At 66.1% G+C, this 56,875-nt stretch carries 48 protein-coding genes and 2 pseudogenes (1 of these 50 cut by a window edge); 23 read left to right on the plus strand and 27 right to left on the minus strand.

Features of this window, described 5'->3' with window-relative positions; all coding sequences use genetic code 11:
- Positions 1-33: 33 nt before the first annotated feature.
- The 3 genes and pseudogenes from CQ039_RS09370 to CQ039_RS09375 form a co-directional block, all read right to left on the minus strand.
- The gene (locus tag CQ039_RS09370) at positions 34-435 is read right to left on the minus strand and encodes a hypothetical protein (protein ID WP_105561991.1); all 402 of its coding nucleotides are present in this window, start codon (positions 433-435) and stop codon (positions 34-36) included.
- On the minus strand, positions 416-718 hold the full coding sequence (locus CQ039_RS16545; protein WP_146112109.1) for a hypothetical protein: 303 nt from the start codon (positions 716-718) through the stop codon (positions 416-418). Before CQ039_RS16545 ends, CQ039_RS09370 begins: the two co-directional genes overlap by 20 nt.
- 108 nt (positions 719-826) lie before the next feature.
- Positions 827-1,882 (minus strand): annotated as a pseudogene (locus CQ039_RS09375) (MFS transporter).
- On the opposite strand from CQ039_RS09375, the gene CQ039_RS09380 reads away from it, so the two are divergent.
- On the plus strand, positions 1,848-2,765 hold the full coding sequence (locus tag CQ039_RS09380; RefSeq protein ID WP_105561990.1) for a LysR family transcriptional regulator: 918 nt from the start codon (positions 1,848-1,850) through the stop codon (positions 2,763-2,765). The pseudogene CQ039_RS09375 and the gene CQ039_RS09380 sit on opposite strands and share 35 nt — an antisense overlap.
- A gap of 173 nt (positions 2,766-2,938) precedes the next feature.
- Here the strand turns inward: CQ039_RS09380 and CQ039_RS09385 are convergent, their stop codons facing one another.
- Entirely contained in the window at positions 2,939-4,261 is a 1,323-nt protein-coding gene (locus CQ039_RS09385; protein ID WP_105561989.1) for an SMP-30/gluconolactonase/LRE family protein, read from the minus strand.
- A gap of 290 nt (positions 4,262-4,551) precedes the next feature.
- Between CQ039_RS09385 and CQ039_RS09390 the strand changes: the two genes are divergently transcribed.
- On the plus strand, positions 4,552-7,806 hold the full coding sequence (locus tag CQ039_RS09390; RefSeq protein WP_233190091.1) for a TonB-dependent receptor domain-containing protein: 3,255 nt from the start codon (positions 4,552-4,554) through the stop codon (positions 7,804-7,806).
- 311 nt (positions 7,807-8,117) lie between these two features.
- On the opposite strand, the gene CQ039_RS09395 is transcribed toward CQ039_RS09390, so the two are convergent.
- From CQ039_RS09395 to CQ039_RS09405, 3 genes are all read right to left on the minus strand, one after another.
- Positions 8,118-11,156 (minus strand): TonB-dependent siderophore receptor, encoded by a 3,039-nt coding sequence (locus CQ039_RS09395; RefSeq protein WP_105561987.1) that lies wholly within the window; start codon positions 11,154-11,156, stop codon positions 8,118-8,120.
- Positions 11,157-11,347: 191 nt separating this feature from the next.
- Positions 11,348-12,136, minus strand: coding sequence for a LytTR family DNA-binding domain-containing protein (locus CQ039_RS09400; protein ID WP_105561986.1), 789 nt, complete (start codon positions 12,134-12,136; stop codon positions 11,348-11,350).
- The gene (locus CQ039_RS09405) at positions 12,133-13,242 is read right to left on the minus strand and encodes a sensor histidine kinase (protein ID WP_158255959.1); all 1,110 of its coding nucleotides are present in this window, start codon (positions 13,240-13,242) and stop codon (positions 12,133-12,135) included. The genes CQ039_RS09400 and CQ039_RS09405 overlap by 4 nt, the downstream gene beginning before the upstream one ends.
- Positions 13,243-13,440: 198 nt before the next feature.
- Here CQ039_RS09405 and CQ039_RS16620 point away from each other — a divergent pair, with 198 nt between their 5' ends.
- Positions 13,441-13,806 carry a hypothetical protein gene (locus tag CQ039_RS16620; RefSeq protein ID WP_158255958.1) on the plus strand — a complete coding sequence of 122 codons (366 nt, stop codon included), beginning with the start codon at positions 13,441-13,443 and terminating at the stop codon, positions 13,804-13,806.
- 32 nt (positions 13,807-13,838) lie between these two features.
- On the opposite strand, the gene CQ039_RS09410 is transcribed toward CQ039_RS16620, so the two are convergent.
- The 7 genes and pseudogenes from CQ039_RS09410 to CQ039_RS09445 form a co-directional block, all read right to left on the minus strand.
- A complete protein-coding gene (locus CQ039_RS09410; RefSeq protein ID WP_105561984.1) occupies positions 13,839-14,090 on the minus strand; it encodes a hypothetical protein in 252 nt (83 codons plus the stop codon).
- A gap of 13 nt (positions 14,091-14,103) precedes the next feature.
- Positions 14,104-14,835 carry a response regulator transcription factor gene (locus CQ039_RS09415; RefSeq protein ID WP_105561983.1) on the minus strand — a complete coding sequence of 244 codons (732 nt, stop codon included), beginning with the start codon at positions 14,833-14,835 and terminating at the stop codon, positions 14,104-14,106.
- A gap of 265 nt (positions 14,836-15,100) precedes the next feature.
- Positions 15,101-15,291, minus strand: a pseudogene (locus CQ039_RS16975) (IS5/IS1182 family transposase); the annotation flags it as partial.
- Positions 15,292-15,662: 371 nt separating this feature from the next.
- Positions 15,663-17,351, minus strand: coding sequence for a sulfatase-like hydrolase/transferase (locus tag CQ039_RS09430; RefSeq protein ID WP_105689986.1), 1,689 nt, complete (start codon positions 17,349-17,351; stop codon positions 15,663-15,665).
- A gap of 59 nt (positions 17,352-17,410) precedes the next feature.
- On the minus strand, positions 17,411-17,899 hold the full coding sequence (locus CQ039_RS09435; RefSeq protein ID WP_105561980.1) for a flavin reductase family protein: 489 nt from the start codon (positions 17,897-17,899) through the stop codon (positions 17,411-17,413).
- Positions 17,900-17,993: 94 nt separating this feature from the next.
- Positions 17,994-18,479: a MaoC family dehydratase gene (locus CQ039_RS09440; protein ID WP_233190090.1), complete on the minus strand. Its 486-nt coding sequence runs from the start codon at positions 18,477-18,479 to the stop codon at positions 17,994-17,996.
- Positions 18,476-19,780, minus strand: coding sequence for an acyl-CoA dehydrogenase family protein (locus CQ039_RS09445; protein ID WP_105561979.1), 1,305 nt, complete (start codon positions 19,778-19,780; stop codon positions 18,476-18,478). The genes CQ039_RS09440 and CQ039_RS09445 overlap by 4 nt, the downstream gene beginning before the upstream one ends.
- A gap of 126 nt (positions 19,781-19,906) precedes the next feature.
- On the opposite strand from CQ039_RS09445, the gene CQ039_RS09450 reads away from it, so the two are divergent.
- Together CQ039_RS09450 and CQ039_RS09455 are read left to right on the plus strand one after the other, a co-directional pair.
- Positions 19,907-20,497 (plus strand): VOC family protein, encoded by a 591-nt coding sequence (locus CQ039_RS09450; protein ID WP_105562017.1) that lies wholly within the window; start codon positions 19,907-19,909, stop codon positions 20,495-20,497.
- Positions 20,494-21,654, plus strand: coding sequence for a S9 family peptidase (locus CQ039_RS09455; protein ID WP_105561978.1), 1,161 nt, complete (start codon positions 20,494-20,496; stop codon positions 21,652-21,654). The genes CQ039_RS09450 and CQ039_RS09455 overlap by 4 nt, the downstream gene beginning before the upstream one ends.
- 165 nt (positions 21,655-21,819) lie before the next feature.
- On the opposite strand, the gene CQ039_RS09460 is transcribed toward CQ039_RS09455, so the two are convergent.
- From CQ039_RS09460 to CQ039_RS09470, 3 genes are all read right to left on the minus strand, one after another.
- A complete protein-coding gene (locus tag CQ039_RS09460) occupies positions 21,820-23,994 on the minus strand; it encodes a TonB-dependent receptor (RefSeq protein ID WP_158255957.1) in 2,175 nt (724 codons plus the stop codon).
- A 178-nt stretch (positions 23,995-24,172) separates the two neighbouring features.
- A complete protein-coding gene (locus tag CQ039_RS09465; RefSeq protein ID WP_105561976.1) occupies positions 24,173-24,652 on the minus strand; it encodes a MarR family winged helix-turn-helix transcriptional regulator in 480 nt (159 codons plus the stop codon).
- A 95-nt stretch (positions 24,653-24,747) separates the two neighbouring features.
- A complete protein-coding gene (locus CQ039_RS09470) occupies positions 24,748-25,899 on the minus strand; it encodes an acyl-CoA dehydrogenase family protein (protein WP_105561975.1) in 1,152 nt (383 codons plus the stop codon).
- A gap of 105 nt (positions 25,900-26,004) precedes the next feature.
- Here CQ039_RS09470 and CQ039_RS09475 point away from each other — a divergent pair, with 105 nt between their 5' ends.
- Genes CQ039_RS09475 through CQ039_RS09490 form a run of 4 tightly spaced genes read left to right on the plus strand, consistent with a single transcriptional unit; the run spans position 26,005 to position 29,052 of the window.
- Positions 26,005-27,036: a phosphotransferase family protein gene (locus CQ039_RS09475; RefSeq protein WP_105561974.1), complete on the plus strand. Its 1,032-nt coding sequence runs from the start codon at positions 26,005-26,007 to the stop codon at positions 27,034-27,036.
- Positions 27,033-27,401 (plus strand): DUF6285 domain-containing protein, encoded by a 369-nt coding sequence (locus tag CQ039_RS09480; protein ID WP_105561973.1) that lies wholly within the window; start codon positions 27,033-27,035, stop codon positions 27,399-27,401. Before CQ039_RS09475 ends, CQ039_RS09480 begins: the two co-directional genes overlap by 4 nt.
- Positions 27,398-28,291, plus strand: coding sequence for a hydroxymethylglutaryl-CoA lyase (locus CQ039_RS09485; protein WP_105561972.1), 894 nt, complete (start codon positions 27,398-27,400; stop codon positions 28,289-28,291). The genes CQ039_RS09480 and CQ039_RS09485 overlap by 4 nt, the downstream gene beginning before the upstream one ends.
- The gene (locus tag CQ039_RS09490) at positions 28,288-29,052 is read left to right on the plus strand and encodes an SDR family NAD(P)-dependent oxidoreductase (RefSeq protein ID WP_105561971.1); all 765 of its coding nucleotides are present in this window, start codon (positions 28,288-28,290) and stop codon (positions 29,050-29,052) included. The genes CQ039_RS09485 and CQ039_RS09490 overlap by 4 nt, the downstream gene beginning before the upstream one ends.
- A 119-nt stretch (positions 29,053-29,171) precedes the next feature.
- On the opposite strand, the gene CQ039_RS09495 is transcribed toward CQ039_RS09490, so the two are convergent.
- A complete protein-coding gene (locus CQ039_RS09495; protein WP_105561970.1) occupies positions 29,172-30,413 on the minus strand; it encodes an acyl-CoA dehydrogenase family protein in 1,242 nt (413 codons plus the stop codon).
- Between the two features lie 129 nt (positions 30,414-30,542).
- Here CQ039_RS09495 and CQ039_RS09500 point away from each other — a divergent pair, with 129 nt between their 5' ends.
- From CQ039_RS09500 to CQ039_RS09515, 4 genes are all read left to right on the plus strand, one after another.
- Positions 30,543-30,995 (plus strand): MarR family winged helix-turn-helix transcriptional regulator, encoded by a 453-nt coding sequence (locus CQ039_RS09500; RefSeq protein WP_105561969.1) that lies wholly within the window; start codon positions 30,543-30,545, stop codon positions 30,993-30,995.
- Positions 30,996-31,119: 124 nt separating this feature from the next.
- The gene (locus CQ039_RS09505) at positions 31,120-32,181 is read left to right on the plus strand and encodes a CaiB/BaiF CoA-transferase family protein (protein ID WP_255413078.1); all 1,062 of its coding nucleotides are present in this window, start codon (positions 31,120-31,122) and stop codon (positions 32,179-32,181) included.
- A gap of 23 nt (positions 32,182-32,204) precedes the next feature.
- On the plus strand, positions 32,205-33,407 hold the full coding sequence (locus CQ039_RS09510; protein WP_105561968.1) for an acetyl-CoA C-acetyltransferase: 1,203 nt from the start codon (positions 32,205-32,207) through the stop codon (positions 33,405-33,407).
- Positions 33,408-33,434: 27 nt separating this feature from the next.
- Positions 33,435-35,606 (plus strand): 3-hydroxyacyl-CoA dehydrogenase NAD-binding domain-containing protein, encoded by a 2,172-nt coding sequence (locus CQ039_RS09515; protein WP_105561967.1) that lies wholly within the window; start codon positions 33,435-33,437, stop codon positions 35,604-35,606.
- Between the two features lie 157 nt (positions 35,607-35,763).
- Here CQ039_RS09515 and CQ039_RS09520 read toward each other — a convergent pair whose 3' ends face one another.
- On the minus strand, positions 35,764-37,311 hold the full coding sequence (locus CQ039_RS09520; protein WP_158255956.1) for a class I adenylate-forming enzyme family protein: 1,548 nt from the start codon (positions 37,309-37,311) through the stop codon (positions 35,764-35,766).
- Positions 37,312-37,468: 157 nt separating this feature from the next.
- Between CQ039_RS09520 and CQ039_RS09525 the strand changes: the two genes are divergently transcribed.
- The 3 genes from CQ039_RS09525 to leuD are packed head-to-tail and all read left to right on the plus strand — an operon-like array spanning position 37,469 to position 40,255.
- Entirely contained in the window at positions 37,469-38,227 is a 759-nt protein-coding gene (locus tag CQ039_RS09525) for an enoyl-CoA hydratase-related protein (RefSeq protein WP_105561965.1), read from the plus strand.
- A gap of 10 nt (positions 38,228-38,237) precedes the next feature.
- Positions 38,238-39,644, plus strand: a complete 1,407-nt coding sequence (gene leuC / locus CQ039_RS09530) for a 3-isopropylmalate dehydratase large subunit (RefSeq protein WP_105561964.1) — start codon at positions 38,238-38,240, stop codon at positions 39,642-39,644.
- Positions 39,644-40,255 carry a 3-isopropylmalate dehydratase small subunit gene (gene leuD / locus CQ039_RS09535; RefSeq protein WP_105561963.1) on the plus strand — a complete coding sequence of 204 codons (612 nt, stop codon included), beginning with the start codon at positions 39,644-39,646 and terminating at the stop codon, positions 40,253-40,255. Before leuC ends, leuD begins: the two co-directional genes overlap by 1 nt.
- A 121-nt stretch (positions 40,256-40,376) precedes the next feature.
- On the opposite strand, the gene CQ039_RS09540 is transcribed toward leuD, so the two are convergent.
- Positions 40,377-41,534 (minus strand): CaiB/BaiF CoA-transferase family protein, encoded by a 1,158-nt coding sequence (locus CQ039_RS09540; protein WP_255413077.1) that lies wholly within the window; start codon positions 41,532-41,534, stop codon positions 40,377-40,379.
- Positions 41,535-41,693: 159 nt separating this feature from the next.
- Here CQ039_RS09540 and CQ039_RS09545 point away from each other — a divergent pair, with 159 nt between their 5' ends.
- Together CQ039_RS09545 and CQ039_RS09550 are read left to right on the plus strand one after the other, a co-directional pair.
- Entirely contained in the window at positions 41,694-42,311 is a 618-nt protein-coding gene (locus tag CQ039_RS09545; protein WP_105561962.1) for an FMN-dependent NADH-azoreductase, read from the plus strand.
- Positions 42,312-42,319: 8 nt separating this feature from the next.
- Positions 42,320-43,852, plus strand: coding sequence for an acyl-CoA synthetase (locus CQ039_RS09550; RefSeq protein WP_105561961.1), 1,533 nt, complete (start codon positions 42,320-42,322; stop codon positions 43,850-43,852).
- A gap of 82 nt (positions 43,853-43,934) precedes the next feature.
- Here CQ039_RS09550 and CQ039_RS09555 read toward each other — a convergent pair whose 3' ends face one another.
- From CQ039_RS09555 to CQ039_RS09585, 7 genes are all read right to left on the minus strand, one after another.
- The gene (locus tag CQ039_RS09555; RefSeq protein ID WP_105561960.1) at positions 43,935-45,287 is read right to left on the minus strand and encodes an MFS transporter; all 1,353 of its coding nucleotides are present in this window, start codon (positions 45,285-45,287) and stop codon (positions 43,935-43,937) included.
- Between the two features lie 46 nt (positions 45,288-45,333).
- Complete coding sequence (locus CQ039_RS09560) at positions 45,334-45,738, minus strand: nuclear transport factor 2 family protein (protein ID WP_105561959.1); 405 nt, start codon at positions 45,736-45,738, stop codon at positions 45,334-45,336.
- On the minus strand, positions 45,735-46,649 hold the full coding sequence (locus tag CQ039_RS09565; RefSeq protein WP_105561958.1) for an SMP-30/gluconolactonase/LRE family protein: 915 nt from the start codon (positions 46,647-46,649) through the stop codon (positions 45,735-45,737). The genes CQ039_RS09560 and CQ039_RS09565 overlap by 4 nt, the downstream gene beginning before the upstream one ends.
- Positions 46,650-46,663: 14 nt before the next feature.
- Positions 46,664-47,812 (minus strand): acyl-CoA dehydrogenase family protein, encoded by a 1,149-nt coding sequence (locus CQ039_RS09570; RefSeq protein WP_105561957.1) that lies wholly within the window; start codon positions 47,810-47,812, stop codon positions 46,664-46,666.
- A 66-nt stretch (positions 47,813-47,878) separates the two neighbouring features.
- Positions 47,879-50,059: a TonB-dependent receptor gene (locus tag CQ039_RS09575; protein WP_105561956.1), complete on the minus strand. Its 2,181-nt coding sequence runs from the start codon at positions 50,057-50,059 to the stop codon at positions 47,879-47,881.
- Positions 50,060-50,498: 439 nt separating this feature from the next.
- The gene (locus CQ039_RS09580) at positions 50,499-51,944 is read right to left on the minus strand and encodes an aldehyde dehydrogenase family protein (RefSeq protein WP_105561955.1); all 1,446 of its coding nucleotides are present in this window, start codon (positions 51,942-51,944) and stop codon (positions 50,499-50,501) included.
- Positions 51,941-52,342, minus strand: coding sequence for an L-rhamnose mutarotase (locus CQ039_RS09585; protein WP_233190089.1), 402 nt, complete (start codon positions 52,340-52,342; stop codon positions 51,941-51,943). The genes CQ039_RS09580 and CQ039_RS09585 overlap by 4 nt, the downstream gene beginning before the upstream one ends.
- A 91-nt stretch (positions 52,343-52,433) precedes the next feature.
- On the opposite strand from CQ039_RS09585, the gene CQ039_RS09590 reads away from it, so the two are divergent.
- The 5 genes in view from CQ039_RS09590 to CQ039_RS09610 are tightly spaced (at most 22 nt apart) and all read left to right on the plus strand, a layout consistent with a single transcriptional unit that may run on beyond the window.
- Positions 52,434-53,612 carry an aldose 1-epimerase family protein gene (locus CQ039_RS09590; protein ID WP_105561953.1) on the plus strand — a complete coding sequence of 393 codons (1,179 nt, stop codon included), beginning with the start codon at positions 52,434-52,436 and terminating at the stop codon, positions 53,610-53,612.
- 1 nt (position 53,613) lies between these two features.
- Positions 53,614-54,378 carry an SDR family NAD(P)-dependent oxidoreductase gene (locus tag CQ039_RS09595; protein ID WP_233190088.1) on the plus strand — a complete coding sequence of 255 codons (765 nt, stop codon included), beginning with the start codon at positions 53,614-53,616 and terminating at the stop codon, positions 54,376-54,378.
- A 22-nt stretch (positions 54,379-54,400) separates the two neighbouring features.
- Positions 54,401-55,588: a CaiB/BaiF CoA-transferase family protein gene (locus CQ039_RS09600; protein WP_105561952.1), complete on the plus strand. Its 1,188-nt coding sequence runs from the start codon at positions 54,401-54,403 to the stop codon at positions 55,586-55,588.
- Complete coding sequence (locus CQ039_RS09605) at positions 55,585-56,721, plus strand: ABC transporter substrate-binding protein (RefSeq protein ID WP_105561951.1); 1,137 nt, start codon at positions 55,585-55,587, stop codon at positions 56,719-56,721. The genes CQ039_RS09600 and CQ039_RS09605 overlap by 4 nt, the downstream gene beginning before the upstream one ends.
- A gap of 12 nt (positions 56,722-56,733) precedes the next feature.
- Positions 56,734-56,875, plus strand: the 5' portion of a protein-coding gene (locus tag CQ039_RS09610) for an enoyl-CoA hydratase/isomerase family protein (protein WP_105561950.1). It continues 635 nt past the right edge of the window; the window shows 142 of its 777 coding nt (coding positions 1-142); its start codon is at positions 56,734-56,736; its stop codon lies beyond the right edge, outside the window.

Below are 56,875 nucleotides of genomic sequence, written 5' to 3' on the forward strand. Positions count from 1 at the left end.
GCAGGTTCAAATCCTGCTCCCGCACCCAAAACATCAAAGCCCCGCTGCCAAACGCCGCGGGGCTTTCTGTCGTCTGGCGCTGCGCTGGCCCAGCAGGACGGACAGGCTGCCGTGGACCCGCAGGTCGAACTTGCCAAGCCCCTCTGCCGGGATGAAGTCGACGCGCTCGATCAGTTTGCGCAGTTCGGCCAGCACCTCCTCGCCGTCGTCGCCTTCGATCACCTGGTGCAGATTTTCGGCCAGCCAGCGGTAGGTGCCGGCGGCGCTGGGGTGCAACTGGATCATGGACGGGGCCTCGTTGCCCGAAATCCGGATCTGGATCTCCACCCGGCGTGTCTTCAACGGTCCGCTGATTGACTTCAGCTCCGACGTCTCTATCGCGCCGTCCAGGCACTGGGCCTGGGCTCGCTCCAACTTACGCTTGATCTCGGCCAACTCGCGCTCCAGATTCGCTGGCCACACCCAAAAGGCCGCATATCGGCGCGAAGATGCTCAACATCATAGCGACGCGCGGCGCTTTCGCTCGAAAGAGAAATCCACCGAGAAATGTCGCCGCCCAAAAGGCCAGAGGTACCGATTCGACCGTCGGATTGAAGTAACCGCTAAGTAGCCATGTGAGTGAATAAACATCACCACCCGCAAGACCAAAAACGTAAACAATCCAAAAGCAGAGCATTGCAGCAGCACCGACGAGGGTGGCGACGATTGTGGGCGGCATTTTCCTCTCCTAGCCGATCATCAGTCCCCGTAAATGCAAAGGTCCGCAACGGTTCGGAAGCCGACACAAGCCTACTTGCCGGTCGGATGTCCGTTCCCTCCGGTGGTATCAGACACGCGGTGCGATCAAATGACGGACCAGTGGCGGGCTGTCTCCGATGTGGAAGCGTTGGACTTCTTCCTGAGTGAGGCGATCGTCGTGTGTGACGCGTTCATGTTGGCGCAGGTGCTCAAGCCACCTGGCGACCACGAAGCTTTCGATCACAAGCCCCGGCGTTTACGCATCCTCGAACACATCCCAGCGCAGGGCGCCGTCGCGTTTACGCACGGATTTGAAGCCACGAAGGGCGCGGACGAACTCGGCCGTTCGGGCCGGCTCGATCCGATATTCGATCAGGATCATCACTGGGCCTCGGTCCGCGACCTGCTCGCCCGAAACGGTCGGCTCGGCCCAGTGGCCCGATGGCGTCAGGTCGGCGGCGTTGGCGGCGGGCAGTCGGAAACGCAGGGCGATGAAGGTCGCCAGCGCCAGCGCCGCCGCGGCGACGGTCAGGGTGGTGGCGATGTCTGTGCGGCTGGCCAGTGCACCCCACAGGATGCTGCCCGCCGTAATAGCGCCTTGGCACACCAGCAGATAGACGGCCAGGGCGCGGGCCTTGACCCAGGCGGGGACGGCCATCTGAGCCGCCACGTTCAGAGCTGATAGCATGGTGATCCAGGCCAGACCGGCCACGGCCATGACCGCGCCGGCGACCCAGACGTTGACGGCATGGGCGAGGGCGAAGGTCGCCAGCGCGAACAGCAGTGAGGCGATGATCGACAGCCGGTTGGCGCTGACGTGCTTGCGGACGCGGGCCAGGACGACCGCCCCCAGGATGGCGCCGCCGCCCATGCAGCCCAGCAGCGCGCCATAGCCGGCCGCATTCAGACCCAACTCCCGGCGTCCGACCAGCGGCAGCAGGGCCCACAGGGCGCTGGAGAAGAGGAAGAAGGCGATCGAGCGGATCAGCACCAGTTGCAAAGCCGGGGGCGTTGCGGGCGTAGCGGTAGCCGGCGCGCAGGGCGCCGAAAAAGTGCTCGGCGGGCAGGGTGCTGGCGGGGGCCTGACGGCGCCACATGTCGGAGGTTTGATGTCCAAGCTCCCCGATCTCGAAGCCATGGCCATCTTCGCCAAGGTCGCCGAAACCCAGTCCTTCTCGGGCGCGACCGATGCCCTGGCCCTGTCGAAGGCGACCGTATCCAAGGCGGTGTCGCGGCTGGAACTCCGTCTGGGCACGACCCTGTTGCATCGAACGTCGCGACGGTTCTCGTTGACGGATTCCGGTCGTTCGCTCGCCACCCGCGCGTCGCAGATGGTCGCCGAGGCCGAGGCCGCCGAGGGCGAGGCGCTCGACCAGGCCGTCACGCCGCGGGGCCTTGTGCGGCTGGCTGCGCCCATGTCGTTCGGCATGGCCTATGTGGCGCCGGCCTTGCCCGAGTTTCTGGCGACCCATCCTGATGTCTCGGTCGATCTGCATCTGTCGGACGCGACGGTGGCTCTTGTCGGCGAAGGCTTCGACTGCGCCATTCGCATCGCCTCCCTGCCGGATTCATCCTTGACCGCACGTCGGTTGCGACCGGTCCGCCGCCATCTGGTGGCTTCGCCCGACTGTCTGGCCCAGCGCGGTCGTCCGAGCCATCCCGACGATCTCGCCCGTCATGCCTGTCTCGGCTACGCCTATTTGCCCAGCGGCGAGACGTGGCGATTGGTGCACGAGAGCGGACAGGAAGTCGTGGTGCGTCCGCGGGGGCCGCTGCGCGCCAACAACGCCGACGCCCTGACGGCGGCGCTTTGCGCGGGTCTTGGCATCGCTGTGCAGCCGGACTTCATCTACTGGCGCGACGTCGCTGAAGGGCGGCTGGAGACTGTCATGACCAACTGGGCCCTGCCTCTGATCTCCGTCCACCTGGTGGCGCCCGGCAGCGGGCGGCGGCCGGCGCGCGTGACGGCGCTGATGGACTATCTGACGAAGCGATTTTCGGCGCCGCTATGGGCGGATCAAATCTGAGGATCGACCGGGCGCCCGTTGTCGCGACATCGGGTGAAAGGAGATGTAAGGCTGAACGAGGTCTCGATGTGAGGCAAACGCTGCTCGCGCGAGTGGGCCCAGAATGTCGTTAGCCTAGAGGGGGCGATGACTGTTGTTGGCGCATTGCCGCCCCCGGAGAGTGAGGCTTGGAGTTAATCCAGCCTCAAGCGCGCGATGATCGCTGGTTGCGGTTTGGCGGTCCGTAGCGCCCCGTCAGGGGCGAAATCGCTCCATTGAGATCGGCTGACGAAGACCAGATGGCCATCGTGCAGCAGTCCGGTGGTCGGTTGGTCGATCAGGGGCAGGTTGGCCACGAGAACTTCGACCCGATCGATGCGGGTCCAGTCGGCGCTCGGCGTCAATTTCAGCACGCGCTGAGGTGCGACGCCGTTCTGCAGGGCGTAGAGGGCGCGGCCGTCGCTGATCAGGCCGTCGATGCCGATCATGACCGCCGCTGACGGCGCCGCCATGCGGACGGGCCTGGCGCCGTTCAGCGGCGCGCGCCACAGGCCGGAAGAATAGTCAGCAGCGATCAGGGCTTCGCCGTCAGGCGTGATCGCCATGCCCTGGGGAGAGCCCAGACTGCCCTCAGGCAAGAAGACCTCCAGGGCTGCGCCGCCGGACGGCAGGCGATAGATCCGCCCCGCCAAGCCGTCGGCGACATAGACCGCGCCTTGAGCGTCCAGCACCAAATCGCCTGGGCCATGCTCTCGTCCATCCGCCGCTACGGGGTAGGTCGTGCGCACCGCGCCTGTCGCGGGATCAATCGCCAGGAGTGCGGCCGGGCCGGGCTCGCTCCGGCCGTGGGTTGCGGGCGGAACCGGGCTGCTGACGGCCCAGAGCATGCCGCGCTTGGCGTCATGGCTCAGGCCCAGGACGCCCTCGACAGGTGCGGCCTTGCTCAGGAAGTCGGAAACGCGGCCATCTTCATGAAGGGTCACGACATCTCGGTCCGCGACGCGTGAAACGAACCAGCTTTGGCGAGCCTCGTCACGCGCTAGACTCTCTATGAGGCCGGCGCCGGCGATGGTCGCCACGATCGACAGGCGATCCGCTCCCTGGGGCGCGCGGTTGGCTTCGATCTGCGCCGCAGCCTCGGCGAAGCCTGGCGTTTGGGACAGGGGCGACAGGACGGCGTCACGTTCCAGGTTCATCACCAACCCCGCGCGGGCGTAGCGGGTCAACTGGGCCAAGGCTTCTGCGGCGTGGCCCTGTGCGGCGGCGGTGCGGGCGCGCAGGACGATCAGGCCGGGATGGTTCGGGACCCTGGTCTCGGCCTGCCGCAGGCGGTCGGCGGCGAGGGAGAGGTCGCCCGCGTTCGCCGCCGCAACGGCTTCGGCGCGCAGGCGTCGGAAGGCTGCGACATCGGATTCGTCGACCCGGGCGGCGGCGGCCTCGGTCGGCTCGGCCCGAACATATGAACCCGTCGTCGCCACAGCGCCGATCACGCAACCGGCCAGAACCTGCTTCAGCATTTGCACGCCTCTCTTTGAAGGTGATTTCTATCCGCGTTCAACAGGGAATAAAATTGAATAAATTCCCGCTGGTTGAATAAAAAAATCGAGCATTCACTATTTGCGAAGGCGCAAATATTTTTCTCGTGCTCAAAATGATGCTTGGTTGTTTGATGTTGCTTCATGTCGATATGAATTCTTGTCGCGTGCGGTTTGAGCGTTGAATGAACGCTGGCGGTGAATGCGCCGCCCATTCAAGCTTGGCCCCGGGGGGGAAGAACTCAATCATGATCGCAAACAAATCTCGGCTCATGAGCACGACGCTGATCGCGGGGCTGACGGCCGTCGCGGCGATCGGCGCGGCTCCGCTCGCCGCTTCGGCCCAGGTCCGGGACGAGCAGGCTACCAACGTCGGTGAGATCGTCGTCACCGGCTCGCGCATCCGCCGCAACCCGACCAATTCGCCGACGCCCCTGATCCAGATCGGTCAGGAGGAGCTGCTGCAGTCGGGCGAAGTCAACGTCATCGACTTCCTGGCTGATATTCCGGCCCTGTCGACTTCCGTGGTGCCGGAAGACACCACGGGTGGAAATTTGAATGATGGCGGCCTGTCGCTGCTGAGCCTGCGCGCCCTGGGCGCCGTGCGCACCCTGGTCCTGGTGGACGGCCGTCGTCACGTCGGTTCGAGCCCCGGCTCGCTGGCGGTCGACGTCGACACCATCCCGCGTCTTCTGGTCGCCAACACCGAAGTCATCACCGGCGGCGCCGCCGCTGTGTACGGCGCTGACGCCGTTTCGGGCGTGGTCAACTTCATCCTGCGCAAGGACTTCGACGGCCTGGAGATCGACGGCTCGATCGCCGAGATCAACCAGGACCATCAGCTGAGCGAGCGCCTCTCGGTCCTGTGGGGCCAGAACCTGATGGACGGCCGTCTGAACTATTATGTGTCGGGCGAATACCAGCGTAACGACGAGGTTCTGGATTCCGACGTCGACTGGCGCCGTGAATCCTGGGCCCTGATCGGCAATGACGCCGATCCGTCCAGCGCCCCTTCGGACGGCATTCCGGACCAGATCCTGATCCGCGACGCCCGCACCTATATCCGCGGCACCAACTTCGGCGGCGTCACCATCCTGTCGACCGGCACCAAGCCTGGCGCGGCCAATGATCCGGACATTCCCTTCAACACCTGCTCGGCCACGACCTTCTCGGCCGGCTGCTTCTCGCTGGCCCCGTCGAACCGCCTGGACAACGCCTACCTCTATAACGACCAGGGCGTGTCGCGTCCGGTCACCTTCGGTTCGATCCGTCAGGGCACGGGCTTCAGCCGAACGGTAAGCAATGGCGGCGAAGGCCAGGTCTCCAACACCGAACAGGGCCAGGCCAGCCGCCTGCCGGAATCGGAGAACTACCGCTTCCAGACCGGTCTGAACTTCGACATCACCGACCGGGTCAGCCTGTTCGCCGAAGCCAAGTACGTCGAGGAAGAAACCTACGACGCCGGTCAACGCGTCTTCCACGACTTCAACATCCGCAACCTGGCCGCCAACACCGTCGGCGCCATCACGTCGACCTCGGCCTTCGAGCTGGGTCTGGACAACGCCTACCTGCCGGATGACGTGCGTCAGGCCATCGCCAACAACCGCCGCGACATCTTCAACTCGGCCGGCGTGGTCACCAGCACGGTCGCTGACGCCCGCGCTCAGCACAAGCTGTACGGCCCGGCCCGCAACCAGCAGAACACCCGCGACCTGCAACGCTACGTCGTCGGTCTGCGCGGCGACGCCGGCGACATCGGCTTCGTCAAGGACGTCAACTGGGAAGCCGGCTACACCTACGGCGAGATGAACAACTCGAACCGCGAACTGGGCGTGGACGTGGTCCGCTACCAGGCTGCGGCCGACGCCGTCATCGACGTCGCGGGCAAGGTTCACGGCAAGCCGGGCGAAGTCGTCTGCCGCGTGCAGCTGATGAAGGCCAACGGCATCGCCGTGCCGGACGCCGTGATCAGCGTGGGCGGCGTGCCGACCACCTTCTCGCGTCAGGGCGCCGTGATCGACGACTGCTCGCCGGTCCGCGTCTTCGGTCCGAACGGCTTCACCCAGCAAGGCCTGGACTATCTGCAGGCCGCCGTCACGGTGACCGACCAGAACAAGCAGCACGACTTCATGGCCTACACCTCGGGCAAGCTGTGGGACTTCTGGGGCGCTGGCCCGATCGGCGTTTCGATCGGCTATGAGTACCGCAAGGAAATCACCAGCGGCACGGGCCGCGACCGCGACACCGCCGGCCGCTTCCTGTTCCTGAACTCCGGTCCCGACTTCGAAGAAGCCAGCTACGACACCAACGACATCTTCGCCGAAGTCAGCATCCCGCTGTTCCGCGACAGCTTCCTGGGTCGTTCGGCTGAAATCAGCGGCGCCTATCGCTTCTCGGACTACTCGCACGTCGGTCAGCAAGAGACCTACAGCGGCCAGTTCCAGTGGCGCCCGGTTGATCAGTTCATGTTCCGCGCCACGACCGCCACGGCGATCCGCGTGCCGAACCTGGGCGAGACCAACGAGCCCCTGGGTCAGACCTTCGCCAACGGCTTCCTTGATCCCTGCTCGGCCACGATCATCAACAACCTGGCTGATCGCTCGATCGCCGCCAACCGTGTCACCAACTGTACCGCCCTGGCAAAGGCGGCGGGCCTTGATCTGACCTTTAACGATCCGTCGGCCTCCAACGCCTACCTGCCCAACTACGGCAGCGGCTCGGTGTCAGGCCAGGCCGGCGGCAACCCCTTCCTGAAGCCCGAAACCTCGGAAAGCTTCACGATCGGCGGCGTCTGGACCCCGGACTATCTGCTGCCCAACCTGTCCGTCGTGCTCGACTACTATGACATCGAGATCAACGACGCGATCGACTCGGTGACGGCTCAGAACGCCGCCAACCAGTGCGTCAACGGCACCTCGGTCAACACCGGCGCCTGCGCCACCCAGACCCGCGACGCCACCTCGTTCCAGGTCACGAGCTTCATCCAGGGCTCGCTGAACTATGCGGCGCTGACGGCCAAGGGCGTCGACTTCACGGTCGCCTACCGTACCGACATGCCGGAGTTCTTCGGTCGTAACTGGGGCACGTTCAGCCACTCGATCCGCGGCAACTGGCTGATCGAGCAGCACGACTTCGTCAACATCGACGACCCCGCAGATTCGACCGACTTCGAAGACGCTGTCGGCATGCCGCGCGTGCGCTTCCTGTCGACCGTCACCTGGGCGCCGATCGACACCCTGGCCTTCACCTGGGATTGGGACTGGCAGGCCAGCCAGGAAATCTTCGACAAGGACAACCTGGTCGCCAACCCCGACCTGTATGAAACCGCCAAGTACCTGGAAACCGGCGACTTCTCGCAGCACGACTTCTCGGTGCGCTGGGCGGCTCGTGACAATCTGACGGTCCGCGCCGGCGTGGTGAACGTCTTCGACGCCGAACCGGCGCGTTGGCTGGGCAACACCACGGCCGACAACTTCGACCTGTTCGGGCGCCGGTTCTTCCTGAGCCTGAACTACCGCCCGTTCTAAGCCTCCAGGCTTGAACGGGAAGGGCGGCGAACTTCGGTTCGCCGCCCTTTTTGCTGTCTGTAGGCAAGGCTGGCGACCCAAATCATCCAGTGCGAGGCGTCGCAGTTTGGATGCTTGTGGTCGCGGGCTTGATCGCGAGGTGAGAGGCGCCGGATTGATGTTGGCCTAGCGTCGCAACTGGGCGGTCCGATGCTGCTTTGCATCGTGGGGCGGGTTTCTGACGACGTGGGCAGGCGCGCTTCTGGACGCGCAATGATAAAGGGGCCCGGCTTGCGCCGGGCCCCCATCGACCTTGATCCTGGCTACTCTGATCAGAAGCTCAGGCGGAAGCCGCCGTAGAAACGCCGTCCCAAGCCGTCGTAGACGTCAGGGAAGGTAGTCCAGCCGGTGGCCTGGCCGATGTCGCCGTTGGTGCCGGCGACGAACATGTATTCGTCGAACAGGTTGTCGACGCCGGCGTAAACGCTGGCTCTGTCGTTGAGGTCGTAGCGGACTTGAGCGTTGACGAAAGTCATCGAGGGCAGCAGGGATTCCAGATCCGAGTCAAAGAAGCCTACGTCCGCCTCTCCGACATACTGGACGCCCATGGTCACTTGTAGCGGGCCGCGAGCATAGAGCAGGTTCAGCATGGCCTCATGATCCGGCGAGCCGACCGTGCCGGCGAAGGTCTGCGGCGCGGCGCCTGGGAAGGCGGTCGAGCTGAAGTCGATCAGGTGGCTGTAGGTCAGCGAGGCGGAAAGGCTGCCCAGGTCCGTCGACGGCGCCGAGAAGGCGTCGTTGAGGGGCAGGCTGTAGCTGGCCTTGAGGTCCAGGCCTTCGACATTGATCTCGGCCAGGTTCAGGTTGCGGATGTTGACGTATTGCAGGGCTCCGACCGAAGCGCCGCCGCTGAAGCGCTGGATACCGCCGCAGAAGGGCGAGGTGGGGTCGAACGACGCGGCGTTCTCGTAGCAGCGATCGACCGAAACCTGGCGACCATAGGTGCCGACGCCGTCCTCGATCGAGATGTCATAGTAGTCGGCCGACACTGATAGACGCGACCACCAATCGTTCCAGCGCGGGTTGAAAAGCACGCCCAGGGTGAAGGTCTTCGAGGTTTCCGGCGTCAGGTCCGGATTACCGGTGTTGAAGCCCGATACCCCCTGGAACTCGGGCTGGGTCAGGGCGAAGCCGCCATCGCGGGCGACACGAGCGGCGATCGCTGAGTCCAGCATGCAGGCCTGAGCCACGGCGTCGCCGATGGTCGAGGCGTCGACGCCGCTGTTCAGCACGACATCCGGATCGGCGATGTTGGAGCGGGTGTTGAGGAAGGCGGCCTGACCGCCGCTGAGAGTCACACCTTCGCAGGGATCTCCGACCTGGGGGAAGGTCTGAGAGCCGGGGTTGAACAGTTCGTTGATGTTCGGCGCGCGCACCGCGACCGCATATTGCGAACGCAGCTTGAGCCAACTGGTCGGCAGGTACTCAATCGAAGCCGCCCAGGCCGTGGTCGAGCCGACGGTGCTGTAGTCGGACACGCGGCCAGCCAGATTCAGGTCCAGGGCCTTGGCGTAGGGCAGGTCAGACAGAAGCGGGATGCGCAGTTCGGCGAAGGCTTCGCGGACGTCAAAGGCACCGCGCGTCTCGGGCGTGATATTGCCGGTGGCCAGACCAAGCTGGGTCAGAGGGTCGGGCGTCGAGCGTGCCGATTCTTCGCGGTACTCGCCGCCGATGACAAACCCGATGTCACCGGCCGGAGACACGTTCGGCAGCGAGCCGCTGACGAAGCCGTTGACGATGTATTGCTCCTGGAAGGCGTCCAGACCAGTCGCGGCGGTGAAGTAGGTCGCCGCCTCCTCGGAGATGCCGCCCTCTTCGAAGATGAAGATCGGTCGGCAGCCCTGGGCGCGGGCGGCGGAGTCGCGGCAGACGGTTTCGCCGTCGATCACGACCGCGTCCAGGGCCTGGCGGAAGCGCCCGGTCATGACGTCGCCGTTCGAGCGCTGGTCATAGTCGGAGCGACCGTAGTTGAGGCTGAGCTCGTAGCTGAGGTTCTGGGTCAGATCACCTTCGAAGCCAGCGACGAGGCGGGCCATCGAGCGTTCGGACTCATTGCCGCGATTGCCAACATCGCTTATGCGGCGGCGGAAGCCGACCACCAGGTCTTCGTCGGCGATGCCCGGATGCTGGGCGCGCACAGCGGCGGCCAGAGCGGTCGGCACGACGGCGCTGGTGATTGGCACGCCGTAGCGGCACTCGTTGTCGCCATCGCCATCGAAATCGCGGCAGTCGGGCAACTGATCAATCCCGAACTGGTCCTGATAGATGGCTTCGGAGCCGACGGGGTTGCCTTCGATCTCGCTCGAGGTCCGGCCATGGAAGACCGACATCTCCGAGAAGAAGCGGTGGTTGTCGTTGATGTCGTAAGTCGCCTGCCCGTTGAAGCGGATCTGTTCTTCGGGAACATAGAGTTGGCGCTCGGCCGAGCGGTTATAGCCGAAGTCGGCGTTGGTGTAGGGCACGACCGCCCCGGCGTCGTTGACCACGCGCGTCAGGTTGCCCGCGCCGACGCGAGGAACGAGGGCCGTGCCGCGCGGGATGAAGGACGAGAATACGCCGACGGTCTGCTGGCGTGCGGTGGTCGCGGCGGCGTCGATGCACATCTCGCGGTCGCAACGGTCTCGGCCATAGACCGAGCCCGTTCGCCGCCAGCCCAGGGAGCCGACGAAGTTGCCGCGGTCATCGGCGAAGTTGGAGCCGAATTTCAGACCAATCTTGTAGTTTTCATTGTCGCCTCGTTCGGTGATCCCGCCCTGGGCCGACAGCTCAAGGCCCTCGAAATCCTTCTGGGTGATGATGTTGATCACCCCCGCCAGAGCGTCCGAGCCATAGACGGCTGAAGCGGCGCCCGTCACGACGTCGATGCGATCGACGAAATCGGTTGGGATGGTGTTGAAGTCGACAATCTGGCTACCGACGATGCCCGCGACATGGCGGCGGCCATTGACCAGCACCAAGGTCCGGTTCTCGCCCAGGTTTCTCAGGTCGACCGTGGTGACCCCGTTGTTTGCGGTCGAGAAGGTCGTCGTGGTCGGCGTGAAGGTCGAGACGCCAGCTTCCGGCAGGGTGCGCAGGATGTCGCCCGTATTCATCTGGCCTGTGGCCTCGATGTGCTGGGCGGTGATGACCGAGACCGGGACCGGCGAGTCCTGGTTGGGACGGGCGATGCGCGAGCCGGTGACGACGATTTCATCAACCGTTGTTGTGTCTTGTTGTTGGGCGGATTGGGCCAGTGCAGGCATGGCTGCAGCCAGGGCTCCACCGATGATGGTTGTGGCCAGCAGGCGCCGGCGCAGTAGGTGAGTTTGCAAGTTTGCCTCCCTCCTGACGCATTTTTCAATGCGCAGATTATTGAAATCTCTCAATCCTGATTCTGGGGTGAGAGATTAGGAGGTTAGTTTTTTCGCTCAGATGGACAATAAAGGTGTTGTTGTGTTTTGGTCTATGTCAAATTAGTCGTCAATTTAGACGCATGAATATTAATTGTGAATGTGCAATTTGTTCATGATGTTTGTCTCCATGGCTTTATATTCATGATCTGGGATACGCGATCGGCATAGCTGGGGCCGACCGTGATCTCTCGGCCGTTTGACAGGGTGAGCGCCAGCTTGCGCCCCGTTCGACGCCTTACACCTCGAACGAAGGCCAGATTGACGATGACGGAGCGATGGCAGCGAACGAACCGGGTTGGGTCGATTCTCTGCTCCAGAGAGCTGATGGTGTCCCGCACCAGATAGGTCGCTCCGCGTGTGTGCAACTCGACATAGTCTCCCTGGGCCAGGATATGATCCACGTCCTCCAGAGGCTGGCGGTGCAGGCCATCGGCCCGTCGAATCCAGACTTCCGTCTCATGTAGCGAGGGCTCGGTCGTTTGCTGCAGGGAAGCGACAAGGGTTTGCAGTTCGGCGAAGCGCTGATCCGAATTGCGCGCATCCAGGCGTGTTCGCGCCCGCCGGATCGCAGCGCGCAGCCGTTCAAACTCGAAGGGCTTGGTGAGGTAGTCGGCGGCGTTCAGCGCGAAGGCGTCAACGGCGTGCTGGGTGAAGGCGGTGACGAAGATGATCTCTGGGACAGGATCGGAGGGGGAGAGGCGCGAGACCACGCCAAGACCGTCCAATCCGGGCATCTCGATATCCAGGACGGCGATGTCGGGCTGCAGGGATCGGATCAGTTGCAAGGCGTCTTCGCCCGAACGGGCGGCTGCGGCCAGTTCGACTTCCGGAATGCAGGCGAGCGCCTGCTTTAGGCGCGCCAGGGCGAGGGGTTCGTCATCGGCGATCAGAACCTTCATGCTGCGACCTCGAACGGCAGGTCGATATCGACGCGCCAGCCGCCGGATTGCATAGGCCCATACTTCAGATATGCTTCGGGTCCATACATGAGCTCGAGCCGGCGCTCCGTATTGGTCAGACTTTGACCAAGGCCGCTGCTGCACGCAGGGGCTGCGCCTGGACCGTCGTTCACGACCCAGAGTTTGAGACGGTTGCCGTCGCGACGAGCGCCGATCTCCAGGGTCACCGGCGAGATTGATCGGGCCAGGCCGTGTTTGACGGCGTTCTCGACGAAGGGCTGCAGGATCAGGCTGGGCGTCATGGCGGGCAGGGCTTCAGGTTCCACCAGAAGGCGCCGCCGGAGACGATCCGGAAAGCGAACCTGCTCGATGTCGAGATAGCGCCCCTGGCTGTCGATCTCGCTTTCCAACCGGACCAGTTCGCGGGGGCCTGTCGCCAGGGTGTGCTTGAGGAAGTCCGCCAGTCTTATCAAGGTCGTATCCGCCTCCTGGGCCCGGCCCTGTCCGATCAGGCTGGAGACGGAGTTCAACGTGTTGAACAGGAAGTGGGGCTGGATCTGAAGTCGGAGCGCAGCCAGTTGCGCCTGCTGCGCCGCGATCTGAGCTTCCGTCGTGCGTGCTTGCTGGCGACGCAGGTTGTCGCCCGCCACCATGACGGCGCAGAGGGCGGACCATGTCATGATCGGCCAGAGGAAGGAGATATAGGTCGAGCTCAGGTTGCGAAAATCGAGAAAATGCTCGCTGCTGATAGCGTGATAGTCGGTCAGCATGCGGAAATAGGTCGCATTCAGCACCGTATGCAGCAGGCAGATGACGAGGCCCAGCGCCGCGGCGCGCCAGAACCAGGCGAAGGCGCGCGTTTCCGACAAGCGACGCAGCACGACCCACATGCACAGGGTGAGGAAGACACCCGTGCCTAGGCTGGCCATCCGGGCCAGCAGCACGCCCTCCATCTGATTGAAGTCCGACGGCGAGATCAGCGAGCGAGCGCTGAGTTGCAGGGCGTTGATGCTCCAGAAGACGATGGTCAGAAGGGCGACCATGCCATCCAGGCGGGTAGGCGGCCAGGATGGGGTCTCGTCGTGGTGGTCGTCGTGCGCGCTCATTTCGTCTCCTGCCGATGGAAGAAGCACCAACCGCCGTCCATGTGCAAAGCATGGTCGGTAGAGTCGCCGCTTAGCGCGACGAAACGTGTTTTTGGCGCGCCGAAGTCGAGCCCCAATCGGCTGATCGTCCCTTTCGCTCGACCACTTAAGCGGCGTGATCCGCACAATGGCGCACCAGAGTGACGAAGGTGCGTGCGAATGACCGACGAGGCGGAAGAAATGGCCGGAATTCTGATCTCTATCCTGGTCGAAGTCGAGAAAACGGCCCCGGGACTGAGCTTGGGTCAACTGATCATGTTCCTGCACATTCTTCGTCTGGAAGGCGTGCGCATGACAGCCTTGTCCGAACTGTGCGGGCGTCACGACGCCGTAGTCTCGCGCGGCGTGCGCGCCATGGCGGTGGCGGGAGATGCCGGAACCTTGGCGCCGGCCTATGGCTTGGTGGAGTTGCTGCGCGGTTCTGATGCGCGCAGTCGTCATCTGGCGCCGACCGCCGCAGGCATGGCTCTGGCGGATCGCCTGTCGCGTCTTCTTGGTACGGCCTACGGCGGCCAGATACAGTGAAAACGGGTAGGGGCTGAAAGCCGCCCCGACGATCAGTCGCGAGGCCAGGGCCGAGATGGAGCGGCCGCGCGTGATATCAGTCGCGGCCGGCGATCTCCGAAACGAACATCGATCCGATCGGAAACTGCGTTCAGCTCGACCAGGGCGCGACGAATTTCTTTCTCGCGGGCCATGGCCTTGAGATAGTCCTCCGCCTCGTACTCGATCGTAATGACGGCTTTTCGTTTCATCGGCGCGATTTCGCCGGCGCTGCGGTGAGGGGAGGCGTGGTTCGCTCTGTTCATGGTCGTTGACGCCCTAGGCCTGAATGAGAGGGGCGTCGAAACGATAGCCTCGGCCCCAGACGTTTTCGATCGGCAGCACGATCTGGGCGTCCATCAAGGCCTTGCGCTTCAGGCGACTGATCGCCGTACGCATCTGTCCCGAATGGAAGTCGCAGTCCATGAGCACGCCGTCGGCATGATCGGACAGGGCGATCAGCAGCTCATGATCCCGACCCGTAAGGCCGATCCTCTGCCCGCTCGGCGCAATCAATATCCGCTGCGCGTGCCTGAGCGTCCAGGCGGCTTTCGAAGACGATGAGTTCGGCTTCTCCGTCTTGCGGTAGATTATGCGGTTCAGGCGGGCCAGTATTTCGCGGGCGTTCGCTTCCGGGCCCACCAGATCGTCCACCCCCATCTCCAGCATCAGAACACGCTCCAGGGCTTCGCCCTCTACGGCGACGATGAAGATCGGCGGAGCATCCGCGCGGTTCAGTTGTCGCAGGGTCCCGAACGCCGATGGGTGGGGCAGGCTGGCCACTAGGATAATGAGGTTGAATAGATCCGAAAGCGGTTGGCCGTCATCGCATATGGCGTCGAGTGACGTCGTCTCGAAGACGGCGAAGCCGGATTTCTCAAGATACTCCCCCAGTCCAGTCGGAGCCTTGTCGCTTAGATCAAGGAGCAGCAACCGCCCAATTTCGCGATTGAGAGGGGGCGATTTGGCGTCGGTGCTTCGATTCTTGGTGGTTGGAGCTGTCAGAAGCATGGCGCTCTTTCTCAAATCCTCGGACATCGAGATTCATGCGACAGTTGCCGGCCGATTTGTCGGCGTTGACGCGCCATATGACTAAAGAGAGCTTTACTCGACGACGTAACAGAGGGTTTGGTCGAGAGGTAATCGAGCGGTCAGTATGGAAGCACGTGGCGCTGCATGATATTGTTGCTTGTCGTAGCGGATGGGCTCGGTTCGGGATTTACGCCTTGGGCAGGCTGTCCAGCAGGGCGGCGCCGCCGGTGTAATCACTAACCTAGCCCGCCATCATGAACAGGCTGATCGGGCGTCCATTCGCATCGGCTACGGTGTGCGGCTTGGTGTTCATGCCGCCCTTGGTGCCCGCAGGCTTGAAGCCGTTGCAGTGCGCCTTCAGATAGATCGCGTCGATCATGACGGTCCGGCGTCGGTCTGGACGCCGGACAAACCCTCCATCATCCGAACGAAGAGGCGGCTACGCCTCTGCCCATCGGTGAGACGTAGCGCTTGGTGCACGAGAGCGGACAGGAAGTCGTGGTGCGTCCGCGGGGCCGCCAAAGCCGACGCGCAGACGGCGGCGCCTCGCGCGGGTGTTGGCATCGCGACATCGCTGAAGGGCGGCTGGAGACTGTCATGACCGACTGGGCCCTGCCTCTGATCTCCGTCCACCTGGTGGCGCCCGGCAGCGGGCGGAGGCCGGCGCGCGTGACCGCGCTGATGGACTATCTCAGCTCAACCGCCGTCTGGCTCCGCGACTTGAAGATGCCGTGCCAGAGGCTCCGGCGGCCCCAGCGCTTTGAATCAAGAGCCGTGACCATCGCGAGACCAGTTGAGACCCGGCCCTAGGTCGGATGCGTCAGCGTATTGTACTGCGCGATCGGGCCCGGATATTCGCCGCCGCGGTCCTCGCCGACCTCGCGGGCGAACAGGGCGTTGGTCATGGCGTTGAGGCGCAGGATCAACTCCCTGTGGCGCTCGGGCTGGGCCGCCAGATTGATGATCTCCTCGGGATCGGCGCGGGTGTCGTAGAGCTCCAGGTCGTTGTGGGCGATCAGTTGTTCCCAGGTGACGGGCGTGTGGTGCTCGCCGGGGGCGAAGTAGCGTGCGAACTTGTAGCGGCCGTCGAACACGCCCCGGTGCACGCGGCGTTTCGACAGGTCGAAGACCGGGCGGTCGAGGTAGTTCTTGTTGGTCCGCTCCCACGACAGCAGGACGCCGTAGTTGAATAGGTGGCCTTCCTCGTCGCGCGCGGTGCGGGCGGTCGGCGTGCGCGTCAGGCCGGACAGGTCGTGGCCGACCAGTTGCGGGAAAGTCGTCTTGCTCCAGGCCGCGTCCTTGCCGGCGAAGCCCAGCAGGGTGGGGGCGATGTCGACCGAGCTCATCACCGCGTCCGTGGTCACGCCGCGCACGCCGTCGGGGTGGGCGATGAACATCGGGACGTTGGTTTCCTCGCGGTAGATGGTGCCGCCCTTCTGGCGCATGCCGTGGGCGGCGGCCCGCTCGCCGTGGTCCGAGGTGTAGACGATGATGGTGTTGTCCATCTGGCCCGAGTTCTCGAGCGCCCACAGCAGGGTGAGGATGTTCTGGTCCACGTCACGGATGCAGTTGCAGTAGTAGTTGACGAAGCGCAGCCAGGCGGCCTCGTCCTCGCGCGGCATGGCGCCATAGGTCTTCACATCCAGGGCCGAGATGCCGCGATGGGCCTCGGGCTTGGTCGACAGGTCATCCAGATAGAAGCTGCGCGGCAGGCCATAGCCGAGGTTGGTCTGATACAGGGGATCGCCCGGCTCGGCGCGCATGACCCCGGCCAGGTTCCAGACGGCGCGGGTCTCGGCCTGTTCGCCGGTGGCGTCGTAGAACATGATGTCGTGCGGATTGACCAGGTTCACGGCCATGAACCAGGGCTTGTCCTCGCGCTTCTCGGGCGTTTTGGCCAGTTGCTCGATCAGCATGGCGGCGTCGCCGGTGACGGCGCGGTCGGTGCGGTAGCCGGCCCAGGTCAGGCCGATCTCCTCGCCGTAGAAGTTGTAGTCCGAGAAGCCGAAAGGCTCCATGGCGTTGGTGGTGTCGGGGTACTCGCGCTGGAAGCCTGCAACCGTCGGCAGCTTCGACAGGTGCCACTTGCCCTTGTAGGTCGTGTAGTAGCCCGCCGCCCGCATCATGTCGCCGAGGGTGTCGACCTCGGGCGTCAGGACGGCGCCCTGTTCGGCGTTGGAATAGACCTTGGTCTTCTGCGTGTGCTGGCCGGTGTAGATGACGGCGCGCGACGGGGTGCAGGGCGTGGTGTGCACATGATAGTTGCGCACGTGCAGGCTGCGTTCCAGCAGGGCGCGGTGGCCGGGCAGGTGGTCGAGGAAGCCCTCGGGATAGGATTGCAGTCCGAACTCCTGATCGGTGACGATGAAGAGGACATTCAGCGGCTTGGACGGATCGCGCGGCGTTCGCGGACGGGCGCGGACGGGCGGGGCGGCTGCGGCGGCGCTGGCGCCGGCCATGCCGGCCAGAAGGGAACGGCGATCAATCCTGGGCACGTGTCTCTACTCCACTATGAGCCCTGCCGTTCTGTGCGGCTTATGGGCGGTCGGTCAGGTCAGGCGGCCACCTGCACATAGCGGCCGTCGAAATAGGCGAGGGGCGGCAGGGCCGAGGGCAGGGTGACGGACAGGACGTCGCCGATGACGACCCTGTGGCTGCCATGATCGACCACATTGGCCTGCTTCAAATGAATGACGGCGCAGGCGTCGCGCAGGAAGGGCGGGCAGTCCTCGACGGCCTCTTCCCAATGACCGATGGCGAAGCGCTCGCCGCCGCGCACGCCGCCGCCGCAGGCGCGCGACACCGCCTCATGGTCGGCGCTCAGCACGTTCAGCATCAGGTCCGAACCGGCGTCGATGGCCTGGAAGATGGCGGCGTTGCGGTTGATGCAGACCAGCATGGAGGGCGGGTCCATGCTGACCTCGCTGACGGCGGTGGCCGCCATGGCGAAGGGCTGGCCGTCGACCTGGGCCGTGACCACCACGACGGAGCGCACCAGGTTGCGCAGCGCGCTTTTCAGCGTCGGAGCCAGATCATCGTCCATGGCCGTCGTCCTTCCCTGTGAGGCCTGCCCTGTTGCCGAGCATGGTTTCCCTGATACTGCGACCAGGGAAAAATATGTCAAGTTACTTTACTAACTAGGCCGCGACCGCCGTCACAGCGTCTGAGGCGGGCAAGGCCAGCATGACGCTCTGGGCGACGCAGAGGGGCTTCTCAAGGCCCTCGCCCTCGATCACGCAGTCGCTGATGATCTGCCAGCCGCCGGCGCGGGCCTCGACCGCCGCCACGGTCTGACGCAGGCGCACGCGCACGCCTGCCGGAGCGGGAGAGACGAAGCGCACCTTGTTGACGCCGACGTTCAGCACCTTGTCGGCGCCCTCGATGCGCAACAGGTCGTCTTGCAGTCGGGGCAGCAGCGACAGGGTCAGGAAGCCGTGGGCGATCGGGCCGCCCTGCTCGCGCATCGCCCGCTCGACGTCGACGTGGATCCACTGATGGTCGTCGGTGGCGTCGGCGAAGCGGTTGATGCGCGGCTGGTCGAGGCTGAGCCAGTCGGAGACGCCGAGGTCGCGACCCGCCATGCCTGGCAGGTCGCTGAAGGCGACGACGACGGGGCCGGTCACGCCTTGGCTGCTTTCGGTTCGCGGGCGATCTTGTTGGGACCGGCGAAGCCGAACATCCAGGCGGCGATCTTGCGCATCTGGATTTCCTCCGCACCCTCGGTGATCCGATAGCGGCGATGGTGGCGATAGATGTGCTCGAACGGGGTATGGCGTGAATAACCCATGCCGCCGTGCACCTGCATGGCGGTGTCCGCCGCCTGACAGACCAGTCGGTTCGCCCAGTAGTTGCACATGGAGACTCGGTCCGAGAGCGTGGTCGCCACCTCGGGCTTGGACATGCGGTCCATTTCCCACGCCGTCTTGCGGATCATCTGGCGCAGCATCTCGACCTGGGTGGCCAGTTCGACCAGCGGGAACTGGATCGCCTGATTGACCGCCAGCGGCTTGCCGAACGGCTTGCGGGCACGGGCGTAGGCCACGCTCTGCTTGACGCAGAAATCGGCGGCGCCCAGCGACGAGGCCGCCTGACGGATGCGGTTCTCATGGACGAAGTGCTGGGCCAGCGTCAGTCCGCCGCCGACCGGGCCGAACATGGCGTCGGCGGGAACCCAGACGTTGGTGAAGCTGACGCGCGGATGGTCCGTGGGCATGTTGAAGGTCCACAGATACTCCTCGACCTTGACGCCTGGCGCTTCGGCGGGGACCAGCAGGCAACTGATGCCATCGGCGTCGCCGGCCTCGCCCGAGGTGCGGCAGAAGACCATGACGTGGGTGGCGACGTGCATCCCGGTGGTCCACATCTTTTCGCCGTCGATGCGCCAGCCGGCGACGCCGTCGCGGGTCTCGGGCTCGGCGACGGTCTCCATGTGGGTGGCGTCCGAACCGTGGTCGGGCTCGGTCAGGCCGAAGCAGACCGAGCGGGTGTTGTTCAGGATGCCGCCGATGAACTCCTCGCGCTGGGCCGGGGTCCCGAAGTCGCGGAACATCAGCACCTGCGGATAGTTGGCGACGATCGAGTGCTCGTTCTGCAGATCGTTGTGCAGGCCCAGGCCCTTGGCGGCGAAATGCTCGCGGATCACGGCCATGGCCAGGTTCGAGCCGTCCTTGCCGCCGAACTCGGCGGGCAGGGCGAAGCGCAGGTGACCGGCCGCGTCGGCGCGGCGCTTGGCCTCGGCCAGCAGGTCTTCCCACTCATGGCGAGGCAGGCCGCCGCGATCATAGTCGGTGCGGGCCCATTCGCGGCGGTGGTCGAAGAAGCGTTCGTTGTCGTCCTGCGCCTGAAGCGGAGCGATCTCGGCCGCGATGAAGGCGTCCAGTTCCGCCAGATAGCCGGTCAGTTCGGCGGGCAGTTCGAAGTCCATTTCGGCTCCTCCTTATCGTTGGGTCGAGCCTAGGCCTGCCGTCGAATAACGTAAAGCAATTTGACAAACATCGGGCGCAGGTATGGAGTGAATCCAAGACAAGAAACGTCAGGTAGGATGGATTCCATGGGCACGACAGCCTTCCCCCCCAGCGGCTTGCAGTCGCTGCATCACGCGGCGTTCCGCTGCCGCGACGCCGAGCAGACGCGTTGGTTCTATGAAGACGTCATGGGGCTGAAGGCCTCGTCGGGCATCGTTCTGGACGAGGTGCCGGGATCGGGCGATCCGGTCCCCTACATGCACATCTTCTTCGAGATGGAGGACGGCAATTTCGTCGCCTTCTTCGACGCGCCCTCGACCGCTGATCCCGACTGGTTCCAGCGCAAGGACAGCTTCGACATGCACATCGCCCTGGAGGCGCGCGACGAGGCGCACATGCTGGAGATCCAGCAGCGCATTCGCTCGCACGGCGTCAGCTGCCTGGGCCCGGTCGAGCATCACTTCGTCCGCTCGGTCTATATGTACGATCCCAACGGTATCCAGGTCGAAGTCACCTGCCGCACCGCCGACCACGACCGCATCCTGGCCGAGGAGAAGGCGATCCTGCCGCAGTTGATCAAGGACTGGTCGGCCCGCACCCGTGCAGAGAAAGAAGCCAAGTTTGGCGCCGTTGCGCTGGACCGTCGCGGCAAGCCCCAGTCGGAGCTGAAGGGATGAGCGCCGTGAAGAAGAAGTACCAGCGCATTCCCTATCTGATCGTCTTCCAGGAGCAGGCGACCTTCAAGGACACCTATGGCGGCGCCGAGAGCTCGGTCGCGCTGGAGGCCCACCTGCTGAAACCGGACACTGAGTCCGACACCGTCGTCATCATGATGCACCCGATCGGCGGCGGCGCCTGGCTGCCTCTGCCGGCGGCTCTGGCCAAGCAGGGCGTCCACGTCATCTATTGCAACAGCCGCTATCGGGGCATCGACAACGCCCTGATCATGGAGAAGTGCGCCCTGGATCTGGGCGCCTGCGTCCGCGATGCGAAGGAGCGTCTGGGCTACAAGAAGGTGATCCTGGGCGGCTGGTCCGGCGGCGGCGCCCTGTCGCTCTTCTATCAGGCGGAAGCCGAAAAACCGACCGTGACCCAGACCCCGGCGGGCGACCCGATCGACCTGACCAAGGCGAACCTGATCCCGGCGGACGGCATCGCTCTTTTGGCGGCCCACCTGTCGCGCAACCTGACCCTGACCGAGTGGATCGACCCCTCCGTGACGGACGAAAGCCGGCCTTTCGACCGCGATCCCGAACTGAACATCTACGATCCGACCAACCCCAATCAGGCGCCCTATTCGCCGGAATTCATCGCCCGCTATCGCGACGCCCAGGTGGCCCGAAACCGCCGCATCACCGCCTGGGTGAAGCAGCAACTGGCCGATCTGAAGCTGCAGGGATTGCACAACCACGAGCGTGGTTTTGTGGTGCAGGGGACCATGGCGGACCCGCGCTTCATTGACGAGACGCTGGAGCCCAGCGACCGTCGTCCCCACTACTGCATGTTGGGCGATCCGGTGGTGGTCAACGACGGCCCGGTCGGCCTGGCGCGGTTCTCGACTCTGCGGTCGTGGATGTCGCAATGGTCCTATGACGACTCCAACGCCGACGGTCTGAAGTGCGCCGCGCGGATCAGCGTCCCCATGCTGGTCATCGAGAACAGCGCCGACGACGCCTGCACTCCCAGTCACGCGGCCCGTCTGATGGCGGCCGCGGTCAAGGCGCCCCAGACCCATGCGGTCATCAAGGGCGCTAACCACTACTATTCCGGCCAGCCCGACAAGGCGGCGGAATCGGCGGGCGTCTTTGTGGAGTGGCTGAACGCTGCGTTCTGATCGACGGCTGAAGCCAGAACGATCAACGGCCGGTCCCTGGCGGGGCCGGCCGTTTTTGTTGACCTGCTGCGCCGGACGCCAGGCATAAAAAAAGCCGGAGCGTCGGGGGGACCGCTCCGGCGAAGTTTGTCTGGGGCCCCGATCAGACCCCGGACGAGGAAGGGGTCAGTAGCGCAGACCCAGCTGGATCGAGACGACCCGGCCCGGATCGACCACATAGGTCTGGGAGCCCGCCAGGAAGGGCGTGCCGAACGAGTGGGAGGCGGTCCATTCGTCGGTAATGTTGCGACCGATCAGGGCCAGGGTCCAACGGTCGTCGGCCGAAACCAGACCCAGCCGCAGATCTACCTTGGAGAAGCCTTCCTGATAGGAGCGGGGGTTCAGGTTTTCCTCCAGATAGGTGCCGCTGCGGCCGCGCACCGTGGCGTCGGCCTGGACGCGCATGCCGTTATCGAGGGGATGGTCGACGTTCAGCGTCAGGGCGCCCGACCACTTGGGCGCGCGCGGGAGGCGGGTGCCGCCGATGTCCTGGACGCAGTTGGCCGGGGGGGCCACGCCGTTGTTGTAGACGCAGGGCGCGGTTGGGTAGGAGTCGTACTTGGCGTCGTTATAGGCGATCGAGCCCGACAGGGTGACCGACGGATGCAGGCGCAAGGTGCCCTCGGCTTCGACGCCCTGGCTCTTGGCGCTGGCGGCGTTGGAGGTGATGAAGGCGTTGGTCGCGGCGTTGAAGCCCGAGACCTGCAGGTCTTCGAACTTGGAGGTATAGGCGGCCAGGTTCAGGGTAGCCCGACCGTCCAGCAGGGTCAGCTTGGTCCCGATCTCCAACGACTGAGAGGTCTCTCCTTCGAACTCGAACGAGGTCTGGTCGCCGGTCGACTGGGCGCCAACGAAGCCGCCGGCCTTCGAGCCCTTGGCGTAGGAGGCGTAGAACATGGTGTTGCGGTCCAGCACGTACTGAACCTGCACCGAGGGATCGAGCTGGCTTTCCTTGCGCTGGCCGCTTAGCGGGGTGTTGACCCAGGAGGGGGGCACGGCGCCGGTGGTGGCGCGGGTCTGGTCGGCGGCCTTGTCTTCCCAGGTCTGGCGCAGGCCGGCGGTCAGTTTCCACTGGTCGTTGAGGGCGTAGGTGGCTTGGCCATAGAGCGAATAGCTCTCGTCCGTCTGGTTGAACAGGCGGTCGCTGGCGCCGTTGAAGGGGCCCATCAGAATGCCGGTGTTCTGATGCATGTCGATTTCATTGCGGTGGGCATAGGCCCCGACGATCCAGGTCAGGGCGCCGTCGTTGGGCGAGGTCAGACGGACCTCCTGCGACACCTGGTTGAAGTCTTCCTGGAAGGTGGTGCGCAGCAGCGGATTGATGGTGAAATCGCTGTCGATCTGCTTGTCGTAGTCAAAGGCCGAATAGGCGGTGATCGCCGTCAGGGTCACGCCGTTGGCGAAATCCTTGTTGATCGTCAGCACGCTGTTGAAGCTGTTGGCGTTGTCGAAGTCGGCCACGCCCGGCGTGGTGGCGCGGGTGAAGGACTTGGCGCCGCCGGGGGCGACGCTGCTCATCGGCTGGCCGGTCAGGTCCTGGCTGGCGCCTTCGACCTTGAGGCGGAAGCTCAGGGTGTCCGAGGCCAGATAGTCGATGACGGCGCGACCGATCAGGTCCTCGCGACCCGGATTGTGGTCGCCGGTGCTGGTGTTCTCCAGCCAGCCTTCGTTGTCGCTATACTTGCCAGCTAGGCGGACCAGCAGCTTGTCGGTGATCGGGCCCGAGACGATCTGGGTGATTTCATAGCCGTTGTCGCCGTCGATTGTGCCGGTGACGGTGGTGGCCAGTTCGCGCGTGGCGCGCGGACCGTTAGAGGTGATGTTGATGGCCCCGGCGGCGGTGTTCTTGCCGAACAGGGCGCCCTGGGCGCCGCGCAGGACTTCGACGCTGGCGACATCCAGGAAGGGGGCGGCGAACTGGCGGCCGCGACCGGCGTAGGCGCCGTCGACGAACAGGCCGACGGATTGCTCAAAGGCCAGGTTGCCCGGCGAGGAGCCGATGCCGCGGATATAGATGGCGTTGTTGCCCGGCGTGGCCTGGATGTGCAGGTTCGGCACCGAGCCCGACAGGGCCTCCAGGTTGCGGACGTCCTGACTGGCCAGTTCCTCGCCGCTGGTCACGTTGACCGAGATCGGCACGTCCTGCAGGCGTTCAGTGCGCTTGCGCGCCGTGACCAGCACTTCGCCGACCGAGGTGACGGGCGTGTCGGCGGCGGGATCTTGTTGAGCGGTTTGAGCGTGAGCGGCCGAGCCGAGCGTCAGGCTGCTGGACGCCAGCAGCATCAGGTATTTGTAGCGCATGCGTTTCCTCCCCATGCGGCCCCTTCATCGAAGAGGCTTGATTGGCAACGAGGAGGGCGCGGCCGTTTGACGGGGCGCAGGTCGTCCTCCCTGACCGGGGCTCTTGATGGCCCTCATTGTCAAGAAAGTAGACAATCCCTTTCTGGTAAACTCGTCAAGTTACTTTACAGAATTTATCCTAGTCCTGACGGAAAGCCGCCATGCCGGTGTCTGGACCGTCGAGGGTGTGGACGATTGGTGCGCCCCAATCGCCCGCGAAGGACTCTCGCAGGGCCTTGACCCGGCGGGCGCCGATCCGGCGTCCCAACTCCTCGGTCAGATGGGCGACGATCTTCTGGGCGTCCCGGCGCATGGCCTTGCCCATGGGGGTCAGTTGCACAATGCGGATACGTCCGTCGGTCGGGTCGTCTACCAGCTCGAACACGCCGCGCTCCACCAGAGAGTTGATGGTCGAGTGCACGGCCTGTCGGGTCAGGCGCAGGCTGCGGGCGATGTCGGCGGGCCGCACGACTTCCATCTGGACGTGCATCATCACCATCGACTCGGGCCGGGTCAGATGGGGCCAGCCCGCTTCGCGCAGGCTCATCTGCAGGCTCTCGTCGAACCACTCGAAACCGGCCAGCAAGGGCACGATCAGATAGTCGGAATTGAAGATCATGTAGGGACTCCCAAGCCGACCTTATGCCGTTGCTGCGCGCGGCGCGCCAAGCGGAATTTGGTCGCCCAAATCGCGCAAGGGTGGTGCGCTGCTGCCTACAGGGTACGGGCGATCAGCAACTTCATGACTTCCGAGGCGCCGCCGTGGATCGTGTCGATGCGGGCGTCCTTGTAGAGCTGGGCGATCGGATATTCGTTCATGTAGCCGTAGCCGCCGAACAACTGCAGGCAGCGGTTGACCCCGTCCAGCTCGGTTTCAGTGATCCACAGCTTGGCCATCGAGGCGGTGGCCGCGTCCAGTTCGCCGCGGATCAGCTTTTCGGTGCAGGCGTCGATGAAGCTGCGGGCGATGACGGCCTTGGTCTTGATGTCGGCCAGGGTGAACTGGGTGTTCTGGAACTCCATCAATGGCTTGCCGAAGGCGTGGCGCTCGCGCGTGTATTCGACCGTCAGCTTCAGTGCGCGTTCCAGAATCGCCAGCCCCATGGCGGCGATGCCGAGGCGTTCTTGCGGCAGCATCTGCATCAGTTGACCAAAGCCCTTGCCCTCGATTTCGCCGACCAGGTTGGAGGCGGGAACGCGGACGTCCTCGAAGAACAGTTCGGAGGTGTCCTGGGCGGCGCGGCCCATCTTGTCGAGGTTGCGGCCGCGCACGAAGCCGGGCCGGTCGCCCTCGACCGCGATCAGGGAGATGCCGCGCGAGCCGTTGTCCGAGGTGCGGCAGACCACCAGAATCAGGTCCGCCGTCTGGCCGTTGGAGATGAAGGTCTTCTGGCCGTTCAGCACCCATTCGTCGCCGTCCAGACGCGCGCGGGTGCGGATTCCCTGCAGGTCCGAGCCCGTGCCCGGTTCGGTCATGGCGATGGCCAGGACGATCTCGCCCGAGACCACGCCCGGCAGCCATTTGGCCTTTTGCTCCTCAGTGCCGAAGGCGATCAGATAGGGGGCGATGATCATGTTGTGCAGCGGCACGCCCCAGCCCTCCATGCCACGCGCGCCGAACTCCTCTATCAGGACGCGCTCGTGACGGAAGTCGGCGCCCATGCCGCCGTATTCTTCTGGAACCGACAGGCCCAGGAGGCCGAACTCGGCGCCCTTGGTCCACATGTCGCGCGGGACGATCTTGTTTTGGTTCCAGCTCTCGATTGTCTCGGTCGGGCATTCGGCGTCGAGGAACTTGGACAGACCCTCGCGGAACAGATCGACGTCTTCCTGGGTGTAGGCGGAGGGACCGGCGTGGGCGCTCATCGGGGGCTCGCAACTGGAACGGAGGGTAGGTTTCATCCTGTCCCGGTTGCGCGATGAACGTCAATCTATTTGACAAAGATCGACCGCTTCGGTCATCCATTCCACATGTCCGCATCTCAACCCGCATCCGCATCCGACCCGGCCGAGTTCGTGCTGGCCCGGCTTGACGCCTTGGCGTCGGCGCTGGCGCCCGGCGGCGTCCACGCCAAGGGCCTGCGTCGCCTGACCGGCGGCGCCAGTCTGGAAACCTGGGCCTTCGACATTGAAGGCGAGGGCGGCTCGCGTCCCCTGATCCTGCGTCGTCGCGGCGGGGGCGGCGAGGCCGAGGTGTTCGAAACCTCTCTGCCTTTGCCGGTCGAGGCCCGACTGCTGAGGGCGGCGGAGGAGGGCGGGGTTCCTGTCGCTCGTCTGGTCCGCGACTGCGCCGAGGCCGATGGTCTGGGCGAGGCCTATGTGGTCGAGCGGGTCTGGGGCGAGACCCTGGGTCGTCGCATCGCCGCCGATCCGGCCTTCGCCCCGGCGCGCGCGATTCTGGGCCGCCAGTGCGGCGAGGCTTTGGCGAGCATTCACGCCATCGATCCGGCGGGCCTGCCGCCGCTGGAGGTTCAGGACGGCCGGGCCGTGCTGGACCGCTATGCCGATATCTATCGCAAGAGCAGCGGCCCGCGCCCCGTCATGGAGGCGGCGCTGAAGTGGATGGAGGCCCGCCTGCCGACGCCGGTTCAGCCGCGTCTGGTGCACGGCGACTTTCGCAACGGCAATCTGATGGTTGATCCCGAGGACGGCCTGACCGCCGTTCTGGACTGGGAGCTGGCCCATCTGGGCGACCCGGCCGAGGACATGGGCTGGCTGTGCGTCAACAGCTGGCGCTTTGGCGTCACGCATCATGTGGTCGGCGGCTTTGCCGATCTGGAGGCCCTGTTGGACGCCTATCGCGACGCGGGCGGCGAGCCGCCATCGGTCGAGCGCGTGCGCTTCTGGCAGGCGGTGGGCACCTTCAAATGGGCTGTGGTGACGATGATGATGTACCGCACCTTCGCCTCGGGCGCGTCGCGCTCGGTCGAGCGCGCTGTGATCGGCCGGCGGCTCAGCGAATGCGAAGTCGATCTTCTGGCTCTGATGGAGGCGTCGCGATGATCGAGGGACCGCGCAAGGACGAACTTCTGGAGGCGACGCTCGCCTGGCTGGAAGGGGCGCAGACTTCGGCTGACGGCTTCCACCGCAAGGTGGCGGCCAACGCCCTGGGCATCGTGTCGCGTGAACTGGCCCAGTGGCCTGACGCCGAGGCCGCCGCCGTCGCCCGGATGCAGGCCATCCTGGGCCACGAGGGCGACTATGCGACGCTGAACACCGCCCTGGCCGAGGCCTTGCGCGACGGGAGTGTCAACGGCGGCGACGCGGCGGTCTTTGAGCATCTGCGCCGCACGACCCTGGATACCCTGGCCATCGACCAGCCGCGCTATCGCCACGAACTGACGGAACTGAAAGAGGTCCAACCATGACCGAATGGGTCGAGGTTTCGCCGCGCGACGGCCTGCAGAACGAAAAGACCATCCTGTCGACCGCCGACAAGGTCGCGCTGATCGAACGGGCGGTCGCCGCCGGCGCGCGCCGGATCGAGGTGGCCAGCTTCGTCAATCCCAAGCTGGTGCCGCAGATGGCCGACGCCGAGGCGGTGATCGCCGCCCTGCCGAAACGACCTGACGTGCGGACCATCGGTCTGGTCCTGAATGAGCGTGGCGCGGGCCGAGCCTTGACCACCAGCGTCAAAGAACTGGGGATCGTGGTCGCCGCATCGGACGTCTTCGGCACGACCAATCAGGGCCTGGACGTGGACGCCGGCATCGCCATGGCCGGACGGGTCATCGAACAGGCGCGGGCGGTGGGCCGCGACGCTCAGGTCACGATTTCCGTCGCCTTTGGCTGCCCTCTGTCGGGCGCGGTTGATCCGGCGCGGGTGGTGGACATGGCTCGGCGTCTGGCCGCCTTTGGTCCGTTGGAGATCGCCTTGGCCGACACCATCGGCGTGGCGCGTCCGGGCGAGGTTTCGTCTCTGGTCGCGGCGGTGGTCGCGGCCGTGCGGCCCCTGCCGGTGCGGGTCCATTTCCACGACACGCGCGGCACGGGCGTCGCCAACGCCGTCGCCGCCGTCGCCGCCGGGGCCATGACCGTGGACGCCTCCATCGGCGGCACGGGCGGCTGTCCCTTCGCGCCCGGCGCGTCGGGCAATGTCGCCACCGAGGACGTGGCCTACGCCCTGAATGGTCAGATGGCGGTCGACATCGACGCCGTCTGCGAAGCCGCCGTCTGGCTCAATGAAAAACTGCAGCGGACCCGGACCAGCGCCATGACGCGCGCCTGGCAGTCCGCACGCGAAAGGAACCAAGCATGACCCAACTGACCCACGGAGGCCGCGTGGCCCTGATCACCGGCGCTTCCTCGGGCATAGGAGCCGAGTTCGCTCGCGTCCTGTCGCGCGGCGGGGCCAGGGTGGTGCTGGCCGCGCGCCGGGCCGACCGTCTGTCCGCCCTGGTCGCCGAGATCGAGGCGGCGGGCGGTCAGGCCCTGGCCGTGTCGATGGACGTGTCGGACGAGGCCTCGGTCATCGCCGGTTATGACGCCGCCGAGGCCCATTTCGGCCTGGTCGACACGGTCATCGCCAACGCCGGGGTCAACGCTGACGGCCCGGCTACCGAACTGTCGATCGAAGAGTTCGATCAGATCCAGGCGGTCAACAGCCGCGGGGTCTTCCTGACGGCGCGCGAAGGCGGGCGGCGCCTGCTGGCCAGCGGCAAGTCCGACCGGGGGCGCATGGTCATCCTGGCCTCGATGGGCGGCCTGCACGCCCTGACGGGTCTGGTCGCCTACTGCGCGTCCAAGGCCTCGGCGGTCATGCTGGGCCGGGCTCTGGCCAATGAGTGGTCGCGGGCGCGCATCAGCGTCAACGTCGTCTGCCCCGGCTACATGCTGACCGACATCAACGAGGAGTGGTTCACCAGCGAGGCGGGCCAGAAGATGATCTCCAAGCTGCCGCGCAAGCGCCTGATGCCGATCGACGCCCTGTCGCCGACCATCAGCTATCTGACGTCCGACGCCGCCGCCTACGCCACCGGCGCCGTGATCCAGATCGACGATGGGCAGCACATCGACTGATCGCGCCGAAGGGCGGATCGGAGGAGGGGCCTGGCGGGCCCCTTTTTCGTGGGCGGTCCATAAAAAGAGGGGGCCGCGAACGGCCCCCGAGTGGAGAGTTTCGGAGAAGTCGTCGCGGCTCAGGTCAGCAGCGAGTTCGGCGCCAGGCCAACCATAGAGCGGCCGTGCAGTTCGGTGGACACGTCCATGTCGTAGACGATGTGGCTGGCCATGACCTCGATGTCGCGCAGGATGCGCTGCATCGGATTGTCCATGGCGTAGATGCCCGAACCCGACGACTCGCAGCAGGTCCGCACGGCATCCAGGCACTGGCTGACGGCATAGGCGATCTGGGCGCGCAGGCGCAGGCGATGCGGCAACTGCTCCTCGTCGCTCAGCGCCGACAGGGTCAGGTTCTCGTCGGCCGCCTGACGGATCGACAGTTCCGCCGAGCGCACCATCAGGTCGGCGCGGGCCAGACGCATCTGGGCGGCGGGCTTGTCCACCTGGGTCGACTGGCCGCCCATCTTGGTGTGCACCGTCAGGCGCTGACGGCCCAGTTCGACCGCCGCTTTCGCTGCGCCGACCGAGGGCAGGGCCGCGGTGACGCACAGCTGCGGCAGCATGGGCGCGGCGTATAGCGGGTTGTCGTGGAGGCGCGAGCCGTTGCCCCGGCCGGTGCGAACTTCGGACACCACGAAGCTGTAGGCCTCGGGGATGAACAGGTCCTCGGCGACGATGTCGTTGGAGCCGGTGGCGGCCATGCCGCTCATGAACCAGGTGTCCAGCACCTTCACGTCTTCGGCGCGCGCCAGCATCATCCGCACGACGGGGGGCTTGCCCTCGCCCATGTCCTGCATGGCGTTCAGCATGACCCAGTCGGCGTGCATGACGACGGTGCCGAACTTCCAGCGGCCCGAGATGCGGAAGCCGCCGTCCACGGCCACGGCCTTGCCCGGAGGGGCGGCGACGCTGGGGGCGATGACATAGGGGGTGCGGCCCCAGACCTCGGCCTGGGTCTGCTCGGGGAACTGGGCGATCAGCCAGTTGTGTTCGGCGGCGAAGCTGGCCGTCCATCCGGTCGAGGGGCAGGCCTCGCAGATCGCGAGGGTGGCGTCGATATAGGCTTGGGGGGCGAACTCCAGCCCGCCGAAGCGACGCGGCACATACATGTAGAAATAGCCGGTGGCGCGCAAAGCGTTCCACACCTCGTCCACCGGGCGGCGCAGGCGTTCGGCCTCGGCGGAGGCGGCGGCTATCATGGGCTTCAGCGCCGCGATCCGCGCAGTCAGCTCGGCTGGAGTCAGGGCGGCGACCGCCTCGGGCGTCAGAAAATCGTTGCCGGCAGGAATACGCCGGTCCGCGAGCGTTTCGCTCGTCATGTTTTTATCCTCCCTTGTGGGAGGTCTAGTTCGCGGCCTGGCGGAATGAATGTCAAGTAAGTTGACTAAAAATCGACATCACGCCGTTTTCGGGCTTCCTTCCGGCGCGCGGGGCGGCGACACTGCAGCATGACTCGTTCCCTGCTGATGCTTGATCTGGTGCGCACCGTCTACTGGTTTGACGAACAGCTGCAGTCGCGGCTGGACGCCAAGGGCTGGGGCAAGCTGAGCCGGACCCAGTCGCTGGTCCTGGTCAACGTCGCCAACGGCGAGACACGGGCGGCGCGCATGGCCGAGAACCTGGGAATCTCGCGTCAGGCCATGAGCCAGTTCCTGGCGGAAATGGTCGAGAACAAGCTGGTCGAACTGGTTCCTGATCCGGCCGACCGCCGGGCGCGCATTGTGCGGTTCGCCCCCGAAGCCCACGCCATCCGCGACGACGCGCAGAAGATCCTGCGCGATCTCGAGGCCGAGCTGGAACTGGCCGTGGGGGCGGAAGGACTGGGCGTGATGCGCGAGGGCCTGCGCACCTTCCTCGGCGGTCTGGACGAACGTTCGGCTGCGGAACTGGAAACGGCTTAAGTCAAATTTCTTGACAAGATTGTTCGACCGGTCGATCACCGTATGACCTCTTCGAGAGGGGCGTGCGGGGAGCGACAGTCATGTTCAGCGACATCTTCGGACTATCGGCCAAGGCGCCGGCGCGGTGAGCGCGGCGGCGAAATCCGCAGGCGCGCTGTCGGGCCTGACGATCATCGAGATGGCCGGGATCGGCCCCGGCCCCTTCGCCTGTATGATGCTGGCCGACCACGGCGCCGAGGTCATCCGCATCGACCGTCCGGGCGCCAGGATCGACCCGACCGACGTGCTGGCGCGCTCGCGCAAGCGGGTCGAACTGGATCTCAAGAGCGAAGAAGGCCGAGCCGCCGCGCGTGAACTGATCCGCAAGGCTGACGGTCTGGTCGAGGGCTATCGCCCCGGCGTCATGGAGCGCCTGGGCCTGGGCCCCGAGGTGCTGCTGGCCGACAATCCCAGGCTGGTTTACGGTCGCATGACGGGCTGGGGCCAGGAAGGGCCACTGGCGAAGGCCGCCGGTCACGACATCAACTACATCGCCATCACCGGCGCCCTGAACGCCTTTGGCCGGGCGGGCGAAAAGCCGACGCCGCCGATCAACATGGTCGGCGACTTCGGCGGGGGCGGCATGATGATGGCCTTCGCCATGCTGGCCGGTATCCTTTCGGCGCGCTCGACCGGGCAGGGGCAGGTCATCGACTGCGCCATGACCGACGGCGCCTCGCTGCTGATGGGCATGATCTGGGGCTTCCGCGCCCAGGGCATTTGGGGCGACGAGCGGGGGACCAACTACCTCGACACCGGCGCGCCCTACTATGACACCTATGCGACTGCCGACGGCCTCTATGTCGCTATCGGGTCCATCGAGCCGCCCTTCTATGCGCGGATGCTGGAAGCCACCGGCCTGACCGATGATCCCATGTTCAAGGACCAAGACGGGGCCGCCGATCGCGAGACGCGCCGCGCCCGCCTGACCCAGATTTTCGCCGCCAAGACCCGCGACGAATGGCGCCTCCTGATGGAAGGGACCGACGCCTGCTTCGCCCCGGTGCTCTCCTTCGCCGAGGCACCGTCCTATCCGCACAACGCCCAGCGTCAGGCCTTCATCGAACTGGACGGCGTGATGCAGCCGGCCCCCGCGCCCCGCTTCTCCCTGACGCCGGCGCCGCAACCGCGCGCGCCCGGCACCTGATCAGAACAACCGAGGAAACGACCGTGAGACAAGCCTACATCTATGACGCCGTGCGGACCCCGCGCGGGCGAGGCAACGCCAAGGGTAGCCTGCATGAAGTGACCGCCATCTCGCTGGCGACCCAGGTGCTTCAGGCCCTGCGCGACCGCAACAGCCTCGACACCAGCCTGATCGACGACGTGATCCTGGGCTGCGTCGCCCCCATCGGCGAACAGGGCGCCAACATCGCCCGCGTCGCCGCCATCAACGCCGGTCTGGCCCAGACGGTGGCCGGCGTGCAGATGAACCGCTTCTGCGCCTCGGGTCTGGAAGCCGTGAACACGGCGGCGGCCAAGGTCGTCTTCGGCGAGGCTGACGCGGCCATCGGCGGCGGCGTCGAGAGCATGAGCCGGGTCAAGATGGGCTCGGACGGCGGCGCCTGGTCGACCGACGCCGACGTGGCCTTCACCACCTATTTCGCGCCGCAAGGCATAGGCGCCGACGCCATCGCCACCCTGTCCGGCTTCAGCCGCACCGACGTGGACGCCTTCGCCGCCGAGAGCCAGAAGCGCGCCGCCGCCGCCTGGGCCGCTGACCGCTTCAAGAACTCCATCGTCCCGGTCAAGCACTGCGGCGTGACCGTTCTGGCCCATGACGAGTTCATGCGTCCCGAAACCACAGTCGAAAGCCTGAGCGCGCTGAAGGCTTCGTTCGCGGGTCTCGGCGCAGCGGGCTTCGATTCCATCATGCGCCAGCGCTATCCCGAGATCGAAGCGGTCAACCACGTCCACCACGCGGGCAACAGCTCGGGCATCGTCGACGGCGCCTCGGGCCTGCTGATCGGCACCAGGGAGCTGGGCGAGAAGATGGGCCTCAAGCCCCGCGCCCGCATCGTCGGCACGGCCTCGATCGGCTCGGAGCCGACCATCATGCTGACCGGCCCGGTGGCCGTGACGCAGAAGGCCCTGGCGCGCGCCGGCATGAGCATCGACGACATCGACCTGTTCGAGCTGAACGAGGCCTTCGCCTCGGTGGTCATGTACTTCATGCAGCAGCTGAACGTGTCGCACGACAAGATGAACGTGAACGGCGGCGCCATCGCCATGGGCCACCCCCTGGGCGCCACCGGCGGCATGATCCTCGGCACCCTGCTGGACGAGCTGGAACGCACCGACAAGTCGACCGGTCTCGCCACCCTCTGCGTCGGCGCCGGCATGGGCACCGCCACCATCATCGAGCGCGTCTGATCGCGATCTGACAGTCAGGACAACGACATGAACAACTTCACCGTTTCGGTGGATGCCGACGGCATCGCCACCTTCCTGTTCGACGTGCCGGGCCGCACGATGAACACCCTCACCGACAGCGCCGTGGCCGACATCGACGCCATCGTCGCCCGCATCCGCGACGACATGTTCATCCGCGGCGCCATCCTGGCCTCGGGCAAGTCGAACGGCTTCTGCGCCGGGGCCGACCTGGGCGAACTGGGCGAGACGGCTGGCGGTCAGGCCGACGGCGCGGCGCGTGAAGCGGCTTTGCCCGCCACCTCGCGCATGACCTGGGCCCTACGGGCGCTGGAAACCGTCGGCAAGCCGGTGGTCGCCGCCATCGAGGGCATCGCTCTTGGCGGTGGTTTCGAGTTCACCCTGGCGGCCCACTACCGCGTCGCCTCGATCAAGGCCAAGGTCGGCCTGCCGGAGGTCACCATCGGCCTGCTGCCGGGCGCCGGCGGCACTCAGCGGGTCCCGCGTCTGGCGGGCGTGCAGGCCGCGCTCGACCTGATGCTGACCGGCGCGCCGGTTGACGCCGAGAAGGCCAAGGCCATCGGCATCATCGACGAAGTGGTCGAGCCGGGTCAGGCCCTGGCTGCCGCCAAGGCCTGGATCATGGCCGACGGCGAGGGCGTCCAGCCCTGGGACCGCAAGGGCTATGTGATGAAGGACGGCCCCTATTCGGAAGCCGGTTCGCCCGTCTTCATGATGGCTCCGCCCAAGATCATGTCCAAGAGCTACGGCAACTATCCGGCCCAGAAGAACATCGCCCGCTGCGTCTATGAGGGCTTCAACCTGCCGATGGACGCCGCGCTGCGCGTCGAGGCGCGTCTGTTCCTGGACACCCAGCAGTCGCCGCAGGCGCGGGCCATGATCCGTTCGCTCTTCCTGTCGAAACAGGCCCTGGCCAAGGGCGGCGCCCGTCCCGAGGGCGTCCCGACCTACACCGTCAAGAAGGCCGCCGTTCTCGGCGCCGGCATGATGGGCGCGGGCATCGCCTACGCCCAGGCGCGGGTCGGCATCGACACCGTCCTGATCGACGTGGCCCAGGCCGGCGCCGACAAGGGCAAGGCCTACTCCGAAAGCCTGGTCGCCAAGGCCGTGGCCAAGGGCGCGATGAGTCAGCAGGCCGCTGACGAACTGGTCGGCCGCATCAACGCCACCACCGACTATGACGCCATCAAGGGCGCCGATCTGGTGGTCGAGGCCGTGTTCGAGGACCGCGCCCTGAAGGCCGATGTGACCAAGCGCGCCGAGGCCCAGATCGGGTCGGACGCGGTCTTCGCCTCCAACACCTCGACCCTGCCGATCACCGGCCTGTCGGAAGCCTCCGAGCGTCCGGCCAACTTCATCGGCATCCACTTCTTCTCGCCGGTGGACCGGATGGAGCTGGTCGAGATCATCGTCGGCAAGACCACCTCGCAGGAGACCTTGGCCAAGGCGCTGGACTACTGCAAGCAGCTGAAGAAGGTGCCGATCGTCGTCAACGACAGCCGCGGCTTCTTCACCAGTCGCGTGTTCGACACCTATATCCGTGAAGGCCTGGAAATGCTGATCGAGGGCGTCGCCCCGGCCATCATCGACAACGTCGGCCGCATGACCGGCATGCCGCGCGGTCCGCTGGAGCTGCTGGATGACGTGGCTATCGACCTGGTGGATCGCGTCGCCGGTCAGCGTCGCAACGACCTGAACCTGCCGGCGCCGGTGGCCGGCGACACCGACAAGTTCCTGATCGACATGGTCGCCCAGGAGCGTTGGGGCCGCAAGAACGGCAAGGGCGTCTATGACTATCCGCAAGGCGGGGCCAAGAGCCTGTGGCCCGGTTTGGCGCAGATGTATCCGGTCAAGATCGCCCGTTCGAGCCCGGAACTGGTCGAGCACCTGAAGCAGCGTCTGCTGTATCGTCAGGCCGTCGAGGCCGCGCGCTGCATGGACGAGAACGTCGTCACCGCCGCCCGCGACGCCGATGTCGGCGCCATCCTGGGCTGGGGCTTCGCGCCCTGGACCGGCGGTCCGATCAGCCTGATCGACAGCGTCGGCGTGGCCCCGTTCACCGCCGCCTGCGAGGCCCTGGCCGCCCAGTACGGCGAGCGGTTCGCGCCGCCGGCCCTGCTGAAGAGCATGTCCGAGAAGGGCGAGCGCTTCTATCCGGCGCCCAAGCCTCTGGCGGCCTGATCACCGCATAGGTCTGAATAAAGAAGGGCGGGGCGCAAGCAAGCGTCCCGCCCTTCTGTTTGTCTTTCCTCTCCCGATGGGAGAGGGGAGTGGGCTGGCAAAAGAAAAGGCGGGCAACCCCTCGCCCGCCTCTTCCCGCTTTACTGAACGCCGCGTCTTAGGCGGGGTCCAGATCCTTCAGAACGGCCTCGCGAACGGGGCCCTTCTGGATCTTGCCGGCGGCGCTGCGCGGAAGCCGGGTGTCGCTGAAGCTGACGCTCTTGGGCGTCTTGAAGCCGGCGATGCGTTGGCGGCAGAAGGCGGACAACTCCTCGAAGCTGGGCTGCTCTGCGCCGGTCTTGCAGACGATATGGGCGTGGACGCGCTCGCCCCAGACCGGATCGGGCACGCCGATGACGGCGGCTTCCTCGATGGCCGGGTGCCAGGACAGGGCGTTCTCGACCTCGATCGAATAGACGTTCTCGGCCCCGGACACGATCATGTCCTTCAACCGGTCGGTGATGTAGATATAGCCTTCTTCGTCCATCCAGCCCGCGTCGCGGGTGTGCAGCCAGCCGTTACGCATGACGTCGGCGGTTTCTTCGGGACGGTTCCAGTAGCCTAGCATGACATTGCCGCCGCGCCCGACGATCTCGCCGATCTGGCCGCGCGGAACCTCACGGCCCTCCTCGTCGACGATGCGGATTTCAAAGCCGAGGGCGACCTTGCCGCAGGAACGTAGGCGCGGGTGGTCGTCGGCGCACTGGTGCGCGGCGGGCGTCAGGACGGTGCAGGACGCCATCTCGGTCTGACCAAAGCCCTGGATGAAGCCGATATTCGGGAACTTCTGACGCGCCAGGGCCAGGGTGGCGGCGGGCAGGGACGAGCCGCCATAGCCCAGCATCTGCAGCTTCGACAGATCCAACTGGTCCAGCCGCTCATACTTGGCCATCCGGTCGATGACGGCGGGCACGGTGAAGCAGTGGGTCACGCCATGCTCGGCGATGGCCTCCAGCATGGACTCGGCGGTGAAGCTGCGACGGAAGACATGGGTCGCGCCGGTCATGGTGGCGAACAGGATGCCAATGTCCGCCAGGTGGAACATGGGCGCGGCGTGGAAGTTGACGCCGCTCTCGTCGAAGGGAATCGACATCAGCAGGTTGGCGGCGATGGTGTGCATATTGCCGTGGCTCAGCATCACGCCCTTGGGCAGGCCTGTGGTGCCGCCGGTATAGAAGATGCCAGCCAGATCGCCGTCCTCGGCCAGGTGTTCCTCGGCCGGTTCCGAGCTCTGGATCAGGCCTTCATGCGTCAGATGGGCCGATGCGCCGGGCGCGCCGTCCATGGCGACCAGACGCTGGACTGCGCCTTCAGCCAGCAGTTGCTCGGCGACGGCGGTGAACTCTTCGCCGAAGCACAGGGTCTGCACCCCGGCGTCGGTCAGTTGGAAGGCCAGCTCGGGCGTGGCCAGGCGGGTGTTCAGCGGCGTCAGCACCCCCCCGGCCCATAGGACGCCGAAGTAGGTCTCGAAATAGAAGTCGCAGTTGTTGGCCAGGATGGCGACGCGGTCGCCGGTCTTCAGCCCGGCCTGGGCGCGCAGGCCGCCGGCCAGGCGAGCGACGCGGTCGCCCACTTCGCGCCAGGTGCGGCGGCGGTCGCCGTCGATGGTGGCGGTGCGGTCGGCGGCCGTAACGACGGCGCGAACCAGGCCCTGAGTAATTCTCATCGAAGGGGGTGCTCCTGCCGCCGCGAGGACGGGAAAGATTGTCAAATCTATTGACATCTAATCCCGCTCGGAACCATGTCTGTCAACTCATGTTCAGGCGTTTTTCCGCCGTTCTCGTCGCGACTTGCGTGACCCGGGCGGCGCGGCGAGGTGTGCGATGATCGGATTTGAACGCAAGGGCGAGGGTGCGATCATCCGGCTGGACCAGCCCGAGCGGATGAACGCCCTGACCGAACCGATGATGGAGGCGCTGGACGCCGCCGTGGACGCCGCCGTCGCCTCGGGCGCGCGAGCCATCATGCTGACGGGCGCGGGCCGGGCCTTCTGCGCGGGCGGGACCCTGTCCGAGCCGCTGCCGGACGACGCGGGCCGGATTCTGGAGACCCATATCAACCCGCTGCTGCTCAAGCTGGCGGACCTGCCGATCCCGCTGATCGCGGCGGTCAACGGTCCGGCCATTGGAGCGGGAGCATCGATCGCCCTGGCCGCCGACATGATCCTGATGTCGCGTTCGGCCTTCCTGTCCTACGCCTTCGCCCAGGTCGGGCTGGCCCCCGACGGCGGAGCCAGCTGGCTGCTGCCGCGCACCCTGGGCTGGCATCGGGCCATGAGCCTGATGATGACGGGCGATCGCATTGACGCCGAGCAGGCCGTGACCTGGGGCCTGGCGTGGAAGGCGGTCGATCCCGAGGCTCTGACCGGCGAGGCCGAGGCCCTGTTGGAGCGTCTGTCGACCGGCCCGACCCTGGCCTATGCCGCTGTCCGCCGCACCGCCCGCGCCGCCCTGGACCTCGGCTTCGCCCAGGCGCTGGACGTCGAACGCGAGGCGCAGACCGACGCCGGACGCACCGCCGATTTCAAGGAGGGCGCGTCAGCCTTCCTCGCCCGCCGCCCGGCCCAGTTCACCGGCCGCTAGGAGCGTCGCCATGAGTTCGCCCCGCACCCTGCTGAGCAAGATCTACGATCGCCATCTGGTCGCCGACCTCGGCGACGGCGATATACTGATGTACGTCGACTTCCACCTGGTCCACGAGGTCACCAGCCCGCAAGCCTTCGAGGGCTTGCGCCAACGCGGAGCCGCGGTTCACGCCCCGGCCCAGACCCTGACCGTGGCCGACCACAATGTGCCGACGCTGAACCGCGCGGCAGGCATTCTCGACCCGGAAAGCCGGGCGCAGATCGAGCAGCTTCAGATCAACGCCGCCGAGTTCGGCCTGCCGTGGATCCCACTGGACAGCGTCGATCAGGGCATCGTCCACGTCGTCGGGCCGGAGCAGGGGCTGACCCTGCCGGGCACGACCATCGTCTGCGGCGACAGCCACACCGCCACCCACGGCGCCTTCGGGGCCCTGGCCTTCGGCATAGGCACCTCCGAGGTTGAGCACGTTCTGGCGACGCAGACCCTGGTGCAGAAGCGCGCCAGGTCCATGCTGATCGAGGTCGACGGCGCCCTGGGGCGCGGCATGACGGCCAAGGACCTGATCCTGGCCGTCATCGGCCAGATCGGGGCCAATGGGGCGACGGGCTACATCATCGAATACGCCGGTCAGGCCATTCGCGACCTCGACATGGCCGGGCGCATGACCGTCTGCAACATGTCGATCGAGGCGGGCGCACGGGCGGGTCTGATCGCACCGGACGAGACCACCTTCGCCTATCTGAAGGGGCGTCGCCACGCGCCGCAGGGCGCGGCCTTTGACGCCGCCGTGGCCGACTGGCGCACCCTGGCCAGCGATCCCGGCGCGACCTATGACAAGGTAGTGCGCATCGACGCCGCCGCCATCGCGCCCATGGTCACATGGGGTTCCAGCCCCGAGGCGGTGACGACCATTGGCGGGCGGACCCCCGACCTGAGCGCCGTCGCCGATGCCGGCCAGCGCGCCCAGATCGAGCAGATGCTGGCCTATATGGGCCTGTCGTCCGATCAGCCGCTGGACGGCCTGGCCATCGACACCGTCTTCATCGGTAGTTGCACCAACGGCCGTCTGGAGGACCTGCGCGCCGCCGCCGACATCGCGCGCGGCCGTCATGTGGCGAAGGGCGTGCGCGCTCTGGTCGTGCCGGGCTCGGGCCTCGTCAAGGCGGCGGCCGAGGTCGAGGGGCTGGACCGCATCTTCATCGACGCCGGGTTCGAATGGCGCGAGGCGGGCTGCTCCATGTGTCTGGGCATGAACCCCGACAAGCTGGCGCCGGGCGAGCGCTGCGCCTCGACCTCCAACCGCAATTTCGAGGGCCGTCAGGGTCCGGGCGGCCGCACCCATCTGGTGTCGCCGTCGATGGCCGCCGCCGCCGCCGTGGCGGGACGGCTGGTCGATGTCAGGAGCTTTGGCTGATGCGAGCCTTCACCACCCTGGACGCCGTCGCGGCGGCCCTGCCCATCGCCAATATCGACACCGACAAGCTGGTGCCGGGGCGCTTTCTGAAGGGCGTTACCCGCGCTGGTCTGGGGCGCATCCTGCTGCACCCGCTACGCTTTGACGCTGATGATCAGCCACGCGCCGACTTCGTGCTGAACCAGCCGCCGTGGGATCAGGCAGGCATCCTGATCGCGCTCGACAACTTCGGCTGCGGCTCCAGCCGCGAGCACGCGCCCTGGGCCCTGCTGGACTTCGGAATCCGTTGCGTCATCGCGCCCAGCTTCGCCGACATCTTCCGCAACAACTGCTTGAAGAACGGCATCCTGCCGCTGGTCCTGCCTGCGGCGGACTGTCTGGCACTGATGGATCTGGCGCGCGATCCGGCGACGGCGCGGTTCAGCGTCTCCCTGCCGGATCAGACGGTGACGGCGGGCGGTCGCGTCTGGTCGTTCGACATCGGCGCCGCCGACAAGACCAAACTGCTGGAAGGCCAAGACGAGATCGACCTGGCTCTGGCGCGGCTGCCCGAGATCGAACGCTTCGAGGCGCGCATCGGCTACGCCGCGCCGCATTTGGGGGCCTTCTAGGAGGCCAAGTTCAACGTCATCTCGGCCGTAGCGCAGCGAAGAGCCGGGACCGCCCAAAGCGTCGTCGCTTCCTGCGGTCCCGGATAGCCCTGCGGGCTTCCGGGATGACGGTGTTGGCTTATCAGGCGCCGAGCCAGCGTTGCAGAATCTCGGCCGTGTCCTGGCCGACTTTCAACGGAGCGGGGCGACGCACCGAGCCGGGCGTGGCCGACAGCTTGGGGAAGACGCCCTGCATCGCCACCTTGCCCAGCACCGGGTCCTCGACCTCGATGATGGCCTCGCGCGCCGCGAAATGCGGATCGGCCATCATGTCCTCGGCGTCAAAGACACGGCCCGCCGGCACGGCGTGTTCGATCATCAGGTCTTCCAGTTCCTGAACCGTCAGGGTCACGGTCCATTCGCCGACCAGGATGTCCAGCTCCGCCTGATGCTCGCCGCGCGCCAGATGGGTGGCGTAGCGCGCATCGGTCGCCAGTTCGGGGCGGCCCATGGCGGTGCACAGACGGGCGAAGACCGCATCCTGATTGGCGCCGATCAGGTATTCGCCGTCCGAGCAGGGATAGACATTCGACGGCGCGATCTTGGGCAGGACCGATCCGGTGCGCGTGCGCTTGTGCCCGTTGACGGCGTATTCCGGGATCATGCTCTCCATGACCTGCAGCACGCTCTCGTACAGGGAGCTGTCGACCACCTGGCCCTGACCGGTGCGCTCGCGGTGTTGCAGCGCCGCCAGCGCGCCCATGCAGCCGTATGTCGCCGCCAGGGTGTCGCCGATGGACACGCCGACGCGCGACGGGGCGCGGTCCGGCTCGCCGACGATGCCGCGCCAGCCGCCCATGGCCTCGCCGATTCCGCCGAAGCCGGCGCGCGACGAATAGGGGCCGGTCTGGCCATAGCCCGACACCCGCACCACGATCAGACGCGGGTTGGCCTTCATCAGATCGGCGGGGGCCAGGCCCCACTTCTCCAGCGTCCCGGGGCGGAAGTTCTCGATCAGGATGTCGGCCTGGGCGATCAGGTCGCGCGCCGTCTGCTGGCCCTCGGCCGAGCGCAGGTCGACCGCGACGGAATACTTGTTGCGCGCGATGACCCGCCACCAGGTCGGCGTCTCGCCCTGACCCCAGTGGCGCATCGGATCGCCGACGCCGGGCGATTCCAGCTTGATCACCTCGGCGCCCATGTCGCCCAGCAACTGACCGCAGAAGGGGCCGGCGATCAGTTGGCCCATCTCGACGACCTTGAGCCCGTGCAGGGGGCCGTTCAGCGGTTGGCTGGTCACGGACGCATTCTCCAAGACGTCAATTTATCTTACAATATCTGGCCGCGCCGTCTGCGAAAGTCAACGGCGCTGCAGGGGCTTGCGATCGGCAAATAAATTGACAAAACTCTCGTTTCAACTTGCGAGAGATCGGCTTCAGCCGACGGATCGGGAAACGTCATGCTGCTTCATATCGTGGCCAGCCCCAAGGGGGAAAGGTCAGCCTCGCGCTCGCTCGCGGATCGCTTCATCGCCACCTGGCGGGAGCAGAACCCAGACGTAGAGATCGACACCCTGGCCCTGTTCGAGGAAGACCTGCCGCGCTTCGAGGCCGAGCACGCCTTTCGCAAGTTCGCACCCATCTTCGGCGAGGAAGTCTCGCCCGAGGCGGACGCCGCCTGGCGCATCGTCACCGACGCCGTGGCCCGTCTGGATCGCGCCGACCGCATCCTGCTGTCCTGCCCGATGTGGAACTACAGCATCCCCTGGGCTCTGAAGCTCTATCTCGACATCATCGTCCAGCCGCGCGTCACCTTCGGCTACAAAGCCGACGAGATGCGCCATGTCGGCCTGCTGCGAAACCGGCCGATGCAGATGATCCTGACGCGATCGTCGACGGTGGCGGGCGACTATGTCGATTTCCAACTGCCCTATCTGAAGCACATCTTCGAGACCATCGGCATCCGCGACATCCGCGCTCTGGTGGTTCCGGCCACGACCAAGCCCGGCGCCGAGGCCCGCGAAGCCTATGTCCGCAGCTTCGACGCCCAGGCGGACGCCGCGGCCAGAGCTTTCTGAGGACGATCATGCATCCCAGTCATTTCGCCGCCGTCACCCCCGACAAGCCCGCCGTGATCATGGCGCGAACGGGCGACGTCACGACTTTCCGGCAGATGGACGAGGCCTCGAACCGCGCCGCTCACCTGCTGCGGTCGCTGGGGCTGAAGCCCGGCGACGCGGTGGCGGTCTGTCTGAGCAATACACCCGACTATTTTGCCCTGGCCTGGGCGGCGCAGCGGTCGGGCCTGTATTTCGTCGCCTTGTCGTCCCGACTGACCCTGGCCGAGGTCGACTACATCGCCCGCGATTGCGGGGCGCGGGTGCTGATTGCGGGCGCTGACCTGCCCAATACGCCGGACCTGGTGGCGGGCCTGTCCGACCTGATGCTGTTCACGCTGGGCGGCGTCGTTCCCGGCTATCGGGTGTGGGAGGACGAGGTCTCGACCCAGCCCGCCACCCGCATCGCCGACGAGGCGGCTGGCGGCGAGATGCTCTATTCCTCGGGCACCACGGGGCGGCCCAAGGGCATCCGGCCGGAACTGCCCAAGGACGGCGACATCACCGCCATGCCCATGACCACCCTGGTGGCCAAGACCCGCTTCGGCGTGGACGAGGCCAGCGTCTATCTATGCCCGGCGCCCCTCTATCACGCCGCGCCGCTGCGCTGGTCGATGGGGGTGCAGCATCTGGGCGGCACGGTGGTGCTGATGGACAGGTTCGATCCCGAACTGGCGCTGGGGGCCATCGACGCCCATTGCGTGACCCACAGCCAGTGGGTGCCGACCCACTTCATCCGTATGCTGAAACTGCCCGAGGATGTCCGCGCCCGCTACGACGTCTCGACGCTGAAGCTGGCCATCCACGCCTCGGCGCCGTGCCCGGTGCCGGTCAAGCGGGCGATGATCGACTGGTTCGGCCCGATCCTGATCGAGTACTACGCCGGGACCGAGGGCAACGGCATGACCATCATCAATTCGCAGGAGTGGTTGCAGAAGCCGGGATCGGTGGGCCGCGCCAACTTCTGCGTCGTCCACATCTGCGACGACGAGGGCCATGAGCTGCCGCCGGGCGAGGTGGGGAACATCTATTTCCAAGGCGATCACCCGTTCGAGTATCACAACGACCCCGAGAAGACGGCCACCGCCTATGACGCGCGCGGCTGGACCACCCTGGGGGACGTGGGGCGGCTGGACGAAGACGGCTATCTGTTCCTGACCGACCGCAAGAGCTTCATGATCATCTCGGGCGGGGTGAACATCTATCCGCAGGAGATCGAGAACCTGCTGATCCAGCATCCGAAGGTGGCCGACGCCGCTGTGATCGGCGCGCCCTGTCCCGAGATGGGCGAGCGGGTGGTGGCGGTGATCCAGCCCGCCGACTGGGCCGACGCCACGCCGGAGTTCGCCGCCGAGCTGTCGGCCTGGGCGCGCCAGTCGCTGTCGGGGATCAAGGCCCCCCGCCAGTTCGACTTCATGCCGGAACTGCCGCGCCACGACACGGGCAAGCTCTACAAGCGGCTGATCCGCGACGAATACTGGAGGGACGCCAGGGCAGCCTGACGAGCGGCGTCCTCGCGAGGCCAAAAGAAAACCCCCGCCGGTCGAACCGGCGGGGGTTTTTGCTGTCAGCGTCTGATCGGGATCAGACGGCGTCTTGCGCTGCCAGGGCCTCGTTGCGGTCATTGTCCTGCACGGCGGCGATGATGGCCTTGCGCGTGGTCAACAGCAGGACGATGCCGATGCTCAGGGATACAGCCGTGACCAGGGCCAGGGCCTTGCCCAGGCTGGTCGGACCGTCGAACAGGTGCTCGCTGACGAAGCCGATGATCAGTGGGCCCAGACCCATGCCGGCCATGTTGGCGACCAGCAGGTAGATGGCGGTCATTCGGCCGCGCATGGTGGCCGGGGTCAGGATCTGCAGCGTGGCCGCCTGCAGGCCGCCGATGGTCGAGACCGTGGCCATGCCGACCGCCGCCAGGGCCAGGGCGGTGTTGGTGTCACTGACCAGATAGGCGCCCATCATCAGCGGGAACTGAATGATGGCGGCGGCCAGGACGATGCGCACAGGGGCTTCGGCATGACCGCGCTTGGCCGCACGGTCGGACAGCAGGCCGCCGATGCCCAGGCCCACGGTGCCGAACAGGCCGATGATGACGCCGAAGGCCAGACCCAGATGGGCCGGGCTCATGCCGTGGGCTCGTGCGAAGTGGACGGGCGCCCACAGCATGGCGCCATAGGCGGCGATGACGATGATCGAATAGCCGATGACCACGCCGCCAAAGGCCGCCTTGTGGCGCATGGCCAGGGCCCACAGGGCGCTGAGCGGCGGGGCCTTGGCGGCGCCGCGCCGACGTGCAGCCTCGCGCACGGTCAGCAGCATGACGGCGGCCAGGGGCGCGCCCAGCAGGCCGACAGCTACGAAGGCCAGACGCCAACCGGTCAGTTCGCCCCAAGGCAGGGGGATCTGGGTCTTCATGGCCCAGGCGACCAGCACCCCGCCGAACAGCATGGCCACGCCGCCGCCCAGCGACACGCCCATGTTGTAGAGGCTGACGGCGAAGCCGAGGCGCTTCTTCTCGAAGCGGTCGGCGATGGTGGAATAGGCGGCGGGCGACAGGGTGGCTTCACCGATGCCGACCATGGCGCGGGCGGCCAGCAGGGAGGCGAAGCCGCCGGCGAAACCGCTGGCTGCGGTCGCCGCGCTCCAGCCCAGGACGCCGAAGACCATCAGGTTGCGACGGTTGCTGCTGTCGGCCAGGGACCCGAAGGGAATGCCCATGATCGAATAGAGCAGGACGAAGCCGAAGCCGACCAGCAGGCCGACCTGCGTGTCGCCCAGGCCCAGTTCGGTGCGGATCGGCTCGATCATCAGGCTGATCAGCACGCGGTCCATGAAGGACAGCATGTAGGCGACCATCAGGACCAGAACGACATAGATGGCGTAGGCCGGGCGGGATCGCACGGCGTCGGCAGCAGTGGCGGCGGCTGAAGTCATCCGCGGTCTCCTGTACTGTACTGAAGCGAAAGGGCGGAGGCGGGCATCAGGCGCACGCCTTGATCTGGGCGTACCAGGCCGTAAGCGGCGCGGAGTCGAAGTACTCGTCAAGCCGGACGATCACGCCGTCCTGTACCTGACAAATCAGCGTGGCTGCCAATTCGAGCACCGGTCCCTTGACGTGGGTCGCCTTCAACAGGTGCTGCTGAACATAGCCGCCTGGGAAGGTCTGGACCCGTCGGTTCTGGTAGTGGCGTTCCGAGGTCTTGCCGATGAAGCCGGACAGGACCTCGATGTTGGCGTCGCGATCGACGCCGACGCCTGCGGTGTTGAGCCAGACCACGACGGCGGGATCGTAGCAGGCCTTCACCGTCTCGGTGTCACCGGCCTGGATGGCCTCGATGAAGCGGTCGGCGAGGGCGCGGATAGCCGTGTCAGCAGGGGCGGTCATGCGTTGAAGGCCAGCTTCAGGCCGGGCTCGGCCCAGCGCGTCTTGAACAGGGTTCCGGTCGAGGAGCCGGTGATCCAGGCGTCCTTCATGTCGGCGCCGCCAAAGCAGATGTTGGTGGTGACGAAGTCGGGCACCGGAACGTGGTTGGCCTCGCCGGTCGGCGTCACCACGGTGATGCCGCCGTTGATGCCGGTCGCCACGCAGATGTCGCCGTTGGCCTGAACCCCCAGGCTGTCGAAGGGCAGGTAGTCGGCCAGGGTGAGGACGTGGCGGCCCGGCAGATAGGCGGCCGTGGCGGGTTCCAGAACGCCCGGCGCGCTGAGATCATAGGCCCACAGGCGGCAGGTCCAGGTCTCGGCGACGTAGAGGGTCTTTTCATCCGGCGAGAGGCCGCAGCCGTTCGGCCACGAAATCCGGTCGCGCTGGCGCGAGATGAAGCTGCCGTCGGTCTTGGCGTAGTAGATGGCGCCATAATCGCGGGTGGTCTCGTTCTCCTTGCCGAGATCGGTGAACCAGAAGCCGCCGTGGCTGTCGAAGACGATGTCGTTCGGCGCACTGAGTGGGCGTCCATCGCATTCGACATACAGGGTCTCGACGGCGCCGGTGGTCAGGTCGACCGCCTGGATCGACCCGCCAGCATAGTCGCTGGCCGCGCCGTGCGGGACTGTCAGGCCGCCGTCCAGATCGACCCAGCCCAGGCCGCCGTTGTTGCAGACATAGACGCGACCGTCCGGGCCGATGGCGGCGCCGTTGGGACCGCCGCCCAAGTGGGCGACGACGGTGATCTGACCGTCCGGAGAGACCCGGCTCAGGGTCTGGCGGCGGATCTCGACGACCAGCACCGAGCCATCGGCCATGGCGATGGGGCCTTCGGGAAACTGCAGGCCGGTGGCGACGACTTCGAGCGACATGAAAGACGTTCCGTTCAGACGATGGGGTGGTTGATCGGCAGGCCGAAGTGGCGGCGGCCGACCTGCTCGCGGGCGATGTCCCAGTCCCAGAAGGCGTGAGAGGTGACGGTCGCCAGGTCGCGCCAGAAGCGTTGCAGCGGCTGGTCGTGGTGGTAGTTGGACGAACCGGCGTTCGCCATCATGTTCTGCGACACCTCGCGGCCGGTGCGGGCCAGATAGCCGGCCGAGCCCTTTAGGCTGATGCGGTCGTCGGTGGTGAAGCCGGTCTGGACCAGGGCCTCGGTGCGGGCCACATGGGCGCGTCCCAGAATATCGACCGCCTGGGTTCCGACCTGCATTTCTCCCAGGACGATGTGGGTGTGCTGCTGATCTTTGAACACGGCGCCCGAGAAGTTGCGCACGCGGCGATCCACGATGTCCTCAAAAGCTGACAGGGCTCCCTTCAGACCGCCGGTCAGGACCGGAACGATGGTGGCGTAGGCCATGGGGACCAGGGGGATGGCGTAGAGCGGATTGTCGTGCAGGGCCGTGCCCTCGGTCGCACCCTTTCTCAGGTCCACGCCGTCCAGCGACATGTGGTCGGGCACGAAGACGCCCTCGGCGACGATGTCGTTGGAGCCGGTGCCGGCCATGCCGCTGAAGCGCCAGGTGTCGTCCACGGTCACGTCGGACACGGGCATGACGAAGCTGCGCGGGGCCTTGTCGGGGGTCATGCCGGACACCATCACCCAGTCGGCGTGCATGACGCCGGACCCCCAGGGGGCGCGGCCGGTGATGACCCATCCGCCCTCGGCGGGTTCGGCCTTCATGGTCGGCGCGGTCGCCGCCGGCAGCAGCACGAAGCCGCGCGCGCCGAACAGGGTTTCCTGCGCCTTGGGCGTCATCTTGGCGGCGTAGAGGTTGTGGCCGATGTAGAAGGACGCGATCCAGGCGGTCGAGATGCAGCCCTGGGCCAAGGTGTCGACGACCTCGAGCATGGTCTTCAGATCGGACTCGGCGCCGCCCCAGCGTTTGGGGACCAGCATCTGCAGGATGCCCGCGTCGATCAGGTCGTTGATGGTGTCATCGTGGGGGCGGCGCAGGGCCTCGGTCTCGGCGGCGCGGGCCTTGAGAACGGGCAGCAGCTCACGCGCCCGTCCGATCAGTTCGGCGGAGGTCGTCATGGGGAACTCGAAGTAGGGGGCGGACGAAGAAGAGGCCGGCCCTTTGCAGCACCGGCCTCTGGATCGCTAGAAGTTGAAGCTCAGATCAACGCCGATTTCACGCGGCGGCTGATAGACTCGCGCGGCGAGCAGGGGGCCCACGGCGAAGGTGTTGTTGATCACCACCTCGTCGGTCAGGTTCTTGCCCCACAGGCTGACCCGCCAGCGACCGTCCGGCAGTTCCAGCGCCAGGCTGCCATCGACGATGGTGTTGGCCTTGCGCAGGGCCAGGTCCGACGACGCGTTCACGACGTTGAAGCTGGTGTACATGTCGCTCATGTGGCGCACGCTGGCCTGGGCCGTCACCTGACCGAAGTCGTAGGACTCCTTGTAGTTAAAGGTGATGCTGTTGCTCCACTTGGGCGCATAGGTCATCGGCAGATTGGTGCGGTCGATCACGCCCTTGCCGTCGCCGAGGTCAGCGGTGAACTCGTCGAAGCCTGCATCCAGATAACCGACCGAAGCCGTGACGGTGAAGGCGTTGGTTACGACCGCCGTGGCCTCGGCCTCAAAGCCCGAGATCTTGGCGCTGCCGACGTTGGCGACCAGGGTCTGGTTGATGTTGGTGCCCGGGATCACCTGCTGGACGCTTTGCTGCATGTCCTTGTAGTTGCTGGTGAAGACGGCGGCGTTCAGACGCAGGCGGCGGTCGAGCAGGTCGCTCTTCACGCCGATTTCGTAGGAGTCGACGCTCTCGGAATCATAGGGACCGACGGCGGCGAAGGTGCCCGCGCGACCATTGAACCCGCCCGCACGGAAGCCGCGTGAGTACTGGGCATAGGTCATCAGGTTGTCCGACCACTTGTAGTTGACGGCGAACTTGGGCGAGAAGTCGTCGAAGTCGGCGTCAAACGTATCGCTGTTCGGGAAGAAGAGCGGCTGGGTGGTGAAGGTCTTCTTCTCCTGGCTGTAGCGACCGCCGGCCGTCAGCGTCAGGCCGGGAAGAACTTCGTAATCCGCCTGACCGAAGACGGCGTAGGAGTCGGCCTTCTGGCTGGTGATGGCGGTCGAACCCGCCGTCGGGCCGCCGAAGACCAGACCGAACTGGCCCGTGGCGATGTTGTATTCCTGGGTCATGTAATAGGCGCCGACTACATAATGCAGCGGGCCGTCGGCGTTCGAGGCCAGGCGGAATTCCTGGCTGAACTGGTCGTGGGTTTCGTCGCGGTGGACGGTCAGGAAAGGGATCGGCGTGGCGTCGAAGTCGCTCAGGATGTTCGACTTGGTGTTGCGGTAGCCGGTGATGGAGGTCAGCGTGACCGGGCCCAGGTCCCGGTTGGCGTTCAGCGCCAGGCCATAGGCTTCCAGGTTCGAGAAGACGTCGTCGCCGATGTGGGTCAGGAAGGGATCGCCGTCCGTGTCGGCAGGCTGGCCCGCGAGGTCCAGGACCATGCCGGGCAGACTGGCGTTCTCGACGCCGGGGCCAGTGCCTTCATCCTTGGTGTAGTCGATGATCAGGGTGGCGTCGAAGGTGGCGGTCGGCGTCCACAGCAGGGCGCCGCGCATCGACGTGGTGTCCTGGGCCCCCATGTCGCGACCGTCGATGTTCTTGGTGTAGCCGTCGTAGGTCTTGGCCAGGAAGGAGAACTTGCCGGCCAGCTGGTCCTCGATCAGGGCGCCTTCGACGCCGCCGCGCAGTTCCTGACGACCGTTGGAGCCAAAGGTGGCCTGGGCGCGGGCGCCGAAGTCGAACGAGGGGCGACGCGACTGGACGCTGACCACGCCGCCGATGGTGTTACGGCCGTAGAGGGTGCCTTGCGGACCGCGCAGGATGGTCACGCCGTCGATGTCAAAGAAGTCCTGAACCGCGCCGACGTTGCGCGACAGATAGACGCCGTCCAGTTCGACGCCGACCGAGGGCTCAAAGCTGGATTCGACGTCGGCGAAGCCGAGGCCGCGAATGAAGAAGGCGCTGGCGAAGGGATAGGCGCCGACCGGGGCCAGGATCACGTTGGGGATCTTGCCGTCCAGGCTGACCAGGCTCTCGACCTTGCCGTCGGCCAGGGCTTCGGCGCCGAAGGCGCTCACGGCCAGAGGCACGTCCTGCAGTTTCTGTTCGCGGCGCTGGGCGGTGACGACGATGTCGCCGACGGTGGCGACGTCGGCCAGATCAGCCTGGGCGCTCGATGCGGCGTCTTGTGCGAATGCGGGGGTGGCGCAGGCGGCGGCCAGTGCGACGCCGCACTTCAGCCAGTATGACAATTTCATTCTATCCCTCTCCCTAGGTTTCTCGTTCTGAACGCGAGATGGGGAGATTGACGCAGCAGATTTTTATTTTGTCAAACAATCTGACGAAAAAGGGCAATTAATTTGACCAGTTCCCTGAGCTCCTTTTGACGGGTGAACTGAGGGAAGCGGCCAAACTCCGGCTTGGCCTTCATTCCTGGGCAGGTAGGGAACGGATCGTAGCTGTAAGGATCGCTCCGGTCCTGTTCCTGCACCCTCGCACAATTGCCAAACCTCTAAGCCGCCGCGCTCTTGCTGCAGTCGATCGGCCCCGAACAGTGGGCCGGACTGACATCGGGAGCTATGGTGGCATTGCGCGGGGGCGAGCGGCCGCCATCGCCTGTTCTCGGGGCGGCTTCGGTGGCGCTCGACGGACGCCGCGGCGCCACCATGCAGTGACGGCTGACTGTGGAAGTGCGACCTACCCCGCGCTGTAGCTGGTCTTGATCTGGGTGAAGAAGTCGGCGGCGGCGAAACCCTGTTCGCGGGCGCCATAGCTGGACTTCTTGGTGCCGCCGAAGGGCACGTGATAGTCCACGCCGGCGGTCGGCAGGTTGACCATGGTCATGCCCGCCTTGGCCCGGCGCTGGAAGTCGCGGGCGTGTTTCAGCGACTGGGTGACGAGGCCGGCGGACAGGCCGAACTCGCTGCCGTTGGCGATGGCCAGAGCCTCCTCGTAGGACTTGACCCGGATGGTCGAGGCGACGGGGCCAAAGACTTCCTCGTTGTTGATGCGTGAGGCCGCGTCGGTGTCGGCGATCAGGGTGGGTTGGACATACCAGCCGGGCGCATCGAGGCTCAGGCGCTCGCCGCCGGCCGCGATCCGGCCGCCTTCGGCGCGGGCGATGTCGATATAGCGGTAGGAGGTCTCGCGCTGGTCTTCGCTGACCGCCGGGCCGATCTGGGTATTGGGGTCCAGCGCGCCGCCCACGCGCAGGGCCGCGACCCGCTCGGCCAGCAGGGCGACGAAACGGTCGTGGATGCCGTCCTGCACGATCAGGCGGCTGGAGGCGGTGCAACGCTGGCCGGTAGCGAAGAAGCTGCCGTCCAGGGCGATGGCCACGGCGCGCTCCAGATCGGCGTCGTCCAGCACGATCAGCGGGTTCTTGCCGCCCATTTCCAGTTGCACGCGGGCCTGACGGGCCACGGCGCCGGCGGCGACGCCCGCGCCCACGCCCTGCGAACCGGTAAAGCTGACGCCGTCGACATCCTTGTGATCGACGATGGCCTGACCGACATCGCCGCGACCGACGACCATATTCAGCACGCCCTTCGGCAGGCCCGCCTCGTGCAGGATGGCGACCAGGGCCTCGGCCGTGGCGGGGGTATGGCCGGCGGGCTTCAGCACCACGGTGTTGCCAAAGGCCAGGGCCGGCGCCGCCTTCCACGCGGGAATGGCGATGGGGAAGTTCCACGGCGTGATCAGGCCATAGACGCCGACCGCCTGACGATAGGTCTGGACCTCGACGCCGGGGCGGGTCGAGGCCAGGTTCTGGCCATGCAGACGCAGGGCCTCGCCGGCGAAATATTTCAGGATGCGGGCGGCGCGGGCGGTTTCGCCGATGCCTTCGGCCAGGGTCTTGCCCTCTTCGCGCGACAGCAGTTCACCGACCGCCTCGCGGCGCTCCATCAGCAGGGTGCCGGCGCGGTCCAGCACGTCCGAACGGACCTCGGGCGAGGCCTCGGACCAGGCGGGGAAGGCGGCCTTGGCGGCGGCGACGGCGGCATCCACTTCGGCCACGCCGCCCTGAGGCGTATGGGCCACGACTTCGCGTGTGTCAGAGGGGTTCAGACTCTCGGCCGGACGGTCGGACGCAACCTGTTCGCCGTTGATCCAGTGGTTGAGCGAAAGGGCGGCGGTCGTCATGCGGGCGATCCTTGAACAGGTTTGGTGGTGTCGTGGCCCATCAGGGGCTGTTCCGACAAGGTGTAAATTCGGGTCATCTCGACCCAGGTCTGGTCGGGGGCGAAGGGCAGGGGCTTCTGGAAGCTGCGCATCAGCGCGTCCCAGGCCTGAACGTCGGGGTTGGCGGCGTCGCGGGCCAGCTTGGCGGCGGGGTCGTAGGCGTCGCCCTGTTCCAGGATCATGAACATCCGGTCGCCGACCAGCCAGATCTCCAACTCGCGCACGTCGTCGGCGCGAATGGCCTCGGTCACGGCGGCCGGCGGGCCGCCGGCGCGGTGCCAGTCCCGGTAGCGGGCGATCTGATCGGCGTCGTCGTGCAGGTCGACGGCGAAGCAGCGGCGCGTGGTGGACTGGCTCAACGGGACCTCTCGGAAGGCGTTGACGGACCCGAAGGGACGCCTATAAACATCATACATATGATAATAACGAGCCTGTTCAGGGAGGCAAGCCGTGACCCGACTATATGGCCAGACGATGAGTCGTCGCGCCCTGGCTGAACGCACCGGCGCCCTGTCGCAGTTCGCGGGCGTCCGACTGATGACCCTGGGCGACGGCGTCGAGCGCGGCGTGCGCCAGCTGGAGTTTCGCACCGGGACCGGCCTGCGCTTCACGGTTCTGATCGACCGCGCCATGGACATCGCCGAGTGCGAGCACAGCGGTCGCGCCGTGGGCTGGCACTCGCCGTCCGGCTTCCGCCATCCGGGGTTGCACGAATATGAGGGCGAGGGCGGTCTGGGCTGGTTCCGCTCCTTCTCTGGCCTGATGGTCACCTGCGGGTTGGACCATGTCCTGTTCATGCACGACGACCCGGCGGATCATTACTTCTATGGGCCGAGGAAGACGGTCAGTTCGTCGCTGCACGGACGGGTCGGGACCATCCCGGCGCGGTTGACCGGCTATGGCGAGCGCTGGGAAGGCGACGACTGCTTCCTGTGGGCCGAGGGCGTGGTGCAGCAGTCGACCGTCTTTGGCGAGGACCTGCACCTGATCCGCCGCATCGAGGCCCAGGTCGGGACGGACGAGATTCATCTGCACGACCGGGTGGTCAACCACGGCTTCTATCGAACGCCGCATATGTATTGCTACCACATCAACGTCGGCTATCCGGTGCTGGGCGAGGACGCGCGCTATGTGGCGCCGATCCGCGACGTGGTCTGGGCCTCCCATGCGGGCGAAGACTATCGCAAGCAGGGCGCGGGGTATCGCACCCTGCCGGCCCCGATCCTGAACTTCCACGAACAGGTTTGGCAGCACGACATGGCCGCCGACGCCGAGGGCCGGGTCAATGTCGCCCTGGTCAACGAGGGGCTGGGGTTCGGCTTCGAGGTCGAGACGCTGAAGTCGCAGTTCCCGGCCATGTATGAGTGGCAGAACCTGCATGCGGGCCACTATGCCCTCGGCATCGAGCCCTCGACCAACCATGTGCAGGGCAAGGATTTCGCCCGCGAGCGCGGCGAGCTGATCCAGCTCGAACACGGCGAGGAGCGTCGCTACGACAGCGTCTTCCGCATCCTGCCCGACGCGACCGCCGTGGCCGGGGCCGTGGCCCGGATCGAGGGCGTGCAGCGTCAGCCGCAGGATGAATATCCCGAGCCGTCGGGCGTCTATCCGCCGATCGGGGGGCGCTGAGATGGCGGCGGTTCAGGACATGAAGGGCAAGGTGGTCCTCTATACCGGCGCGGCGGGCGGGCTGGGCCTGCAGACGACGCTGCAACTGATGGGGCGCGGCGCGACGGTGGTGGCGGTCGACAACGACCCGGCCAAGGTGGCGGCGCTGCAAGAAGCCGCGGCCTCGGTGACGACGGGAAGACTGGTGGTGTCGACCGCCGACCTGTCGGACCTGGAGGGGTTTCGCGCCGAACTGAAAGCGCGGCTGACCGAGGTCGGCGGCTTTGACGTCGTGATCAACAACGCCGCCATCTATCCGTCCAAGCCCTTCGAAGACTATTCGATCGAGGAGCATCAGGCGGTCCAGCGCATCAATGTCGATGCCGGGATCGTGGCGGTGCAGGAAGCCTTGCCGGGGATGCGGGCGCGGGGCTTTGGCCGCATCATCAACATCGCCAGCATCACTATCTCGGGTGAGTGGGCCAACCTGTCGCCCTATGTGGCCTCAAAAGGGGCGCTGATCGGTCTGACGCGGGCCTGGGCGCGCGAGTTCGGGCCCTATGGCGTCACCGTCAACGCCATCGCGCCGGGGGCCTTCCCCACCGACGCCGAGGCCATCCACCCGGACCCCGAGGGCTATGTCCGCCACGTGCTGGACAGCCAGGCGGTCAAGCGTCGCGGCCATGTCGGCGACATCGCCCACGCCATCGCATTTTTCGCCGCCGACGAGGCGGGCTTCATCACCGGACAGACGCTGCACGTGAACGGCGGCTGGGTGATGGGCTGATCTTTCAAAGGTATTGAAGACAATGGGAATCCTCAGCGGAATCCGCGTGCTGGACTGCTCCATCGCCATGGCCGGTCCCTTCGCCGCCCAACGCATGGGCGACATGGGCGCCGACGTGATCAAGGTCGAGCCGACGACGGGTGAATGGCAGCGCCACGTCTCGGCGGGCGGCGCGCGCGGCAATCAGATCAACGTCTCCTTCCTGTCGCTGAACCGGAACAAGCGGTCGCTGGCCGTCGACCTGAAGGCGGCCGAGGGCAAGGCCCTGCTGCTGGAGATGGTCAAGACGGCGGACGTCTTCTTGCAGAACTATCGCCCCGGCGTCGCCGCGCGTCTGGGCGTCGACTACGAGACGCTTTCCAAGATCAATCCGCGCCTGATCTACGTCTCCATGTCCGGCTATGGCGAGGACGGCCCCTACAAGAACTATCCGGGACAGGACCTGCTGTTGCAGGCCATGTCGGGGGCCATGATGTCCTCGGGATCGGCGGATCAGCCGCCGTCGCCGGCCGGCCAGTATCTGGTGGACGCCATCACCGCCTACACCGCCTTCGAGGGGGCGCTGGCGGCCCTGTTCCACCGAGAGCGGACGGGCGAGGGGCAACTGGTCCAGATCAATATGCTGGACGCCATCACCACCATCCAGATGCAGGAGATGTCGGTCTTCACCGTCGGCGGCAAGCCGCAGACCCGCTCGGCCGAGCCGCACGCTCATAGCTATATCCGCGCGCCCTACGGCGTCTTCGCCACTAGCGACGGTTACATCTCCATCGCCATGGCCTCGTTGAAGACCCTGGGTCGTCTGATCGAGGAGCCCTTCTTCGCTGATCTCGACGACGAGACCGACAGTTGGACCCACCGTGACGAAATCTACGCCTGCGTGCGTCGCCGACTGGTCAACCGCACCAGCGAGGACTGGCTGGCCCTGTTCCGTGAGAACGACATCTGGTGCGGCCCTGTCTATGGCTATGCCGAGGTGGTCGAGGACCCGCAGATCAAGCACAACGGAACCTTCGTCGAGTATGATCACCCGACCGAGGGACGGGTGAAGACGCCGGGCTTCCCGATCAAATTCTCCAAGACGCCGTCTGTCATCGAACGCGGCGCGCCTCTGGTCGGCGAGCACACGCGCGAGATCTTGGGCGAGGCCGGTCGGGATGCGGCCAATATCGAAGCCCTGATCGCGTCGGGCGTGGTGCGGGCGGGATGACGACGCCCGCCTATCGCGGCCTGACCTGGGACCATCCGCGCGGCTATCGCGCGCTGGAGGCCGCCGCCGCGCAGGTCGCCCCGGCGCGCGACGGTTTCGCCCTGAGCTGGGACCGCCATTCGCTGGAGGGGTTCGAGGAACGCCCCATCGGCGAGCAGTGCGACCTCTATGACCTGGTGGTGCTGGACCACCCGCATGTCGGCGAGGCGGTGGCGGCGGACTGTCTGATCCCGCTGGAGGACCTCTTCAGCGCCGAGGAGATCGCCGGATGGAGCGCGGCGGTCATGGGCCGCAGCCTGTCCTCTTATCGCTACGCCGGTCGTCACTGGGCCTTGCCGCTGGATGCGGCGACGCAGGTCATGGCCTGGCGACGCGAGGCCATGGAACAGCCGCCGACGACGTGGGAGGCGGTGGTCGAGCTGTCAGACAGGGGCGGGGTGGCCATGTCCCTGTCTGGTCCGCACGCCGCCCTCAGCTTCCAGTCGATCTGCGCCGCCCTTGGCGCGACGCCCGTGACTGACGGCAAGAACTTCATCGACCGAGCGGCGGGGCGCGAGGCCTGGGCGCTGTTGTCCCGTCTGGCGGCGCGCAGCCCCAAGGCGCTGGCCGCCATGAACCCGATCGGCATTCTGGAACACATGAGCGCGCATGACGACGTGGTCCTGTGCCCTCTGGTCTATGGCTATGTGAACTATGCGCCGGGCGGGGTTCTGGGCTTCGCCGACGCGCCGCGCGTCAGTGCGGACGGGCCAGTCGGCTCCATGCTGGGCGGCACCGGCATCGGCGTGTCGAAGCGCTGCGCCGTGACGCCGGACCTGTTGAACCATCTGCGCTGGTTGATGTCGATGGAAACCCAGAGCGGGTTCATCCCTGACCATGAGGGCCAGCCGTCGTTGAAGAGCGCCTGGCGCAATGCGGGCGTCAACGCCCGTTGGGGCGGCTTCTACGCCGACACCTTCGCTACGCTGGAGGGGGCCAGCCTGCGCCCGCGCCATGACGGCGCCATCGCCTTCCAGACCGCCGCGTCGCAGCGCCTGCGCGAGGGGCTGGAGGCCGGCGACCCGGCCGACGTCGTGCTGAACCATCTGCAGGCGCTGTTCGTGCGGCATCGCCCGCACGGCGCTGAAACCTGAAGGACGATCGCCATGAGCGAAGACACCGAACTGCTGTTTGAAGTGGACGGCCATGTCGCCGTCATCACCCTGAACCGACCGCAAAAGCTGAACGCCGTCACACCCGACATGGCCAAGGCCATCGAGGCGGCCATCGCCGAATGCGACGCCTCCG

This window comes from Brevundimonas sp. MYb52 (assembly GCF_002979535.1).
GTDB lineage: Bacteria > Pseudomonadota > Alphaproteobacteria > Caulobacterales > Caulobacteraceae > Brevundimonas.

Excerpts from the sequence above, each read along its gene's own strand:
- CQ039_RS09475 (WP_105561974.1), top strand. The coding sequence starts at position 26,005 with ATGTCCGCATCTCAACCCGCATCCGCATCCGACCCGGCCGAGTTCGTG.
- CQ039_RS09460 (WP_158255957.1), bottom strand. The coding sequence starts at position 23,994 with ATGCGCTACAAATACCTGATGCTGCTGGCGTCCAGCAGCCTGACGCTC.
- CQ039_RS09565 (WP_105561958.1), bottom strand. The coding sequence starts at position 46,649 with ATGTCGCTCGAAGTCGTCGCCACCGGCCTGCAGTTTCCCGAAGGCCCC.
- CQ039_RS09380 (WP_105561990.1), top strand. The coding sequence starts at position 1,848 with ATGTCCAAGCTCCCCGATCTCGAAGCCATGGCCATCTTCGCCAAGGTC.
- CQ039_RS16620 (WP_158255958.1), top strand. The coding sequence starts at position 13,441 with ATGACCGACGAGGCGGAAGAAATGGCCGGAATTCTGATCTCTATCCTG.
- CQ039_RS09525 (WP_105561965.1), top strand. The coding sequence starts at position 37,469 with ATGATCGGATTTGAACGCAAGGGCGAGGGTGCGATCATCCGGCTGGAC.
- CQ039_RS09580 (WP_105561955.1), bottom strand. The coding sequence starts at position 51,944 with ATGACGACCGCCGCCCTTTCGCTCAACCACTGGATCAACGGCGAACAG.
- leuD (WP_105561963.1), top strand. The coding sequence starts at position 39,644 with ATGCGAGCCTTCACCACCCTGGACGCCGTCGCGGCGGCCCTGCCCATC.
- CQ039_RS09605 (WP_105561951.1), top strand. The coding sequence starts at position 55,585 with ATGACGACGCCCGCCTATCGCGGCCTGACCTGGGACCATCCGCGCGGC.
- CQ039_RS09570 (WP_105561957.1), bottom strand. The coding sequence starts at position 47,812 with ATGACGACCTCCGCCGAACTGATCGGACGGGCGCGTGAGCTGCTGCCC.
- CQ039_RS09500 (WP_105561969.1), top strand. The coding sequence starts at position 30,543 with ATGACTCGTTCCCTGCTGATGCTTGATCTGGTGCGCACCGTCTACTGG.
- CQ039_RS09595 (WP_233190088.1), top strand. The coding sequence starts at position 53,614 with ATGGCGGCGGTTCAGGACATGAAGGGCAAGGTGGTCCTCTATACCGGC.
- CQ039_RS09485 (WP_105561972.1), top strand. The coding sequence starts at position 27,398 with ATGACCGAATGGGTCGAGGTTTCGCCGCGCGACGGCCTGCAGAACGAA.
- CQ039_RS09465 (WP_105561976.1), bottom strand. The coding sequence starts at position 24,652 with ATGATCTTCAATTCCGACTATCTGATCGTGCCCTTGCTGGCCGGTTTC.
- CQ039_RS09400 (WP_105561986.1), bottom strand. The coding sequence starts at position 12,136 with ATGAAGGTTCTGATCGCCGATGACGAACCCCTCGCCCTGGCGCGCCTA.
- CQ039_RS09445 (WP_105561979.1), bottom strand. The coding sequence starts at position 19,780 with ATGGACTTCGAACTGCCCGCCGAACTGACCGGCTATCTGGCGGAACTG.
- CQ039_RS09450 (WP_105562017.1), top strand. The coding sequence starts at position 19,907 with ATGGGCACGACAGCCTTCCCCCCCAGCGGCTTGCAGTCGCTGCATCAC.
- CQ039_RS09410 (WP_105561984.1), bottom strand. The coding sequence starts at position 14,090 with ATGAACAGAGCGAACCACGCCTCCCCTCACCGCAGCGCCGGCGAAATC.
- CQ039_RS09385 (WP_105561989.1), bottom strand. The coding sequence starts at position 4,261 with ATGCTGAAGCAGGTTCTGGCCGGTTGCGTGATCGGCGCTGTGGCGACG.
- CQ039_RS16545 (WP_146112109.1), bottom strand. The coding sequence starts at position 718 with ATGCCGCCCACAATCGTCGCCACCCTCGTCGGTGCTGCTGCAATGCTC.
- CQ039_RS09495 (WP_105561970.1), bottom strand. The coding sequence starts at position 30,413 with ATGACGAGCGAAACGCTCGCGGACCGGCGTATTCCTGCCGGCAACGAT.
- CQ039_RS09490 (WP_105561971.1), top strand. The coding sequence starts at position 28,288 with ATGACCCAACTGACCCACGGAGGCCGCGTGGCCCTGATCACCGGCGCT.
- CQ039_RS09555 (WP_105561960.1), bottom strand. The coding sequence starts at position 45,287 with ATGACTTCAGCCGCCGCCACTGCTGCCGACGCCGTGCGATCCCGCCCG.
- CQ039_RS09390 (WP_233190091.1), top strand. The coding sequence starts at position 4,552 with ATGAGCACGACGCTGATCGCGGGGCTGACGGCCGTCGCGGCGATCGGC.
- CQ039_RS09515 (WP_105561967.1), top strand. The coding sequence starts at position 33,435 with ATGAACAACTTCACCGTTTCGGTGGATGCCGACGGCATCGCCACCTTC.
- CQ039_RS09435 (WP_105561980.1), bottom strand. The coding sequence starts at position 17,899 with ATGGACGATGATCTGGCTCCGACGCTGAAAAGCGCGCTGCGCAACCTG.
- CQ039_RS09470 (WP_105561975.1), bottom strand. The coding sequence starts at position 25,899 with ATGAGCGCCCACGCCGGTCCCTCCGCCTACACCCAGGAAGACGTCGAT.
- CQ039_RS09550 (WP_105561961.1), top strand. The coding sequence starts at position 42,320 with ATGCATCCCAGTCATTTCGCCGCCGTCACCCCCGACAAGCCCGCCGTG.
- CQ039_RS09415 (WP_105561983.1), bottom strand. The coding sequence starts at position 14,835 with ATGCTTCTGACAGCTCCAACCACCAAGAATCGAAGCACCGACGCCAAA.
- CQ039_RS09560 (WP_105561959.1), bottom strand. The coding sequence starts at position 45,738 with ATGACCGCCCCTGCTGACACGGCTATCCGCGCCCTCGCCGACCGCTTC.
- CQ039_RS09405 (WP_158255959.1), bottom strand. The coding sequence starts at position 13,242 with ATGAGCGCGCACGACGACCACCACGACGAGACCCCATCCTGGCCGCCT.
- CQ039_RS09545 (WP_105561962.1), top strand. The coding sequence starts at position 41,694 with ATGCTGCTTCATATCGTGGCCAGCCCCAAGGGGGAAAGGTCAGCCTCG.
- CQ039_RS09520 (WP_158255956.1), bottom strand. The coding sequence starts at position 37,311 with ATGAGAATTACTCAGGGCCTGGTTCGCGCCGTCGTTACGGCCGCCGAC.
- CQ039_RS09575 (WP_105561956.1), bottom strand. The coding sequence starts at position 50,059 with ATGAAATTGTCATACTGGCTGAAGTGCGGCGTCGCACTGGCCGCCGCC.
- CQ039_RS09455 (WP_105561978.1), top strand. The coding sequence starts at position 20,494 with ATGAGCGCCGTGAAGAAGAAGTACCAGCGCATTCCCTATCTGATCGTC.
- CQ039_RS09600 (WP_105561952.1), top strand. The coding sequence starts at position 54,401 with ATGGGAATCCTCAGCGGAATCCGCGTGCTGGACTGCTCCATCGCCATG.
- CQ039_RS09480 (WP_105561973.1), top strand. The coding sequence starts at position 27,033 with ATGATCGAGGGACCGCGCAAGGACGAACTTCTGGAGGCGACGCTCGCC.
- leuC (WP_105561964.1), top strand. The coding sequence starts at position 38,238 with ATGAGTTCGCCCCGCACCCTGCTGAGCAAGATCTACGATCGCCATCTG.